Annotated in this window: 51 protein-coding genes (1 of these 51 cut by a window edge); 20 read left to right on the top strand and 31 right to left on the bottom strand. The window is 39.0% G+C overall.

The features are described 5' to 3' along the window. Positions 1-88: 88 nt before the first annotated feature. Positions 89-787 carry a hypothetical protein gene (locus tag HMPREF0766_RS00795; RefSeq protein ID WP_002992889.1) on the top strand — a complete coding sequence of 233 codons (699 nt, stop codon included), beginning with the start codon at positions 89-91 and terminating at the stop codon, positions 785-787. Between the two features lie 95 nt (positions 788-882). On the opposite strand, the gene HMPREF0766_RS00790 is transcribed toward HMPREF0766_RS00795, so the two are convergent. The 3 genes from HMPREF0766_RS00790 to HMPREF0766_RS00780 all read right to left on the bottom strand — a co-directional run bounded on the left by HMPREF0766_RS00790 (position 883) and on the right by HMPREF0766_RS00780 (position 4,638). Continuing rightward, a complete protein-coding gene (locus HMPREF0766_RS00790) occupies positions 883-1,710 on the bottom strand; it encodes a 3-keto-disaccharide hydrolase (RefSeq protein WP_002992887.1) in 828 nt (275 codons plus the stop codon). A gap of 93 nt (positions 1,711-1,803) precedes the next feature. Continuing rightward, positions 1,804-4,248 (bottom strand): TonB-dependent receptor, encoded by a 2,445-nt coding sequence (locus HMPREF0766_RS00785; RefSeq protein ID WP_002992885.1) that lies wholly within the window; start codon positions 4,246-4,248, stop codon positions 1,804-1,806. Positions 4,249-4,356: 108 nt separating this feature from the next. Continuing rightward, positions 4,357-4,638, bottom strand: coding sequence for an ATP-dependent Clp protease adaptor ClpS (locus HMPREF0766_RS00780; protein WP_037459448.1), 282 nt, complete (start codon positions 4,636-4,638; stop codon positions 4,357-4,359). Positions 4,639-4,707: 69 nt separating this feature from the next. Here HMPREF0766_RS00780 and HMPREF0766_RS00775 point away from each other — a divergent pair, with 69 nt between their 5' ends. Then, positions 4,708-5,754 carry a 3-oxoacyl-ACP synthase III family protein gene (locus tag HMPREF0766_RS00775; protein WP_002992882.1) on the top strand — a complete coding sequence of 349 codons (1,047 nt, stop codon included), beginning with the start codon at positions 4,708-4,710 and terminating at the stop codon, positions 5,752-5,754. Positions 5,755-5,832: 78 nt separating this feature from the next. On the opposite strand, the gene atpG is transcribed toward HMPREF0766_RS00775, so the two are convergent. The 10 genes from atpG to HMPREF0766_RS00725 form a co-directional block, all read right to left on the bottom strand. Further along, on the bottom strand, positions 5,833-6,726 hold the full coding sequence (atpG, locus tag HMPREF0766_RS00770; RefSeq protein ID WP_002992881.1) for an ATP synthase F1 subunit gamma: 894 nt from the start codon (positions 6,724-6,726) through the stop codon (positions 5,833-5,835). A 79-nt stretch (positions 6,727-6,805) separates the two neighbouring features. Then, a complete protein-coding gene (gene atpA / locus HMPREF0766_RS00765; RefSeq protein ID WP_002992880.1) occupies positions 6,806-8,380 on the bottom strand; it encodes a F0F1 ATP synthase subunit alpha in 1,575 nt (524 codons plus the stop codon). A 51-nt stretch (positions 8,381-8,431) separates the two neighbouring features. Then, the gene (atpH, locus tag HMPREF0766_RS00760) at positions 8,432-8,977 is read right to left on the bottom strand and encodes an ATP synthase F1 subunit delta (RefSeq protein ID WP_002992879.1); all 546 of its coding nucleotides are present in this window, start codon (positions 8,975-8,977) and stop codon (positions 8,432-8,434) included. A 36-nt stretch (positions 8,978-9,013) separates the two neighbouring features. Next, positions 9,014-9,514: a F0F1 ATP synthase subunit B gene (locus HMPREF0766_RS00755; RefSeq protein ID WP_002992878.1), complete on the bottom strand. Its 501-nt coding sequence runs from the start codon at positions 9,512-9,514 to the stop codon at positions 9,014-9,016. 107 nt (positions 9,515-9,621) lie between these two features. Next, the gene (atpE, locus tag HMPREF0766_RS00750; RefSeq protein ID WP_002992877.1) at positions 9,622-9,813 is read right to left on the bottom strand and encodes an ATP synthase F0 subunit C; all 192 of its coding nucleotides are present in this window, start codon (positions 9,811-9,813) and stop codon (positions 9,622-9,624) included. Positions 9,814-9,851: 38 nt separating this feature from the next. Beyond that, a complete protein-coding gene (atpB, locus tag HMPREF0766_RS00745) occupies positions 9,852-10,937 on the bottom strand; it encodes a F0F1 ATP synthase subunit A (RefSeq protein WP_002992876.1) in 1,086 nt (361 codons plus the stop codon). Between the two features lie 84 nt (positions 10,938-11,021). Further along, entirely contained in the window at positions 11,022-11,417 is a 396-nt protein-coding gene (locus HMPREF0766_RS00740; protein ID WP_002992875.1) for a hypothetical protein, read from the bottom strand. Beyond that, on the bottom strand, positions 11,410-11,628 hold the full coding sequence (locus tag HMPREF0766_RS00735; RefSeq protein WP_002992874.1) for an AtpZ/AtpI family protein: 219 nt from the start codon (positions 11,626-11,628) through the stop codon (positions 11,410-11,412). The genes HMPREF0766_RS00740 and HMPREF0766_RS00735 overlap by 8 nt, the downstream gene beginning before the upstream one ends. A 73-nt stretch (positions 11,629-11,701) precedes the next feature. Beyond that, on the bottom strand, positions 11,702-13,933 hold the full coding sequence (locus HMPREF0766_RS00730; RefSeq protein WP_002992873.1) for a helix-turn-helix domain-containing protein: 2,232 nt from the start codon (positions 13,931-13,933) through the stop codon (positions 11,702-11,704). A gap of 90 nt (positions 13,934-14,023) precedes the next feature. Further along, positions 14,024-15,010: an imelysin family protein gene (locus HMPREF0766_RS00725; RefSeq protein WP_002992871.1), complete on the bottom strand. Its 987-nt coding sequence runs from the start codon at positions 15,008-15,010 to the stop codon at positions 14,024-14,026. A 121-nt stretch (positions 15,011-15,131) separates the two neighbouring features. Between HMPREF0766_RS00725 and HMPREF0766_RS00720 the strand changes: the two genes are divergently transcribed. After that, positions 15,132-15,632: a cupin domain-containing protein gene (locus tag HMPREF0766_RS00720; RefSeq protein WP_002992870.1), complete on the top strand. Its 501-nt coding sequence runs from the start codon at positions 15,132-15,134 to the stop codon at positions 15,630-15,632. 105 nt (positions 15,633-15,737) lie between these two features. Here HMPREF0766_RS00720 and HMPREF0766_RS00715 read toward each other — a convergent pair whose 3' ends face one another. Further along, positions 15,738-17,531, bottom strand: coding sequence for a M56 family metallopeptidase (locus HMPREF0766_RS00715; protein WP_002992868.1), 1,794 nt, complete (start codon positions 17,529-17,531; stop codon positions 15,738-15,740). Next, positions 17,524-17,919: a BlaI/MecI/CopY family transcriptional regulator gene (locus HMPREF0766_RS00710; protein WP_002992866.1), complete on the bottom strand. Its 396-nt coding sequence runs from the start codon at positions 17,917-17,919 to the stop codon at positions 17,524-17,526. Before HMPREF0766_RS00710 ends, HMPREF0766_RS00715 begins: the two co-directional genes overlap by 8 nt. A gap of 215 nt (positions 17,920-18,134) precedes the next feature. Here HMPREF0766_RS00710 and HMPREF0766_RS00705 point away from each other — a divergent pair, with 215 nt between their 5' ends. The 3 genes from HMPREF0766_RS00705 (at position 18,135) to HMPREF0766_RS00695 (ending at position 20,500) form a co-directional block, all read left to right on the top strand. Beyond that, positions 18,135-18,542 (top strand): hypothetical protein, encoded by a 408-nt coding sequence (locus tag HMPREF0766_RS00705; protein WP_002992864.1) that lies wholly within the window; start codon positions 18,135-18,137, stop codon positions 18,540-18,542. A 205-nt stretch (positions 18,543-18,747) separates the two neighbouring features. After that, a complete protein-coding gene (locus HMPREF0766_RS00700) occupies positions 18,748-19,245 on the top strand; it encodes a GNAT family N-acetyltransferase (RefSeq protein WP_002992860.1) in 498 nt (165 codons plus the stop codon). Positions 19,246-19,336: 91 nt separating this feature from the next. Next, on the top strand, positions 19,337-20,500 hold the full coding sequence (locus HMPREF0766_RS00695) for a peroxiredoxin family protein (RefSeq protein ID WP_002992859.1): 1,164 nt from the start codon (positions 19,337-19,339) through the stop codon (positions 20,498-20,500). 125 nt (positions 20,501-20,625) lie between these two features. Here the strand turns inward: HMPREF0766_RS00695 and HMPREF0766_RS00690 are convergent, their stop codons facing one another. Both HMPREF0766_RS00690 and HMPREF0766_RS00685 read right to left on the bottom strand, forming a co-directional pair. Continuing rightward, entirely contained in the window at positions 20,626-21,372 is a 747-nt protein-coding gene (locus tag HMPREF0766_RS00690; protein WP_002992857.1) for a hypothetical protein, read from the bottom strand. 86 nt (positions 21,373-21,458) lie between these two features. After that, positions 21,459-22,643, bottom strand: coding sequence for an MFS transporter (locus tag HMPREF0766_RS00685; protein ID WP_002992855.1), 1,185 nt, complete (start codon positions 22,641-22,643; stop codon positions 21,459-21,461). Between the two features lie 506 nt (positions 22,644-23,149). Here HMPREF0766_RS00685 and HMPREF0766_RS00680 point away from each other — a divergent pair. Both HMPREF0766_RS00680 and HMPREF0766_RS00675 read left to right on the top strand, forming a co-directional pair. Continuing rightward, complete coding sequence (locus tag HMPREF0766_RS00680; RefSeq protein ID WP_002992854.1) at positions 23,150-24,244, top strand: DUF695 domain-containing protein; 1,095 nt, start codon at positions 23,150-23,152, stop codon at positions 24,242-24,244. A gap of 165 nt (positions 24,245-24,409) precedes the next feature. Continuing rightward, complete coding sequence (locus HMPREF0766_RS00675) at positions 24,410-24,772, top strand: SH3 domain-containing protein (protein WP_002992852.1); 363 nt, start codon at positions 24,410-24,412, stop codon at positions 24,770-24,772. 94 nt (positions 24,773-24,866) lie between these two features. Here HMPREF0766_RS00675 and HMPREF0766_RS00670 read toward each other — a convergent pair whose 3' ends face one another. The 3 genes from HMPREF0766_RS00670 to HMPREF0766_RS00660 form a co-directional block, all read right to left on the bottom strand. Beyond that, positions 24,867-25,289: a VOC family protein gene (locus HMPREF0766_RS00670; RefSeq protein ID WP_002992850.1), complete on the bottom strand. Its 423-nt coding sequence runs from the start codon at positions 25,287-25,289 to the stop codon at positions 24,867-24,869. Between the two features lie 31 nt (positions 25,290-25,320). Further along, positions 25,321-26,064 (bottom strand): DUF6597 domain-containing transcriptional factor, encoded by a 744-nt coding sequence (locus tag HMPREF0766_RS00665; protein WP_002992848.1) that lies wholly within the window; start codon positions 26,062-26,064, stop codon positions 25,321-25,323. Positions 26,065-26,178: 114 nt separating this feature from the next. Then, complete coding sequence (locus tag HMPREF0766_RS00660) at positions 26,179-27,273, bottom strand: hypothetical protein (RefSeq protein WP_002992846.1); 1,095 nt, start codon at positions 27,271-27,273, stop codon at positions 26,179-26,181. A gap of 270 nt (positions 27,274-27,543) precedes the next feature. Between HMPREF0766_RS00660 and HMPREF0766_RS00655 the strand changes: the two genes are divergently transcribed. From HMPREF0766_RS00655 to HMPREF0766_RS00640, 4 genes are all read left to right on the top strand, one after another. Next, positions 27,544-28,116 carry a Crp/Fnr family transcriptional regulator gene (locus HMPREF0766_RS00655; protein ID WP_002992845.1) on the top strand — a complete coding sequence of 191 codons (573 nt, stop codon included), beginning with the start codon at positions 27,544-27,546 and terminating at the stop codon, positions 28,114-28,116. A 79-nt stretch (positions 28,117-28,195) separates the two neighbouring features. Beyond that, entirely contained in the window at positions 28,196-28,831 is a 636-nt protein-coding gene (locus HMPREF0766_RS00650; protein WP_002992843.1) for a hypothetical protein, read from the top strand. 149 nt (positions 28,832-28,980) lie between these two features. Beyond that, positions 28,981-29,394 carry a DUF5367 domain-containing protein gene (locus HMPREF0766_RS00645; protein WP_037459446.1) on the top strand — a complete coding sequence of 138 codons (414 nt, stop codon included), beginning with the start codon at positions 28,981-28,983 and terminating at the stop codon, positions 29,392-29,394. Positions 29,395-29,999: 605 nt separating this feature from the next. Further along, positions 30,000-30,428, top strand: a complete 429-nt coding sequence (locus tag HMPREF0766_RS00640; RefSeq protein WP_037459444.1) for an SRPBCC domain-containing protein — start codon at positions 30,000-30,002, stop codon at positions 30,426-30,428. Between the two features lie 102 nt (positions 30,429-30,530). On the opposite strand, the gene HMPREF0766_RS00635 is transcribed toward HMPREF0766_RS00640, so the two are convergent. The 4 genes from HMPREF0766_RS00635 to HMPREF0766_RS00620 form a co-directional block, all read right to left on the bottom strand. Beyond that, a complete protein-coding gene (locus HMPREF0766_RS00635; protein ID WP_002992839.1) occupies positions 30,531-31,949 on the bottom strand; it encodes an MFS transporter in 1,419 nt (472 codons plus the stop codon). A gap of 603 nt (positions 31,950-32,552) precedes the next feature. Next, a complete protein-coding gene (locus HMPREF0766_RS00630; protein WP_037459810.1) occupies positions 32,553-33,899 on the bottom strand; it encodes a TolC family protein in 1,347 nt (448 codons plus the stop codon). Between the two features lie 124 nt (positions 33,900-34,023). After that, entirely contained in the window at positions 34,024-37,122 is a 3,099-nt protein-coding gene (locus HMPREF0766_RS00625; RefSeq protein WP_002992836.1) for an efflux RND transporter permease subunit, read from the bottom strand. A gap of 21 nt (positions 37,123-37,143) precedes the next feature. Further along, positions 37,144-38,205: an efflux RND transporter periplasmic adaptor subunit gene (locus HMPREF0766_RS00620; protein ID WP_002992835.1), complete on the bottom strand. Its 1,062-nt coding sequence runs from the start codon at positions 38,203-38,205 to the stop codon at positions 37,144-37,146. A 287-nt stretch (positions 38,206-38,492) separates the two neighbouring features. Between HMPREF0766_RS00620 and HMPREF0766_RS00615 the strand changes: the two genes are divergently transcribed. The 3 genes from HMPREF0766_RS00615 (at position 38,493) to HMPREF0766_RS00605 (ending at position 43,101) form a co-directional block, all read left to right on the top strand. Further along, positions 38,493-40,346, top strand: a complete 1,854-nt coding sequence (locus HMPREF0766_RS00615) for a DNA topoisomerase IV subunit B (RefSeq protein WP_002992834.1) — start codon at positions 38,493-38,495, stop codon at positions 40,344-40,346. A 26-nt stretch (positions 40,347-40,372) separates the two neighbouring features. Then, positions 40,373-41,215, top strand: a complete 843-nt coding sequence (gene purU / locus HMPREF0766_RS00610; protein ID WP_002992832.1) for a formyltetrahydrofolate deformylase — start codon at positions 40,373-40,375, stop codon at positions 41,213-41,215. Positions 41,216-41,316: 101 nt separating this feature from the next. Further along, entirely contained in the window at positions 41,317-43,101 is a 1,785-nt protein-coding gene (locus HMPREF0766_RS00605) for a hypothetical protein (protein ID WP_002992830.1), read from the top strand. A 78-nt stretch (positions 43,102-43,179) separates the two neighbouring features. Here HMPREF0766_RS00605 and HMPREF0766_RS00600 read toward each other — a convergent pair whose 3' ends face one another. Genes HMPREF0766_RS00600 through HMPREF0766_RS00590 form a run of 3 tightly spaced genes read right to left on the bottom strand, consistent with a single transcriptional unit; the run spans position 43,180 to position 45,645 of the window. Continuing rightward, on the bottom strand, positions 43,180-44,088 hold the full coding sequence (locus HMPREF0766_RS00600) for a class I SAM-dependent methyltransferase (protein WP_002992829.1): 909 nt from the start codon (positions 44,086-44,088) through the stop codon (positions 43,180-43,182). A 52-nt stretch (positions 44,089-44,140) separates the two neighbouring features. After that, positions 44,141-44,905 carry an ABC transporter ATP-binding protein gene (locus HMPREF0766_RS00595; RefSeq protein WP_002992827.1) on the bottom strand — a complete coding sequence of 255 codons (765 nt, stop codon included), beginning with the start codon at positions 44,903-44,905 and terminating at the stop codon, positions 44,141-44,143. A gap of 5 nt (positions 44,906-44,910) precedes the next feature. Then, the gene (locus HMPREF0766_RS00590; RefSeq protein ID WP_002992825.1) at positions 44,911-45,645 is read right to left on the bottom strand and encodes an MlaE family ABC transporter permease; all 735 of its coding nucleotides are present in this window, start codon (positions 45,643-45,645) and stop codon (positions 44,911-44,913) included. A 293-nt stretch (positions 45,646-45,938) separates the two neighbouring features. Here HMPREF0766_RS00590 and HMPREF0766_RS00585 point away from each other — a divergent pair, with 293 nt between their 5' ends. Together HMPREF0766_RS00585 and ispG are read left to right on the top strand one after the other, a co-directional pair. Continuing rightward, on the top strand, positions 45,939-46,886 hold the full coding sequence (locus HMPREF0766_RS00585; RefSeq protein WP_002992822.1) for a LiaI-LiaF-like domain-containing protein: 948 nt from the start codon (positions 45,939-45,941) through the stop codon (positions 46,884-46,886). A gap of 45 nt (positions 46,887-46,931) precedes the next feature. Next, positions 46,932-48,950, top strand: a complete 2,019-nt coding sequence (gene ispG, locus HMPREF0766_RS00580; RefSeq protein ID WP_172462541.1) for a (E)-4-hydroxy-3-methylbut-2-enyl-diphosphate synthase — start codon at positions 46,932-46,934, stop codon at positions 48,948-48,950. A 77-nt stretch (positions 48,951-49,027) separates the two neighbouring features. Here the strand turns inward: ispG and HMPREF0766_RS00575 are convergent, their stop codons facing one another. After that, on the bottom strand, positions 49,028-49,534 hold the full coding sequence (locus tag HMPREF0766_RS00575; protein ID WP_002992818.1) for a T9SS type A sorting domain-containing protein: 507 nt from the start codon (positions 49,532-49,534) through the stop codon (positions 49,028-49,030). A 250-nt stretch (positions 49,535-49,784) separates the two neighbouring features. Between HMPREF0766_RS00575 and HMPREF0766_RS00570 the strand changes: the two genes are divergently transcribed. Continuing rightward, a complete protein-coding gene (locus tag HMPREF0766_RS00570; RefSeq protein ID WP_002992816.1) occupies positions 49,785-51,728 on the top strand; it encodes a KUP/HAK/KT family potassium transporter in 1,944 nt (647 codons plus the stop codon). 38 nt (positions 51,729-51,766) lie between these two features. Here HMPREF0766_RS00570 and HMPREF0766_RS00565 read toward each other — a convergent pair whose 3' ends face one another. Both HMPREF0766_RS00565 and HMPREF0766_RS00560 read right to left on the bottom strand, forming a co-directional pair. Next, positions 51,767-53,467: an amino acid permease gene (locus tag HMPREF0766_RS00565; protein WP_002992814.1), complete on the bottom strand. Its 1,701-nt coding sequence runs from the start codon at positions 53,465-53,467 to the stop codon at positions 51,767-51,769. 59 nt (positions 53,468-53,526) lie between these two features. Next, positions 53,527-54,210 (bottom strand): ACP phosphodiesterase, encoded by a 684-nt coding sequence (locus tag HMPREF0766_RS00560; RefSeq protein ID WP_002992812.1) that lies wholly within the window; start codon positions 54,208-54,210, stop codon positions 53,527-53,529. A gap of 111 nt (positions 54,211-54,321) precedes the next feature. Here HMPREF0766_RS00560 and tyrS point away from each other — a divergent pair, with 111 nt between their 5' ends. Then, on the top strand, positions 54,322-55,605 hold the full coding sequence (gene tyrS / locus HMPREF0766_RS00555; RefSeq protein ID WP_002992810.1) for a tyrosine--tRNA ligase: 1,284 nt from the start codon (positions 54,322-54,324) through the stop codon (positions 55,603-55,605). A gap of 80 nt (positions 55,606-55,685) precedes the next feature. Here tyrS and HMPREF0766_RS00550 read toward each other — a convergent pair whose 3' ends face one another. Then, positions 55,686-56,390, bottom strand: a complete 705-nt coding sequence (locus HMPREF0766_RS00550) for a DUF4397 domain-containing protein (RefSeq protein ID WP_002992809.1) — start codon at positions 56,388-56,390, stop codon at positions 55,686-55,688. Positions 56,391-56,538: 148 nt separating this feature from the next. Between HMPREF0766_RS00550 and HMPREF0766_RS00545 the strand changes: the two genes are divergently transcribed. After that, positions 56,539-57,671: the 5' portion of an FtsK/SpoIIIE family DNA translocase gene (locus HMPREF0766_RS00545; protein ID WP_002992807.1), read on the top strand. The gene runs 1,489 nt beyond the window's last position; 1,133 of the gene's 2,622 nt are visible here — the first part of the coding sequence; the start codon lies at positions 56,539-56,541; the stop codon falls past the right edge of the window.

The raw sequence follows: 57,671 nt of genomic DNA, 5'->3' as shown, positions 1-57,671 counted from the left end.
CCCGGCTAATAAGCAGGCATTATTAGCTTTCGTTGCGGATCAGTAAACAAGTATAATTTTCGTTTTTCTCCATTATAATCCGATTATTATGAAACATATCTTACTCCTGCTTTTTTTGACTATGTCTGCATTAAGTTCACATGCGCAGATAGTCGAATACTTTATTAATAAAGAATGTTCAAATTCATGGGATAATAGCATGAATGCCTGGAGCGGGTGGAGTGCATGGACAGAAAATAATTTGAATAATAGTCGCTCGGTCAGAACTTACAATATAAAAGTTTCAGCAAGTGCCATTCAGTATATTTATGATTATTACCGATGGTCAGAGGAACAACAAAAATATTATACAAGCAACACTGTTACGACATATACTTTTGTAAATGATATTGCGGACAGCGCTTATCCCTTTAATAAAAGTGTACGGATCACGCAAACAATAAGTTATTCCGACAAAGACGATTACGACAAAATTATTACCAACACCTATAATGGCACTGGAAGTGTATACAGTAAATTACCGCTGAACCAATTATTAGCAGGCAATGCAATCGGGGAAATCTATATGTACAGCGAATATAGTCCTCAGGAAAAGAGATACTATGCGGCCAGTATCAATAGAAAATCCACAGCGGTACTGGCACAGGAACAGGAAGAGAGAGAACAGGCCGAACAGGACAGACAAGACGAAATTGAAGAAGCACAGGCTGAACAACAAAGAAAAAAACAGGCCATGTATGAGAATCTGGGAAAAGCGATCGGCACCCTATTGATTAAGAAAAAATAGATAAGATACGCCTTCCCGTCAACCAGATAACTACCAAAGCAAAAAAGCAACGTAAGTGATACGTTGCTTTTTTGCTTTATATAAGATCTCTGGATCTACAGCACTTTTACTGTTATATTCTTAAGCCATACATCATTGCCGTGGTCCTGAAAACCAATCACACCGGATTTGGTCTTGCCACCGACCTTACTAAGCAATTCAAATGCAAGTGGCCATTTTTCGCTGCTGAACTTACTTGCCTCTAACAGTGCTATCCATTCAGGTGTCCACAGCGTATATTCAACTACTTTTTCACCGTTCTGATAATGCGTTACTTTACCATTATTAACTACAATCTTTGCTAAATTCCACTGTCCGGCAGGTTTACCGTTTTGTGGTTTTGCAGGAATCATATCATACAGTGACCCTGATTTACGATTACCATCGATACCCATTTTTGCGTCAGGATGGTTGTCATTGTCTAGCAACTGATACTCCGGACTGGAAATATAGATAGGCTGACCTTCTATTTCTTTGGCCAAAAAAAATGTTCCTGAATTTCCGGCTTCTGAAATTTTCCATTCAAATTCCAGTTCAAAGTTTTTGAAATCATGAGCAAAGATCAAATCACCACCTTCGCCCGGAGTACTACCTACAGGTTTGGCTGTAAATTTGATTGTACCGTCTTCAATACCCCATTTTGTAGGCACATGATCCTTATTATACCCTCTCCATCCTTCTAACGATTTACCGTCAAAAATAATGTATGCACCCTTACTGTTTTTAGGGAATTTTTTGATATCTACCTTTGGAAGATCTAACAGCTTATAAGAAGTTGCCACTGCTTTTTTTGTTTGTGCCTGAACCTGCTGAAATGCTCCGGAGCCTAATGACAAAGTTAGTGCAGCCATTCCTGCATACAGGTAATTAAATGTTGATTTCATGGTATTATTTTTTATAATCGATTCAAACTGATCATTAAATTTAATAAAAAAGATCGGATACTACGACATTGCTAATTCCTTTTATCATCTGTATTAGAATTGTTCACCACCTTCCATATCGATAGAATTCTCAGGACGCTTTTTCTTTCCGAAATCCTGTGCTCCGAATCTGTAAGAGAATGACAACATAAACATACGCTTCATCCATCGGCGTTCAAATGATGAATTGACCTGAGCCGTATTAATATACCCTCCGAATTTACGGGTGTTTAATAAGTCCCTTACATTAAACATAATACTTCCTTTTTTGTTTAGGACTTCCTGCTTCAGACCAACATCTATTCCTGTCATAGCTTTTGTTTTACCCTGCGCGAGCAATCTTGGAGCATTATAATCCGCACGAACCTGCCCGGATAAGTTAGAAAGTATCTTCACATTAGAAGTCAGGTTGGCATTCCAGTTAATTCCGTCACTCTCTTTGATTCCAAAATCAGCATTACCGTCAATACGGTTATAAAACATATTTCCGTTAATTGTGAAGTCCAGCCAACTGGTTGCGTTCACTTTAGAAATAAGCTCCAGACCTGCTACACTGGAATTCGTCAGATTTTCCCAGCGGCTTCTGGTCACACTGGAGAGTGTATCCACCTCATAAATATACGGCTGCATTACATCTTTCATACGACGGTAATATCCGGTAGCCAGAATATTCCATTTATCATAGAATTTAGCATAGCTCATTTCAAAAGAGTGGATATCCTCCGGCAATAAATTAGGGTTTCCCTGACGACGATTCATATCATCGGAAACATCCTCAAATGGATTCACCTGCCAGCCGCGCGGACGTTGTACACGTCTCGAATAACTGAATTGAATCTTATCTCCCTTCTCTCCTAAAGCATAAGTAAGAAACGCTGTAGGATACAATCTGAAATAGTCCTGTTTAGCAACTGTTTCTATCTCATTTGCCGGTAATGACGGATCCTTCTTGAAGTACGTAGAAGTCAGATAAGTCTGCTCTCCGCGCAAACCGATCTGATACGAAATCTTATCCGTCAGTTTATTCTGATAATTTAAGTACAGGGCATGCACAGAATTAGTCAGGTCAAAATCATTACTGATACCGTAATCAGGGAAATAATTACCCGACACATTGTCAAGTGTATCGGAAAACTGGGTATCAAATGATTTTCGAATAATAGATTTATATCCGGTTTCTAATTTGCTGTCCTTTGAAAACGGAAGTACATAATCCACCTGAATATTCATATTTTTCCCGTCTTCAGAAGTCTTATTCAATCTGCTGGTCGGAGGAAGTCCGGAAGAGAAAGTCTGATCAAAATTATTGGTTCCGTCTTCAGTATCTCTGCCGTACATAAAATTAGCGGTCAACTCCTCTCCTTCCCGGGCAAGTTTTCTGCTGAAATCCAGATTCAGATCATACCCAAGATCATCTTCTTTCTGACGTGACCCTCTAAAGCTTGTACCGGACAACTCCGGATGATTGAAATACATATAATTCAGATCATTACGACGATCATTATCCCGAATACTCAGATTTCCTGAAATCCCGATGGTAGTCTTTGCATTTGGTGAATACTCTACTCCTAATTTCACCATATTATTGATTCCCTTTCTTTCGGAATCTTCTGTATTATTAATCTGGCTGTTATTATTGAGATAGGTATTATTAGTAAGGCCTCCGCCTACCATATTACGGCGATTGAAGTTATAACTTCCGCTATAATTGAATTTCTCATCTTTATAGTTGAGACTTGCTCCGGCCATATAGTTATTATAGGAACCTGCAGAAGCATTTACAGTACCGTTGAGTCCGGTTCTGACATTTTTCTTCAAAACAATATTGATGATCCCCGATTGACCTTCGGCATCGTATTTTGAAGATGGATTCGTGATGACCTCTACTTTTTCGATCGCATTAGCAGGCAGAGATTGCAACAGGCTTGTAATATCGCTTCCTGCCATTGCCGATTCCTTCCCGTCAATCAGAATACGAACACTGCTGGATCCGCGTAAACTCACTGTTCCATCCATATCTACCTGCAGTGTCGGCACATTAGCCAACAGATCTGTAGCTGTACCGCCAACGCTGACAAGACTTTGGCCAACATTAAAAACCTTACGGTCTATGCCGATCTCCATAGCAGGTACTTTTCCCTCTACCAATACTTCTCCCAGCATCTTGCCGTCTTCCAGCATAGACAAAGTGCCAAGATCTACATTTTTATTTGCCTGTACGACGATATTTTCCTGGATCAGGTTAGTATATCCCATATAAGAAATGCGGAGCGTATACACACCCGCATCTACATCCTGAAAAAGAAGCTGTCCTTTAATATCAGACTGCTGTCCTTTTACATATGCCTGAGAAGATTGTTTCAGAAGCGCAGCACTGGCACCTAAAATAGGTTCGTTTGACTTTTCATCAACAACGATTGCTTTGATCTGAACATTTTGTGCAAATGATAAAATAGGGAGTAGCGTAAATACAAAATAAAGTAAGATTTTCGGTGACATGCTGTATATGATTACAAATGGAAAAGCAAAAATGCTTCTTTTTACTTGCAATCGACCATTCGTAACCGCATTATTACGAAGAATTCAAGTCACCTCAACAAACAAAGTTTACTCAACAGAAACCGTAAGTCCTTCGGATTTGAATATCTTTCTGTACACTTCCATTTCTGTAAACGATCCTTCCAGAATAGCACATTTACCTTCAGTATGTACCTTCCAGGCGATCTGTTCAGCCTGTTTTTCGGTATATTGAAGATGTTTCATCAAACATTCAATAACATGGTCAAAAGTATTGGTCTCATCATTCCACAGAATAAGTCTGTTAGAGCTTTTAGCTGCTGCCAAAATCTCCTCCAATGAATAGGTTTCCTCTTGTGTCTGTACACTCATGATACAAAAGTAAGTAATTTTCAAAAATTGTGTAATTTTGAAGTTCTTAAAATTGTAAGATAAAGAAATATGTTTCAATCCAAAATTGCCGGGATAGGCTATTACGTCCCAAAAAATGTGTATACCAATAATGATCTCACCCGTTTTATGGACACCAGTGATGAGTGGATTCAGGAACGTACCGGGATCAAGGAACGTCGTTATGCCGACCGGTTAGGTGAAACTACGACCACGATGGCTATCGAAGCCTCTAAAATCGCTATTGAACGCGCAAATACGACAGCTGAGGAAATTGATTTTGTGATCTTTGCGACGCTGTCTCCGGATTATTACTTTCCAGGCTGTGGTGTACTGCTGCAACGCGAAATGGGAATGAAAGAAATAGGTGCACTTGATATCCGCAATCAATGTTCGGGTTTTATCTATGCTATATCGGTGGCAGATCAGTTTATCAAAACCGGAATGTACAAAAATATTCTCGTTGTCGGCTCCGAGAAGCAATCCTTTGCTATGGATTTTGCAACGAGAAGCCGTTCGGTATCTGTTATCTTCGGAGACGGAGCGGGAGCTGTCGTTTTACAACCCACACAGGACGCCGGAAAAGGCATTCTAAGCACTCATCTTCATTCTGACGGAGCAGATGCAGAAAAACTGGCGATGTATTATCCGGGAGCTTCTGCGGGTAAGTGGCTGGACAATCCTCCTCAATGGCCGGATCAGGAACTTGGCGGACTGTATATGACAAAAGAAATGCTGGAAGATGGTTCGACTTCGGCATATATGGACGGACAGGCTGTATTCAAAAAAGCAGTCGTCAAATTCCCTGAAGTAATTGGTGAAGCACTGGCAAAAAACAACCTCGTTTCTACTGATATTGATATGCTCATCCCACATCAGGCGAATCTGAGAATTTCTCAATATGTGCAAAAAACACTTGGACTAAGAGATGATCAGGTATTTAATAATATCCAGAAATATGGTAATACAACTGCCGCTTCAGTACCTATTGCCTTGTGTGAAGCCTGGGAAGAGGGAAAGATCAAAGAAGGAGATCTGGTTTGCCTTGCCGCATTCGGAGCTGGCTTTACCTGGGGATCAGCATTGATCAGATGGTAAGGCCTTAAATACTATCTTGAATACAACAAAAAGGGGAAATCTATCGATTTCCCCTTTTTCCTTATATAAAAATTACGCTTATCCGTTAGATAGTGCAGCAGCACCTGAAACGATCTCTGTAAGTTCTGTTGTAATAGCAGCCTGACGTGCCTGGTTGTAAGACAATTTCAATGCTTTCAAAAGATCTCCGGCATTTTCTGTTGCTTTATCCATAGCTGTCATACGTGCTCCGTGTTCAGAAGCATGAGAATCCAGAATCGCTTTATAGAGTTGTGTCTTGATTGCTTTAGGGATCAGTTCCTCAATAATCTTTTCTTTAGATGGCTCGATAATATAATCGACTTCTTTAGGTTGTTTATCTTTTGGTTTACTGTCTTCGCCTGGTAATAGAGGCAGAATCTGTTCCGCAGTAAGTACTTGTACTGCAGCATTACGAAACTGATTATATATTACTTCTACGCGATCAAAGTTTCCTAATTTGAATTGTTCCATCACAAACTCAGTGATCTTTGACGTATTCTCAAAGTTTAATTCGGCGAACAAATCACTGTGATTGGCGATCACATGATAAGCATCACGCTTAGCGTAAAAGTCATTTCCCTTTTTACCGATAGCGATAATACTTACATTACCTTTTCTCAGCTGTTCAGCATATTTTGAAGCAACGAGATTATTAGTTGCTTTAATTACATTCGCATTGAAAGCACCTGCAAGTCCTCTGTTAGATGATACGACAATCAAAAGCACTTTATTCGGCTCACGATCTTTTGTAAAAGGAGAGTCATTTCCTTCTACACTCGCAGATACATCTGCCAGGATATCTCTTAGTTTGGTAGCATACGGACGTAGTTGCACAATAGCATTGGTAGCACGCTTTAATTTAGCGGCTGACACCATTTTCATGGCTTTTGTGATCTGCTGCGTCGATGATACCGATGTAATACGGTTTCTTACTTCTTTTAAATTTGCCATACTATAATTGAGATTTGAGCACTGAGTATTGTGTATTGAGTATAAGGCTCTATACTCAATACTCGTTACTCATATCTTATTAATATTGTGATGCTAATTCTTTAGCAACTTTTTCTAACACATCAGTCAATTCATCTGAGAATTTACCAGCTTTCAAAGCTGCTAATACTTCAGGATGACGTTGTTCCAATTGAGTCAAGTAGTCTTCTTCAAAAGCACGAACCTTATTTACAGGCACGCTACGGAAAAGACCTTTTGTACCGGCATAGATGATCGCTACTTGTTTTTCAACAGGTACTGGAGAGAATTGACCTTGTTTCAAAATTTCAACGTTACGTACACCTTTATCAATTACTGCTTTAGTAGCTGCATCTAAGTCCGAACCGAATTTAGCAAAAGCCTCTAACTCGCGGTATTGAGCCTGATCCAATTTCAGGGTACCTGATACTTTTTTCATCGGTTTGATCTGCGCGTTACCACCTACACGTGATACCGAGATACCTACGTTGATGGCCGGACGGATACCAGCGTTGAATAAGTTAGACTCCAGGAAGATCTGTCCGTCAGTGATCGAGATTACGTTTGTAGGAATGTATGCGGATACGTCACCTGCCTGAGTCTCGATAATAGGAAGAGCTGTAAGTGAACCACCACCTTTTACCAAATGCTTGATAGAAGCCGGAAGGTCGTTCATATTACGTGCGATCTCATCTGAAGAGTTGATTTTTGCAGCACGCTCTAATAAACGGGAGTGAAGATAGAAAACGTCTCCAGGATAAGCCTCACGGCCCGGTGGACGACGAAGTAATAAAGATACTTCACGGTAAGCTACCGCTTGTTTAGACAAATCATCATATACGATCAATGCAGGACGACCTGTATCACGGAAGAATTCTCCGATCGCAGCACCGGCCATTGGTGCGTAGAACTGCATTGGAGCAGGATCTGCAGCAGAAGCATTGACAATAACAGTATAAGCCATAGCGCCTCTTTCTTCCAGTACACGAACGATGTTCGCTACAGTAGAGTTTTTCTGACCTACAGCAACATAGATACAAAATACAGGCTGACCTGCATCGTAAAATTCTTTTTGGTTAAGGATGGTATCGATACACACCGCAGTTTTACCTGTCTGACGGTCACCGATTACCAACTCACGTTGACCACGACCGATAGGAATCATTGCATCGATAGCTTTGATACCTGTCTGCAATGGCTCCGTTACAGGCTGACGGTAGATTACACCGGGAGCTTTACGCTCGATCGGCATTTCGTATGTCTCACCTACAACAGGTCCCTTACCATCAATAGGCTGACCTAACGTATTTACAACACGACCCAAAAGTCCTTCACCCACCTGAATGGATGCAATACGATCGGTACGTTTTACAGTATCTCCTTCTTTCACATCTTCCGAAGAGCCCAAAAGTACAACACCTACGTTGTCTTCTTCCAGGTTCATCACGATACCTTGTAATCCGTTATCAAACTCTACCAACTCTCCTGACTGTACTTTAGTTAAGCCGTAGATTCGAGCGATACCGTCACCTATTGTAAGGACTGTACCCACTTCTTCGAGTTCGGCTTCTGATTTAAAGCCTGACAATTGTTCTCTCAAGATTGCCGAAACTTCATCTGGTCTTACCTCTATCATTGTAATTTTTATAAGGGGTTTTTATTTTTGTTTTATTATCAAGTTCAGTCGTTATACCGACTGAGCAGTTAAATATCTTTCTAAATCATCCAGTTTACGTGCGATACTGGTATCGATCTGCTTATCGCCTACTTTTACGATGAAACCTCCGATAAGGGAAGCATCCACTTTATTTGTCAGCAATACCTGTGCATGGAGTTCTTCTGTGATCACTTTTTTCAATGCATCCAGATTCTCTGCAGAAAGAGGTGCTGCCGAAATAACAGTAGCTTCTACAATACCTTTAATCGCATTATATTCACGTAAAAATTCCTGTGCTGTATTATAAAGGATCTCACCACGACCCTTGAAGATCATGATTCTGAAAAATGCCAGTACGGAAGTACCAAATTTATCCTTAAAAAGCTGTTCAAGGATGGCATATTTCTTTTCCCAGGTAATAATCGGATTTGCTAAGACAGCACGCAAGCCGGAATTTTCTTTCAACACAGATACGAATTGATCTATATTGGATTTCACTTCCTCAAGTTGACCCTGTTCCTGCGCCAGGTCGATCAACGACTTTGCATATCTAGACGCTACTTTAAATACTGACATAGTTATAAATTATAATTTGAAAACCTGAATGAATGATTAGTTCAATTTAACATCTTTAAGCAAATCAGCAACTAATGCCTGCTGTTTACCCTGGTCTTCAAATTCTTTGCTTAACACTTTGCGAGCGATCTCAATAGACAGTTCTGATACCTGAGCTTTCACTTCAGCCAGGGCTTTAGTCTTTTGCGTATCGATTTCCTGTTTAGCTTGTGCGATTAATCTCTTACCTTCCGCATGTGCCTGATCTCTGGCTTCAATAACGATCTTTTCTTTAAGTTCTTTTGCTTCTTTCAGAATCAGATCACGCTCAGCACGCGCTTCTTTTAATAACTGTTCGTTTTCATTTGTCAAACGAGTCATTTCCAGTTTTGCCTTCTCAGCAGCTGCTAATGCGTTAGAAATACCTGTCTCACGCTCATCCAGAGCATTAACAATAGGTTTCCAAGCAAATTTACCTAAGATAAAGATTACTATTAATAATATGATCAGTTGCCAAAAAAACAGACCATACGAAAACTGATTAATTAATGCTTCCATTTGTATATATTATAAAATATTATTTCTTTTTAATTTTTCTTTTTTTACCTGAAGAAGCACCGCTTGCAACCAACCGTTGCAAATGGTGCTTGTACTGTAACATTGGATTATCTACCTAAGATTAAAGCACCGAATGCTAAACCTTCTACTAGGGCACCAATGATGATCATTGCAGTTTGAATTTTTGATGCTGCTTCTGGCTGACGAGCGATAGCTTCCATTGCGGAACCACCGATTTTACCTAGTCCTAGACCTGCACCGATAACGATTAAACCTGCACCTACTAAATTTGGAATCATAACAATTTAATTATATAAAAATTTAAAAAAAATTCTGATTAATGATGGTCATGGTGTTCCTCTACTGCCATACCTATGAACAGTGAAGACAACATAGTAAAAATAAACGCCTGAAGGAATGCCACTAACAACTCCAAAAGCATTAGGATAAGTGTCAATAACATTGAGACACCAATACTACCTCCTACAGTCAGTTGGGTTTGAAACAAATAAACAATTGCAATCAATCCCATTACTACAGAGTGTCCTGCAGTAATATTTGCAAATAAACGAAGCATCAGAGAAAAGGGCTTGGTAAACATACCCAGCAATTCGATAGGTGCCAAAACTATTTTAAACGGAACAGGTACACCCGGCATCCAGAAGATATGTTTCCAGTAGTTTTTATTTGCTTTGAAAAGAATGATAAAAAAAGTAAACAAGGCCAGACATAACGTTACAGTGATGTTACCTGTCACATTAAATCCTAAGGGTGTCAATCCTAATAAGTTTAACAAGAAAATCAGAAAGAAAACAGACAACAAGTAGGGCATAAACTCTTTGTAACGTGAACCGATATTTGGCACAGCCATTTCGTCACGTACATACAATACAAGTGGTTCTAACACACGACCTACTCCTTTTGGAAGTGTATTTGCTCCTTTTTTGTATGTTTTAGCAAGGCTCAAAAATCCCCAGAACAACAAGAGTGTAGCTAACAACAGACCTACAACATTTTTAGTAATCGAAAAGTCTAAAGGCTTGGCATTGGTCGGATGATGTTTTTCATCCATAGTCAATGTGCCTGCAGCATCAGTTTTATAGATCTTGTTGTGAAAAAGTTTATAATACTGACCATCTTTTTCAACTACTGCATGACCGTGATCAAATGCAGCGGAAGAGAAAACTTTTAATCCGTTATCGATCAAGATAACCGGAAGTGGAAAACCATACACCTTATCTGCTTTTTTATCTGCAAACAAAGAAAAATAATAATCATCCTGTAAATGGTGTTCACTATATTCTTTAATCTCCTCAGATTGCGACTTTGGCTCATCTCCTCCTTCACTAGCTCCCGCCAGGAAAGGGTTGAATGTGAATAATACTGCTGTAAAAATAAGAAGCGTTCTCCTTAGACTCTCCATGTTTTCTCGTTAATTTTTGCGCAAAAATACGATTTTATTTATCATCTTTTGCGATTAAATGAAACTTTTTTTTATTTATATAAATTACTGTTTATTCTCTTGATTCATAACTTTATACGCCATGAATACGTCATATACGATAAAAAGAAAAAACACAGCCAAAAAATTATATTCAATAAAGTTTTCGGGCTGCTGATTTAAGCCTTTGTTCACGTACAGAAATGAAACTATCATCTTCAGGGTAAGTAATCCCAAAAACACAAACCCAACACTATTGGGCATCATATTATGAATGATAATAACCACGATCAGCATAACCAAAGACGAAATTCCGCCGACAAGATAAAATCCCCATAGCTTATAATCAGTCTGCTGCCATACATCCTGCAGATCCAATCCCTTCAATATTGCATAATGTACTCCATACAATACTAGCCCAACTACCAGTAACAGTATAAAATAGCGGATATTCTTAGTCATTCTTACTCAATCGATTTGCTTGTTTTATAAAATAATATATAGATACAATTACCCCTATAAATGTAGATACCTTCATGGCTACCTCGTTCTCCCAACTGTACTTTTTGTCCAGCCAGGTACCCAACATATAAAATAAGTAAACAGTGATCCCCATCTGAGAAGGCATAGCGATAAACATCATCCATTTATTGGGACCACTTTTCTTTTCCATAATTACGTGTTAGATCAGGAATATGCCTCAGATTCCGTCATATTACCCGGCAAATATAAGTGATAATTTTTGTTTAATCTACACTTAACACTTTTTGTCCGATACGGATATCCGGATAATCTACTGAAGGGCCTAAAATACTCTTCAGTTCGGAAGCCGAAGCGTCCGGATGTTTACGGATCACTTCAATGATTCTATCCAGTTTATCCTGTTCGATAAGTTCATGTGCCTCCACTCCTTCACCAATAAAATGAATCAGATGACCATATATTGTTCCGGCAACCATGCCTCTTTTCCGGGCTATTTCCTCTATAGAATTCCCATCCTGGTACATTTCCAGCGTAATCTGTTTGGTATCTAATTTGGTCAGGTCTTTTGTTTCCGTATCATCTGGAGCAGTCTTCACCTGATCATCTTTGGATTTTTCAAATTTCTCCATCTGCGTGACAGCTTCACCGATATTTCCATCGCTCATGAGCGTCTCTGCAATCGTCAGACAGTGCAACAGCTGATCCAGTTTACGTTTATAATCCAGATGCAGGCCATTCAGCTCATCAATATACTTCTTTGTCCTTTTCTTGATCTTCCAGGCGTTGATATGTTCAAACGTAGGCTTAATTAATTCATCTTCAATCTTAGACTGAAACCATTGCACAGCAGATTTTGTCCGCTCGCATATACGCGTATAATCCAGACTGGATTTATCGCTAAGCAACGTATAGAGCTGATTGATAAATGAATGTGCGACCTTCTCTTGTTTTCGAAGATCCGCTATAACCTGAATAAAATACTGCTCTGCTCCGGCTTTATCATCTATATTCCGGTCAGCCAGAGACGTTTGTAATGCTACAGTCTCGTCAATCAGCGAAGTCCAGCGAAAGCTGTTAAGCAAGATCTGACCCAGGTAGTTTTTCTGGCACTGCTCCAGCACAGCCGGCAGTTCGGCCTCCGGAAGCATACGTTGCATAAACGATACAACCTGAAAATCTGTACGAATGGAATGTCCGGGGATCGGAGATTTCAGGATCAAACCTTCCAGACCGGTCAGCCTGCTGAGCGCAACATACACCTGCCCCGCAGCAAATGAAGTCCCCGCATCAATGATCGCTCTCTCAAATGTCAGTCCCTGACTCTTGTGAATCGTAATTGCCCATGCAAGACGCAAAGGGTATTGAGAAAATGTTCCCAGCACTTCGGAATTGATCTCATCCTGCCCTTTATCGTAATTATATCTTATATTTTCCCATGTTTCTCTTTTGACCATGACGTCATCAGATCCATCCGGGAAGGAGACCAACACGTATTGCTTATCCAGATTGATTTCTTTGACTGTACCGATTTTTCCGTTAAAATATTTACGGTCATCACCCGTGTCATTCTTAATAAACATGACCTGTGCACCTACTTTCAGGGTCAGTGTCTCGTCTGTAGGATACGATCCCTGCTGAAATTCATCCTTAATGACTGCTTTTATATTGAGCATCTTACCGGGTAACCGCACCAGTTCTTCCTGATTGATCGTATCAGCAAGCCGGTTATGAGAAGTCAGCGTAATATATTGATCCGAAGAAACTGGCTCAAAATCTGCTTTATAATGTGCATTCAATTGGTCCAGGTCATCTTTAGAGACCTGATTATTTCGGATATTATTCAGCAAATTAATAAACGAATCATCCTTTTGCCGATAGATATGATTGAGCTCCAGCATGACAGGTGGGTATTCCCGCATTACTTTGGCATCGAAAAAGAAAGGACTGGAATAAGTACCCCTCAAAACAGACCATTCAAAGTCCCGGACCACCGGAGGCAATTGGTATAAATCGCCTATAAACAACACCTGAACTCCGCCAAAAGGGCGCTGATCACGTCTCACAGATTTCAATATTACATCTATTGCATCCAGAGTATCACTACGTACCATCGACACTTCATCGATAACCAACAGTTCCAGCTCCTGTAGAATTGCTCTTCGCTGTTTGGTAAGCTTTATGGTACTGAACAGACGGCTTTTATTATAGATATTATTATCCTCCGCGCTCCAGTTCATCTCATAATCCTCCAGAAAGACACCAAACGGCAACCAGAATAGCGCATGCAGCGTAGTACCTCCGGCATTCATCGCAGCAACTCCCGTAGGAGCAGTTATAGCCATCTTTTTATACGAATGCTTATTGATATACCGTAGAAATGTCGTCTTTCCTGTACCAGCCTTTCCTGTCAGAAAAAGGTTTTGGTTCGTTTGGTTGACGAAAGCTACGGCCTGCATAAAGGCTGTATTTTGTTTATCTAAAGGCAATTCACTCATGAGAAAAAATAATCGGAATAATCATAAAAAATAAAAGATACCATATGACAAGGTATCTTTTACAAAAATAACAAATAAAAACTGTCTATCTCAGATCTGAGATACCAATGGTAATAAACGGTCTTTAAGCAGTTCCTGAAGCGTTTGCAATTTAACCTTTGCTACCAGTACCGCATCTCTGTCATTGGACAGCGCCATGCTGTAAGATTCGGGTAACGCATTTATAGCTTTTTTAGAATCTTCTATAGACTTACGTAAAGTTTCATCCAATACTTTATCCTGACGATCTACTACCGCTGCTATTCCTGCTCCTTTGTGCAGATCCAATCTGCCTGTATACAGATTTTCAATAGCAATAATATTATTGAGGATATCAGATTTTGTATTATCACTATAGGGTTCTTCTATCTGAACAGCAGATATCGGAGCATCAGGTTCTGTAATCTTAGTCTCCAAAATTTGTTGCGTCACTCCTATCATACCGCCCACATAGTCTTTCATACGCTGCTGACAGATCTGAGAACGTTGTTCTTCATTTTTAGCTTTTAACTTTGTCTTTGTCCAAGCTGTTTCTTTTGCAAACGCCAGCAATTGATTCGTTTGCACAACCATACTATCAGAAATGGTCATTAAAGAAGCCAGATCCGTCTCTGTCAGATCAGCAGCCATACGCATACCATCAGAACCCCATAAAATGTATTCTATCTGCTGAAATTCACCTTTATTGATCCGGTCAGGCTGCTGTTGGGATAAAGGATAGGTACTTTCATCCATTCGCTGACGGATGCGGACAATTTTACTCTCTCCTATCGCATATCCTTCTGCCTGTTCCCATAATTCACGGGTCTCTACCCAGGCATCTCTTGCCTGCAAAAGGGAAATATCATTACCGATTTCTATACGTTGGATCGCTCCCTGCAAATCAATAACACGTTCACAAAGAAGCTGATGCGTGGGAATAATGATATGGGATTCAATATTGTCAATAATCTTAATCTGTGTATTAATTTTATCCTGACCTGCGGAACAACTCACCAGGACCGGCAATATCACCAAGCCCAAAAACCTGTTTTTCATAAATTGAGTTACTAAAAACGTCCGCAAAGGTAGATATTAATTTGTGAATTGAAAGTAACAATAGTTGATACATAATTTTAAAAAAAATCCTAACTTCACCCTTTTAAGTAAATCAATAAAAATGGAATACGTAGATAAAGCCGAATTATTCAGTGAAATAGAGAAAATCCTTACAGACAAAGGATTTGGCATCGAAAAACAAGATCAAACCCGTCCGTGGGGAGGTTTTTTTGTGATAAATGAAGATCAGGCACAGCAGTTTGCAGATGAATACTTCGAAGGTCTGAATGTACAGGATCTTAAGATTTCAGGCAAATTAAGTCCTAAAATTCTGATCGTTGCTCCTGAAAAACGTCTTTCATGGCAGTATCACCACCGCCGTGCAGAAATCTGGAGAGTAATCAAAGGTACTGTTGGTGTGGTGACAAGTGATACAGATGATGAGCAGGAACTTAAAAAACTTACAACAGGTGAAAGCATTAAACTTCGTCAGGGCGAACGTCACCGTCTGGTAGGATTATCCGAATATGGTGTATTGGCAGAAATCTGGCAACATACGGATATTGACAATCCTTCCGATGAGGATGACATTGTCCGGGTACAGGATGACTTTGGAAGATAAAAGAAAAGAGGGGAAAAAATCCCCTCTTTCTCGTTAAGCCTCGCGCCAACATAAACATATAAAACAATTTCTTTTTTGTGTACTACACTATAATAATCAGATAATTCAGTTGGATTTTAAAGCTCTGGCTTCTGCAGCTTTTCTTGCTTTTTCTGCCGCCTTTCGACCTTGCTCCTCCGCTTCACGTTCGATCTTTTCGATCTTTGCTTTGAATTCAGGAGAATTAATCCTCGCCTCTTCTGCTTTACGGGCCCTTTCCTCCGCCTCACGTTCTATTTTTGCAATCTTTGCTTTGAACTCTGGGGAGTTAATTCTCGCCTCTTCTGCTTTACGGGCACTTTCTTCCGCTTCACGTTCTATTTTTGCAATCTTTGCTTTGAATTCAGGGGAATTATAATAAGCCTCTATTTTGGCTGCATCATCCTCTATTTTCTTGATATGTGCCTTAAATTCAGGTGAATTATATTTTGCTTCGATTTTGGCTGCATTATCCTCTATTTTCTTAATATTTGATTTAAATTTACGGGAATTATAATAAGCCTCGGTTTTAGCAGCGTCCTTTTCTATTTTCTTAATATGTGCTTTGAATTCAGGAGAATTGTAATATTCAGAGTCCTTTATTGTTTTATCTGTTAACTTCTGCAGATTAGCAGTAAACTCCTTTGATCCTACAGTCTCGCTGATCATTTTACTTAGACCTTCAACATCTACAATACCATTTATAAACTCAGGGGAAGATAAATATGCCAGATCTTTTGAAAGACCCAATGAGTCAAAGTTCAGATTAAGATTTACCGGCGTCTGTACATTTAACGGCGCTGCAGGTTTTATAGCCAGTGCATCCAAAGCCTGCAGAGAATCCACAATAGTATCCCTTTGTACAGCATTCTGAATGATAGTATCTGTACACACTTCATGGGATACTCCCGACATAAGGTCAGTATTCGAAGAAGTATTATCTGCACCAGCAGGATTTTCTGCTTTTGCATATGTGCGTTCACTGAATATAGCAATTGTTGCCAGTAATATCAGGACGCTGAACAATTGAAATGCGTGTGATCTCAACTGTGATGGTTTACGGGTAATCATAAGTAATCTCTTTTTAATTAATGAATGGTTAAACGGACTCACTAATGTGGTGATATGCTTCTGAGAAACAGTATTAATAAGTAATGACAAGTAGTTAAAATGGTTGCCTGTAGACACGACAGCCTCATCTGCTAAAAATTCATGATTTGTCTGGATAGCTTTTCTGTAAAAATACAAGGCCGGATTGAACCAGAAGAAAACCAGTAATGTTTCTATAAATATGACATCCCAGGTGTGATTCTGCCTAATATGAGCCATTTCATGACGAAGAATATCTTTTTCCAGACCACTACGGTATTCATCTCTGTTTACAAAAAGAAATCTGAAAAAACTGAACGGAGATATCGGCTCATCTAACAGAACTATCGTTACCTCATATTCTCTGATCTGTTCAGCATTAACAATCTTACGGTATAATCTCCTCAGATTTTTATTGAAACGAATAGCCATGACCACCGCCCCGACAAAATAAAGAACCATTACACCTATAATAATATCATAGATAACAGGTCTCGAATTCTCAACGGGAGGTACAGCCTGTACTTCAACTTGTTGAGCAGTCTCAACAAAATCATATTGTGGCGCCAGCGGTGCCTCATACTGTACTGCAGGTATCTCTTCTATCAAAGGTATCGCCATCGCAGGTTCCTCCACTTCAAATACAAAGAAAGGGATCATTAAAGCTAAAATCAGAGAAGATAATAAGTACCATCTGTTGATTTTAAAAGATTTCACATACTGCAGCAGTACAAAATACAACACAATAAATATTGTGGAGGTTGCCAGGAATTTCAGAACAAAATCAATCATCTTTTCTTTTTTTAAGTTCTTGGTCTACTATTTTTCTTAAGCTTTCCAGCTCTTTATCACTCAGGTTGGATGAAGTTGTAAAAAAAGAAGCAAACTGAAGTGCTGAATCATTGAAAAACTGCTTAATCATTCCGCTCATCTGATTTGAAAAATAGGCGTCTTTTTTAATTAACGGAAAATATCTTCTCGAATTACCAAACGTCTCATAATCAATCACCCCTTTATCCTGTAAACGCTTCAGCAACGTTGCAATTGTTGTGGTAGCGGGTTTGGGATCAGGATAACATTCGATGATATCTTTCAGAAATGGTTTGCCCGATTGCCAGATATAATCCATCAACTCTTCTTCCTTTTTGGATAAACTCGTCTCTATATTATTAGAATTCATTCTACAAATGTAGAGCATATTTTTAATTACACAATAGTAAAAAGAAAATAAAATCACAAAATACTGATTATCAGATGATTAAATTTACAAATCAACATAAGATCATCTTAAAAAAATCTTACTGTAGCAAAAATCATGTCGCCAGCGTTTAGATTAGTGAAAGAAATGATTTGCCGGCAGTCATCTAATTAGTTTTAAACTTTAACATAAAAGAAATGAAAAAGATGAATTTCAAATCAGGTATTTTAGCAGCTCTTACAGTATTATTAGGTATAACTTTATTGTATTCCTGTGATGAAGATGATGACAATGTATCCATATATCCCAAAAATGTGAAAATTGCTTATAGCATTACTTCAAAATCAAAGGATATAAAAATCGGTAAGTTGACCTTTACAGACAGTACAGGAAAAGACTCCGTACAAACAAACGGACAAGTTCCATTCAATAAATCCTTTCCAAGATTGATTTCTAAACAAGGCGAGAAAGCAAAATTAGCTTTTGCATCTGCCGGAAACGGAGAAATCACCTTTGAGATCAAAGTCGATGATCAGGTCGTAAAAACAGAATCCTTCAAATCTGCAGCAGATAGTTTAAAAGGATCAATTGAATATATTTTCTAGGCATTTTTTATTTTTAATATATTTTAAGGAACCAGTTCCACTTTTGGGACTGGCTTTTTACTATAAACAGGAAGACAATATTAAAAACGGAGCTATCTGTTACCAGATTTTTTTATTAATCTTTCTTAACACATCTGCATCTTGTAGCTCTGCTATTAATTTCTGATATTAGAAGTTGGCTATCCCAGGTAAAAAATGAAACTTTATGATTATAAAATGTGAACAAAAGGACTTTAATGAAATTTATGAAATTATTAACGATGCATCAATTGCTTATAAAGGGGTAATTCCTGATGATAGATGGCATGAACCATATATGAGCGAACTTGAATTAAAAAACCAAATTGCTGATGGTGTTGAATTCTGGGGGTACAAAGAAGGTAACACACTTATTGGTGTAATGGGAATTCAATACAAAGGTGAAGTCACACTTATTCGGCATGCCTATGTTCGGACAAAGGAAAGAAGTAAAGGTATAGGAAGACAATTATTAGCGCATCTCAATTCAATGGCGACAACACCTGTACTTATTGGCACTTGGACAGATGCAAAGTGGGCAATTAGTTTTTATCTTAAAAATGGATTTAGACTTTTAGAAAGATCAGAAATAAATGTTTTATTACCCAGATACTGGACAATTCCCATCCGACAAATAGAAACATCTGTAGTGCTGGCAAGTTCAAATTGGACAAGTTCAGTATAGAGAATAATAAAGAACAGGCTACTCTTAATTTGCATGCAGATTGACACCTAAATATCCGGACAAGAATATTTAAAACATTACAGCTATTAAAATGAGAACTATAATTACGCTTATTGCTTTCAACCTCTTGGCAGTTCAGCTGTATGCTCAATCAACCTCAATTAAACCAGTTGAAAGCATGCTTAAGCAACTGGAAAAAATTGAAAGTATATCCTATAATCAGATAAGCTATGATAAAAATCCCTTTGGAAATGACACCACTACAATCTACAGGGAGGTAACTGTTTTCTTTGACCCCAACTATAAATTACCATATGCAGACGTCAGTACGACAATAAAGGATAAAAATTATGCATCCAGAACGGTCTATGCTGATAAAAAAATATATAATTTTGAAAAAGATGGTACGTATACGACGAAAGATTATAAAGCTCTTAGGATAGGGAATGCGGATATATTCTCCGATGGAGAACTACAAAAAACGGTAAGTAAAATACAACAAACTGCTCCTGATAAAATAAAACAACTCAATGATACCACAATTGACAGACAGGACTATTTCTACTTTTTTGTCAATGCTTTCGATTCGGTTATTAACGAACAAAGAGCATTTATTAATATGTATTTTGCTGTGGATAAAACTACATTTCTACCCAAAAGCTATACTATTATTTCAAAATCAAACTATGCAGCAGACAATAACACGATTGAACTTTCGATGCACTCCAGATCTGTGTTTTCGGATTTTAATATAAATTCCCGGAAAAATTATCTGTTAAACTTTCAGATTCCTCCGGGTTATAAACCTTATGAGAAAAAAGAGTTGTTAAAAAAAGGTACTCCAGCGCCGGAATGGACAGGTAAAGATATGTTAGAGAACACGTATTCCTCAAAGTCTTTTGCAGGTAAGACACTACTATTATTCATGACGGACATCAGTTGTCTTGGTAATCAACTGTCAATAGGAATGATGAATAATCTGACAGATAAATATCAAAACAAAGAAGTAGTGGTTTTGAGCCTGTTTGGCAGTTCAAAAAAAGAACTTATGCAGTATACAGCAACTAATCAAATCAATTTTCCTGTCATTTATGATGCACAGCAGATTAAAGAGAAATATAACGCACCCGGAGCCCCGTTTTTCTATATTATTGACAAAAACGGGTATATATCTTATAGCGTATACGGATATAACGAGGAGCGTGAAACGACTTTAGGAGAAGAACTGGATAAAGCTTTGTCTGATAAACAATAAAAACAGGCGGGCAGAAATGTCTGCTTCTGCCCTTCCTGATTCCGGGATAATAAAGTACAGATTATACCGGTTTTTTGATTTATTAAAATAGAAAATTGTTAGATTTTTTTGAGTATGGAATTCATCTAATGATGGGCTCCATGACTATTGTGGTCTCCGCCTTGCATCTCACCCTCAGAGGTCAGAACAGTAAAATCAGCTGTATGTACCTTCCCGTCTATTTTGAACTGTACCCACATTCTGTATAATCCGGATTTTTTGATATAGGTATGTGCATATATAGGAAAGCGATGATCTGCCATCGGATGAATGTGAAGAAAATCCTTATCAGCCTGGCTGATCATTACAATATGAGCATTTGCTCCCAGATACGATTCCATGTCCTTTTCATTCAGGTTTTTACCATCCTTTTCTATCGAAAATTGCAGGCTCTGTCCTGTATTTGTCTTTAGATCATTGCCATTAAGTAAAGTAACGGTATAACCATCAACAACTGAAACCAATTTTATATCCTGTTCTGGTATCTGACGAAGGCGTCGCCCCTGTACTCCAACAAGTTTCATACTTACATTTGCCGGAAGACCTACCGGCTTATAGTCAATAAAGAATAAATACTTTCCTGCTGATGGAAAAGTTTCCGAGACATAATAAGTCCCGTCTGCTTGCTTTTCGGGGTGAATATGATCAAACCATGTCAATTCTTCATTGACAACCAGAAGATGCATTTTCATAGTATGGACGACTTCCAAAGGAACATTCTTACCATCCTCTGTAACTGAAATAACAAAATAAGCTGGTTTATTTGCTTCTATTATCTGCGGCTCGAAAATCACTTTTACTTTCGGCGGGTCTGTATGCTCATGTGTATTCATATTTAATAATTTATATTTCTTAACATACAAAGCTCCATTATTAAGAATTTCTATTGTTACGATATTCCCGAATAGAGTTATAATATTTACGAATTATTACCACTCTTGATAACCCGTATGACCAGCACAGATGTAAGGATAAGTAATGGCAGTAATACCAGATTTAATCCTATCCACCCCCATAGATTAAACAAACTACCTGCAAAAAAACTTGAAATACTGATAATGGCAAAGACGGTAAAATCGTGGAAGGCCTGAGTTTTCTCTTTTTCTTCAGGTCTGTAAACTTTTGTAAGTGCTGAAGACCCTCCAATAAACAAGAAATTCCAACCTAGTCCAACAATAAATAATCCTATTATAAAATTGATAAAGTGGATCCCTGAAAGCGCAACAATTAAGTATGCAAACAGAATTAATACTCCTGTGAGAATGATGCGATGTACACCAAATCTCTGAATAAGAGCACCTGTAAAAAAAGAAGGCAAAAACATACCCAATACATGCCATTGGATAATCATTGCCGTATCACTGGAGGAATGTCCGAAATCATGCATGGCTATAGGTGTAGCAGTCATAGACATCCCCATTACAGCAAAAGCAGTAGAAGAAGAAAACAAGGCCAGAACAGTATTTTTGTCTTTAATGATTTCCTTTAGTGAGCGACCGGATGATGTGGATTTATTTGTTTTCAAAATAATATTCTTATCAAGCCTCAGAAAGGCCACCACTCCCAAAGCAGCAATACTCAGCAGAATAGTTGAAAGATAAGAATACGCATAGGGTACAGCGCCTAAATCTTGTGTAAATCTCGCGAGATTAGGTCCCGCAAAAGCTGCAACAATACCACCTCCTATGACCCAGGAGATAGCTTTACTCTTAGCATAATCCGGAACAGAATCTGCCGCTGCAAAACGATAGTATTGTGTAAAACCCTGATAGATACCCAACAACATATTTCCAATCGAAAATATCCAAAAGGACTGGTGGATAATACCATACCACGATACGACTCCGGATAAAGCACCAATGACTGTACCTATCATAAAAGCTTTCCTTTGGCCTGTTTTCTTCATAATCAAAGAAGCAGGTATCATCATGATTGCTGCGCCTATAGTAGTCATGGCCACAGGTAGTGTTGCCAGATTCTTATCAGGTGCCATTTGCATACCGATGATCCCTGACAATGTGATCACAAGTATGGAAACCGTCTGATACAGAGCCTGTGAAACAAACAGGATATATACATTACTCCACCTAACATTTGCATTCATAATTTTCGTCTGTTTTTAGAGCGCAAAAATGCAAAGTTATATTTATCAGAATGTTACGTTATTTCTTATTTATATTATAAAGTTTATTGGCTCCAACCAGGTTATTATAACTTTTAATGTCTGAGACAATAGTTATATGTCCATTCAAACGACTTAGAACAGAACCACATATTAGAAAAAAATAAGGTGCGCATCACTTTAAAAAGATCCCTTAAAAAATAATTTACAGTGTTATTTGTTCACAATCTGTTACTTACCGAGTTATGATTAACAGACAGGCTCCGACATGAGAAACCGCTTTATTTAAAAAAAGATGGCTTTGTCATTTAACCACCACTAAGCATAACACATACCACAAGCATCTAAAAGAATGAAACAATAAATCGTTGATTTAAATAAAAAAAAGACAACAGATTAACTGTATATTAAATATTTAAAGTATATTTATAATCATATTAGCCATAAGGCTAACCGAACAGTAAACACAGACCAATAAACAAACAAAAATGAGTTTTCTAAAAAACATTTTCGGCAACAAGAAAGAAACAGTTAAAACCTATGAGGACTTTTGGATATGGTTTCAAGCTAACGAACAAACGTTTCATAACATCATAAAAAACGGTAAAAATCCCGAAAAAGACTTTTTCGACAAATTATCTCAAAAGCTGAGCGAAATTAAAGATGGCTTTTACTTTTTAGTGGGGATGCTCAACGATAATACAGCAGAGTTAGTCTTTACTCCAGACGGAATTATTCAGAACATCGTATTTGTAGAAGAACTTGTGAATGCGGCGCCCATACTACCTCATTGGAAATTTACAGCACTAAAACCTTCCGTTGATATTGAAAACCTGGGGATAAAAATGGGTAATTACGAATTTAACAGCAACAATCTTTCGTTTTATGCCATTGACCATGCAGGTTATCCTGATGAGGTTGACATTGTAATCATTCACAGCAACTATAATGAAGAGGACAAATCAACAATTATCAATGGAACATTCATTTTCCTTGACAATTATCTCGGAGAACTAAATGCGGTCACCACAATAGACAATGCCATAGTAATTTCCAGAGAGCAAGCAGAGAAAGAACCAATTCCTATTACCAAACTGAAAGACTACCTGATTTGGAGAGAAAAAGAATTTGTTGAAAAATATAGCGGAATTCGTTACAATACCGAAAACGACAGTTATGCCAGTCTGGAAGCTGAACTTAATAACGGCCTACCTTTGATAGCGATTGTCAATTCGACATTACTGCAGTGGAACAGCAAGGCATCACATCCATGGATTTTAACAATTGAAATCAATTACAAGGACAGCAACAATAACGGCATGCCTGATAAAAACACATATGAACTGCTCAACGAATTAGAAGACCAAGTAATGCTTAAACTAAAAGACATTGACGGCTATCTGAATATCGGCAGGCAAACGGCAGACAATTCAAGAGAAATTTACTTTGCCTGTCACGACTTCAGAAAACCGTCCAAAGTATTACACGAACTGTCAAAAAAATATTCAAATAAGTTAGACATAAAATATAACATCTATAAAGACAAATACTGGCAATCCTTCGAACGATTTAGACCGCATTAGTAAAATTTTTTTTGCAAAAGCCTTCAACGCATACTGTAAAATGGCATTGGCATAAAAAAATGAACTTTCCATGAACTTTCATTTCCAGTATTAAAAAATCATATTTATCAGTAACAGCAATTCGCATAACTACAAAAACAATACTCAGAGACAGCCTTTTGAATTATGAAAACATGGAAAGCAATTACCTCACATACAACAGCATACAAAAACCCTATTCAATTATCTAAAGGAGAAATTGTAAAACTGGGTAATCTTGCCCCGGAAGAGAATTGGAAAGACTGGATCTGGGCTGAAAATGATAACCAGCTCGGAGGATGGGTTCCTGTTCAGATCATTGAAAATTTAGAAGATGGAAAACAAGCACTCATCTTAGAAAACTATAGTGCAAAAGAATTAGACATAACCAAAGACGAATTGGTGATAAAGATAAAGTCTCTGAATGGCTGGAGCTGGGTACGAAAAATAAGCAATAATGATGAAGGCTGGCTTCCGGATGAAGTCTTAGAAATTGATATAAACATTTAGTGCCTGCTTCTATACTCTCATTTGCAAAAAAACGGAAGAATCAATACTAACTTTTTATCAAACAAGGATTTTGTGATTTTTCAGAAATATATACCTACTCCGCTTTTTCAGCAAATCCAAGGATATAGCCATTCAGGTCTTTTACGTAAAATTCCTGCATACCATACCAGGCGGTTTTTAATTCCGTCATTTCAAGTTCTTTGCTCTTCAGGTTTTCATAAAATCCTTTTATACCCTCTATTTCCATATAAAAAGATACTGTTGCACCTACGGTTTGTCCTTTTGAAAAAACAACATCATCCTTAAATGTATCTGAACGCTGAAACATAAATTCTACATTATCTTTTTGAACCAGTGCATATACATATTCCTTGTTTTCTGCGAAAGCGGAATCTATTCCGTCTTGCGTTTCAGGAACCGCCATGATCAGGTTAAAACCAAGATTCTTGGTATAAAAATCGACTGTCTTTCTAATATCGATAACTTCAAAGTTTGGGGAGAGTTTGCTTATTTTCATTTTGTCTAGGGTTTAAAATTATATCCCAAACTTACGTCTCCACCTCCTTTGATAATTGTAAAAATCGGTCGTTTTTGTTTTGATTTAATTCTTTTGGGGTTACACCCGTATATCTCTTAATTTCTTTTATGAAATGTGCCTGATCAAAATAATCAGAATTGGGATTGAGGTTTCCATTTGAAATTTCGGGATAGGCTGTATTGCAGCGGACTATGTTTAAAAATTCTTTTAAAGGAATACCATACTTCGATTGGAAATACCTGTTTATCTGTCGGCTGCTCCATATAATTTCATCCGAAATTTCGGCGACTGTTTTTGTTTTTTGCTGATAAATAATCTCAAATAATTTCAGTTTCCTACTGTCAATCCGGTGCACATGTTTAAGCGAAGTTTCTAAATGACTGATAATGCCGAAAACAAAATTTTCAAATTCATCGTACTGATATTTATGGATGTTCCAGAACGAAAAAGGCAAATCTGCCGTTGTATCCAAAATAGATTTCAATTCTTTGCGGAAGAGATACTCTATTGCAGGAAGTTTGAATCTGATGGCAAAGAATGTTGTATTCTTATAAATCTGTATGTGTTTTGGTTTTGTCCAGATACCTGTGAGTTTTACTTTTGTCAATATTTGGTTTTCAAACTCTGCAATCAGGTCAAAGTAACCGTCCGGCAAAATAGTGTGAAAGACTTCCTTATCCTTGGTTTCATAATACCAAAAACACTTTACAAAGCCGCTTAAAAATCCATTTGGCTCAATTTCTCTGTATTTCATACAGTGTGGCTCTAAAAGATTGAAGACGTTATTTTCTACTATTAATGGTAGTATAAAAAGTGTATTGCAAAATATGCGTAGAAGGCATTGTAAAACGGAATTGTTATTGGTTCACTATTTAACCTTACGGTTTAAAATCAGTAAGGTTTTATTTTTAGTAGTTCTATCCGTCATTGGATAAAATACGACAGCATAACTATTATCATCCGTTTTATTTAAACCTGAAATGACTAAATTTTCATCATCCATTTGTAAAACTTCGTTTGTCAACATATTTTTATATCCTTTTTCACCCTTACTGTAAAATATTTCTAAAAGCCGGTCATTTCTGGTGGTGAACCATCCGTTGCCAAACTCGCCGTTAAATCTTGTCACAAAAGTGTTTTCTGATACTTTTACAGGTTGCCAGGTATTGAAGAACGGGTCTGTTATATCCATAAGCTCCACAGTTTCGCCCGCTCCGCTTTGATCAATCACCTCAACAATTATTTTCCCTTTTGTCTGGATTAGCAAATAGGAATTTCTGTCGAATGATAAGCTTAAAATCTCTCTGAAATACCTTTGTTTTGTTTCGATTCTTCGCTGCCTGATAACATTTCCTTTTTCATCAATCTGCCGGTGCAGCCATCTATCTTCATCTTTTGCCAACAAGTGGATTTCATTGTTTTCAATAAATATTTTGTTATTTCTTGGTAAAGGCACTTTAATGTTGTGCTTCTTTTTTATTGTATCGTCTTTAAATTCGACAGCAAGCATTTTATCCGGTTTTGTATCTGACCAGATATCTACATCATAAAAAATCGAAAACTGTGCCGATATACCTATAAAATCTCCCTTAAAAGGTCTGTTTCCTTTAGGAAACTCGGTATTTTCACGATTGAAAACAGGAATACTAATTTCCAATTCCTTATCCGGATCGTAAGGTACTAAGGAAACATAATTGTCCCCTTGAGGACTCAAAAACAGGGTTGGTAGTATTCCGTTGTCCTCTGCAAAACTTTCGGTGACTCCGTCTGTATCGATAATAGTATATATCAAATTATAGGTTCCGTTTTCATTATAAACATAATTTGTCATCAGTGTTTTTGCTCCAAACAAGATACTGTCTTTGGCCGAAACTTCTACATCTGCGACCAATCTGGTTATGACGCCGAAATCTGTTTCTTGAATAGTGGTTTTAAAGGCATTTATATTATCAATATTCTTCATATAAATATTTATATCTGTTTTACAGAATAGCTTAACTGGTATACGAAATAGCAAGTGCAAGCCGGTAACCCGATTGGTTTGGGGTGATACAATATACAAAAATTATTTCTTGTAATTGTACTGAAATGCACTTCTTCTTTCACAAAGAAAACACATCCTGTTGTTTGTAAAGCATTCTCCTTAGCATAAGCATTAGTTTACTACACAAGAGCCAGTTACATATTTTTTTGTTATATATTGCAGATAATATTTTTTAAAACGTGGCGTATAATGAATTTATTATATGAATATTTCTGCAGAGTGGAACCTGCTCTTACCACTGTCGATTTTGAACTTCTGACCAAAGATTTCCGTACAAAGCACTTCAAAAAAGGTGATCACATTGTACGCGAAGGCGATATACAACGCAACATCTACTTTGTTGAGAAAGGAATCCAGATGTATAACTTTGATACACCGGGTAAAACCAATATTCTCGGTTTTGCTTACCCTCCAAACCTGTGTGTGGTAATGGAGTCGTTTATTTTTCAGAAACCATCAGCGTATAACGTTACCTGCATCACAGACAGTACACTCAACTACCTGAACTATTCTGTTTTACAGGAAATCTTTGAAAAGTCCCGGCAAATAGATCGGTTATTCAGAAAACTATCCGAAAATTTGTCCATAGGTCTTATCAACAGACAGATAGAACTTCGTTCTACTACTATTGAAGAACGTTTTAAGATATTCTGCCAGAGAAGTCCGCATTTGCTGCAACAAGTACCCCAAAAATACATAGCCGCTTATCTGGCAATAGACCCGACCAATTTTAGCAAGCTGATGAATAGCGTGCGTTTCTGATGTTGGTGTAGACCAAGTTTTTTACCGAAAAAATAACTGTTCTTTGAGGTGTTCATTAAACGGTAAAAATTATAAGGTTATGACTTTTCAACACATTTTCTATATCCCAACAATTTTTTTGCTGGGTCTTATTTTTGGAATACTTCTGAGTAATAATACAAGTACTGCATCTGCAGAGGGTAAAATGAATGGAAAAAAGCTGGGGCTTGTCTTTCTGATTTTTATTATTGTATTTATCATTACACATTCATTCAATGTTCCCGCAGGCTCCAAACAGGTAAGTATGCTATTGGGAGGACAGGAAATATTTGACAAAAAACCCATATTCGGGAGCGATGCGGTATATCACTATGTACAATCACTTCCGGAGACAGGATTACGGGTATATAAACGTTTTACGTATACTATAGATATTATATTTCCATTATCTATGCTGGCATTTCTGCATACTTTTTGCAGATTCACTCTGGAAAGAGTAAAACTCCGGAAGTATTTATCAAAAATAGTAAGATTCCTTCCGTGGACATGGTTCGGGTTTGATATGCTTGAGAATGCAACTGTATTTTATCTCCTTTCCGAATTTCCAAAGCAATATCCGTTGGTAGCCGGATCACTTGCATGGATAACCGTAACAAAATTTGTATTACTCTTTCTTTCGCTTTTAGTGCCGGCTTTGTTGCTTTTATTTGCAAAAAAGCTGAAGTATCGGTATTAACCTTCTATCAAATTGCAGTTTTTTTGCCTAATTTGATAGTTATTTAGTCAGATCACCCAAATAATAGAAAAGGAAGAGAAAATTTGATCGCTAATCAAAGCTAATTGTCTTATTTTAGCATTTTACAGTAATCCTAAAAATTAAAAAATATGACACCTCAGCAAAGAAGCTCTTTCATGCCTGTACTCGGTATAGGATTTCTCATCTGGCTACTCGCAACTATTGCATTCAGAGTAGCAGGGCAATACTTTTTTATTACCGATTCTGCTGTTGTACTTAGCATTTTATACATTATAGTAGTACCCGTGTTGGGATTGGTGACTGTGTTTACATGCAGAAAACTCAGATTAACAGGACTTGAAAATGTAGTTGCAGGCGTACTTTTAGTATTGCCCGGAATGCTGATTGATACTTTTGTTATTCAATTTTTTGGTGACATATTTCCTAATATGCCGGCAAGCAATGCAGCCACATTTGGTTCCTGGCTCATGTGGGCATACACAATTGTTTTAATCACTTCAATAATTATAGGGTTGGGTCGGACTGCCAAACCTAATCGTTGATTACGATGCTTCGCAATCGGAATGCATGTTTTATGAATAAAACACCTAAATTTCATATGTGCTAATGCCTTTTTTCAATATTCTTAAAAAAATATTTTAAAAAAAATGTCCAAAACGGGAATGGTAAAATGTCTTTATTAAAATTCTAAAACAAATTGACCATGAAACTTTAAACAATTGAAATAAAAAAGCTTCTTGCATTAGCATTGTTTCATCTCAACATATAATAAAGCATGACAGAACTAGAACTTAGTAGCATCAAATCGTATTTTGGAGTCATAGATACTAAAGAATTATCGTCCATTGTCTCATTATTCCAACCAGAGCAGCCACCTGTCCATGACTGCCGAAGAACGTTACTATTTTTTCTTCGAGAACAATAAAGAACTATTTAATCAGGTACCCCTGCAGTACATAGCGTCTATGCTTGGAATGAGACCCGAGACATTTAGCCGGATCAGAAAAAAACAACTTTTTTAAATTCTTGATTTTTATCAAGCAGAGCCCGCTACACAAACCCGACTTTTGTGATGTACAGTTAATCAACATCCACAATGAAGCGTATATTTTTAGTATCGGCAATCCTCTTGATTAGTTTGCCCCTTATGGCAAAAGAAATTAAAACAGAAATAGTTATCCATGCAACACCTGAAAAAATATGGAAAATACTTACTGATTTTGAAAACTATGCGCAATGGAACTCTTTTATAACCTCTATTACAGGCGAAGTTGAAGAAGGAAATAAAATTGTGGTCCGCATCAAACCTCCCAACGGAAAAGGAATGACTTTTAAACCTACAATTTTGACCAAAACAGACAACAAAGAACTAAGCTGGCGGGGAAAACTCCTGTTTAAAGGGCTATTTGATGGCACACACATATTTGAATTGATAAACAACGGTGACGGAACAACAACGTTTATACAAAGCGAGAAATTCAGCGGAATTTTTGTATGTCTGTTTAACCCGCAAAAAACCAGAAATGGTTTCAACGAAATGAATAAAAAACTGAAGGAAATCGCCGAAAGTGAATAAAGTTTTTAATTGGACAAGGATTAAAAAACCCCGCTGATATAGCGGGGTCGGCAACTGATAATTAAACAGTAACTAAAAATCAGTTTATATAGAGGGCAAGTATTATTTCATAGTTCGTATAGAGACCGCAGCAATAACGGTTGCGACAATACAAATTATTCCGGCCGAGAAAAAGGCGGTCTGAAAACCAGAGTTAAGAGCAACGGCTTCTACTTCACCTGCCATTTTGAGTGCATTAGTCCTGGCTGCCGAAATTGCAACAATAATGGCGAGCCCCAGCGCTGATCCTACCTGATAGCTTGTATTGACCAATCCGGATGCCAGACCCGTTTCTTCTGGTTTTGCACCCGACATAGAAGCCACAGTTCCGGGGATGTATGTAAGCGACATGCCGACTGCTCCCAACAAAGAAGCTGGCAATACATTGGCTACAAATGTTCCGTCAGAAGGCACTAAGCTGAACAATATCAGCGATCCGGCAAGTGCTAGTAATCCTACAATCATATTGGATTTAAAACCAAACTTAGCGACCAGTTTTCCGGTAACACCCACCATCAGAAACATAATAGCCAGTGTCATCGGCAATAACGCAAGTCCGCTGTTAAAAGCTGAATAATGAAGTGTTTGTTGTAAATACAGATTAAGGAAAAACCATAATGGTATCCATGCCGCTGCCAGTAATGCCATTACGATATTACCTGCAGAAAGATTCGGCACCTTAAAAATAGACATAGGAACTAAGGGCTCACTTTTCTGTTTTTGAAGGATATAAAAGGCAATCAGCAATGCGATTGACAGTACCAGGAGGCCTATTGTGTGTACCGAGCCCCATCCTTCACTTTCGGATGAAACAATAGCATACACCATCAATATAAGAGAGGCTGTCGCCAGGATGGCGCCTGCCATATCCACTTTTCCCTTTCTTTTTTCGCCGGTAAATAAAAGGCTGGGGCTACGAAGCAATACTATGATACCTACAGGAATATTGATGAGGAATATCCAGTGCCAGGATAGCCATTCGGTAATGGCTCCTCCAAGAAAAACGCCGGCTGATCCTCCGGCTGCAGCAGACGCACCCCAAAAACCAAGTGCTTTGTTAAGTTCTTTTGGATCTGTAAATTTGGATAAAACTAAAGTGAGTGCTGCCGGAGCAATAAATGCAGATCCCAGGCCTTGCAAAGCTCTTCCTATATTGAGCGTAGCCTCAGACCATGCAACACCGGCAAGTAAAGAGGCTAACGTAAGGATCACAAAGCCCCACATAAATATCTTTCGGGCTCCAAACAAGTCTGACAACCGCCCTCCGAGTAATAAAAAACCTCCAAACAGGATAACATACGCATTAAAAATCCACTGTAATCCGGTTTGAGTATAGCCTAAATCTGCTTTTATAGCGGGCAACGCAACCCCAATAATTGAGGTATCCATGATGACTAAAAACTCGGCGGTGCATAATAAGAAAAGAGCCGCCCATCGTTTACTGTAGGGAGTTGATTGCTCAAGTGGAGAAGTATTTTTCATATTTGTTCTTTAGTAAGTATTTAGATTTGAATATTAATTTTTCCTTGCTTACATAACATATGCAGAAAACAAGTAATTTGATTGTCTCGACAAATATATAGACAGCTGTATGTAAACACTTTACATAATTAAAGCTATCTGGTGTAAAATTTATTTAGCGCTTAACATGTTGGGATTATATTAAAATAGAGTCAGAAAACCTGATCACCTTTCTCATCAGATTATCAGTTCCTGCGTAGTAACTTTTGCTCCCATGAATATCCTTTCATCCTCGACATCATTAATAACAAAAGCCTTACCTGATATTCTGGTAAGGCTTGTATCAGACATATCGTAATCCTTATGCGATAGACTACCGTGTCCAATTAATTAATGACAGGTTTGGAGCAGCTCATCAGAGTCAGATATTCCTCTGTAGGCAATTATCATGTTTATACCTGTACGGCAACATCTTTCTTCTATACCAAACAACAACTAATGGATTTTAATAATCCTTATGATACAGAATAACATATTCACCTCAGGTGGGGTTCGGCTTATAAGCATGCTCCATAGACCTTGTCATAATACTATTTATTTATTTTTGTCAAACAGGATATTTTATTACAATTCCAGCAATCCCAAAGCATGTTGAAGCTCTGTATGTAGTATACGCAGATTGTATACAGCCTGCAGATAATTTATTTTAGCTTGTGTAAGTGCCAGTTCAGCATCCGTCAACTCCAGTCTGGAACCCAATCCATTTTTGAATCGGTCTTCGGTCATCTGGTGATTTAGTTCTGCAGATTGTACAGTGGTTTCCTGTATTTTCAATTGAGAGGCAGCTTCTTTCCATTTGCTGATAATGCCAGCCAGCGTTGTTCTTATTTCATCTTTGAGATCATTCATCCTTACCTGTTCCTGTTGTGCAATGATCCGTGCCTGACTAATTCTGGATTTACTCTGCCCTCCGTTAAATATGGGTACACTCACCTGCAATCCGAGGAAAGACGTTCTTGGCCATACATAGTTATTAAACTTCAGATTATCTGCCTGAGCTTGTACCTGATATTGGCCGATTACAGCAATCTTCGGTAGCAATTCTGCTCTGGTAGCATAAATCTTTTGTTCCCGCATAGCAATGACCAGTTCCTGGACATTCAGATCTTTTCGGTTGGATTCGGCAATTTCCAATGCTTCACTAACATTAAGAAAATCGGCCTGATCTACCTTAACATCAGACTCTAACTCGTCGGTGAGCTCCAGTTCCTGAGCATCTTCCAGTCCTATAAGTCTTTTGAGTTCCATACCAGATACTTCAATATTATTGTTAAGATAAGAAACGGAAGATCTTAGATTTTCTACAGCAATAAAACTGCGCAGCGTATCTGACTTCAGCCCTCTGCCTTGTGCCAGCAAGGCGCGTGAATCTTTCAGGGCACGGACATTACGTTCGTGACTCTGCAGCAAGAGGTTGAGCTGTCGTTTCATCATCAGTATACTCAGGTAGCGGGTAGAAACTCCGAGTGCCACACGACTCTTCAGGTCTTCCGTCTTTCCTGTTTGGATTTTTTCATTGATTCTGGAAACCTTTGTAAGCCTGTGTGCACCTAAGTCCATGACCGGCTGGTAAAGGGATATAAATCCGTTAAAAGCATTTCTACCACCTACAGCAACTTCCTGCACTGCCTTATTCGTTCCGGCAAAGGATCCGGGGAGGAAGATATTCTGCCGGTCAAAGTAGTACGAATAGGCTACTCCTGCTGCCAGATCGGGTAATAATTTACCTTTGCTTTCCCTTGTCTGTTCTACAGCATTCTTTTCTTCCAGTATCTGCACCTGCAGGGTTTTGTTTCCCTGTCTTGCCATAATAAGTGCTTCCTGTAGTGAAAGCTCCCTTTTTTGGGCAAGTAATGGCCTGCTGCCCATAAGCAACAGAATCATTATGAGTATATATGATGCTTTTTTCATCGTAAAATATTTATAATCAAGATTAGCCGATTTTTTTGGTTCTGTTTTCACACCTATCACCCTCCGCAGTTGGATAGGTATCAACTGCGGGGAGATAGCCGGACTTATTATATTTATCTTGTCATTATTCATGGCTAGTTTCTATTTCACTATCTTCCATTTCTACGACTTCTTTTCTACGTTTGCTACTGGACAGATAAGAGTATACGGCCGGTATAATAAATAGCGTGAGTATACCTGAAAACACTAATCCTCCTGCGATAACTATTCCCAGCGACTGACGGCTGTTGGCAGTCAGTGCAATAGGCAGCGCACCGAATATCATGGCAAGCGAGGTCATCAGGATAGGACGAAACCGCTGTTCTGCGGCCTGTATCGCAGCCTCAAATTTAGACAGCCCGGTGTCTTTGAGGTGATTAGCAAACTCTACGATCAGGATACCATTTTTCGTAATGAGCCCTACCAGTGTGATAATACCTATCTGGCTGAATACGTTAAGGCTTTGACCGAACCAATGGAGGCTGAGGATAGCTCCTGTGACCGCCATCGGTACGGTAAGCATAATGGTCAGCGGGTCACGCAGACTCTCAAATTGTGCGGCCAGAATCATGTAGATAATCACCAGAGCGAGTATTAGTGTGAAAGCTATGTTACCCTGGCTTTCTCTATAGTCACGAGACTGGCCGGCTAATGACGTTTTGAAGTTATCACCCAGTACTTCCGTTTTTATTCGTTCTATTTCTTGTATACCTTCTGCAAGACTCACACCAGGAGCCGGAGCTGCTGATACGGTAGCAGAGGTGAACTGATCATAACGGTATATAGCTGCAGGACTTACAGCCTCTTCCGTAGTAATGAGATTGTTGAGAGGGATCAATTGTCCGTTGTTAGAGCGTACATATATGGAATTAAGATCAGTAATATCATTTCGCAGTTCACGTTTCATTTGTCCGATGACTTCATATTGCCTGTCATTACGCAGGAAATAGGCGTAGCGTAATCCGGAGAGTGACAGCTGCAATGTACGGGCAACTTCTTCTATGGAAACCCCCATAAGGGCGGCTTTTTGCCTGTCAATGTTGATTTTTATTTCTGGTTTGTTGATTTTTAGATCTGCATCAGCAAACATCAGTTTTTTACTTTGGCGTACCGCATTCAGAAATTTCGGAAGTGCTGCAGTGAGAGTATCCAGATCCTGAGCCTGTAATACAAATTGTACGGGCATACCTCCTCCATAACGCGAACCAATGGTAGGTGGCAGGTAAGGGAATAAGAGAAATCCTCTGAAATTGGCTGAAGCCGCTCCATATTGATTATATAAATCCTGTATGCTGGCTTTTCTTTCTTTAGGATCTTTCAGATAGATACTTTGTACAGCAACATTAACGGGCGCAGGTGCCGGAATGAAGGATATCGCAACCATTGAATAAGTCTGATAAAGTCCGTCTGTAGAGTCATTCACATATTTACCGACTTCGATCATATGTTTTTTCATATAATCGAAAGAAACTCCTTCAGGCGCTATGGCAATAAGGCTCATATTGGATCTGTCTTCTATCGGAGCAAGCTCAGAAGGTAATTTTTTACCTACAAAATAAATAAGCCCTGTAGTGACAATCAGGAATATCCATGCCAGCCATCTGGCACGCATAAAGGCTTTGAGCAAATGAGCATATCCATTATTCATGCGAACAAAGAAAGGTTCGGTAACCCGGTAAAACCATCCCGGACCTTCTTTCTTTTTAAGAAAATAGGCGCTAAGCATAGGAGTCAGCGTAAGAGCAACGAATGCCGACACTAATACTGAACCGGAAACAACTATAGCAAATTCTTTGAATAACTGACCGCTGATACCACCCATAAATACAATGGGTAAGAATACAGCCGCCAATGTTATAGTCGTAGAGATAACGGCAAAATATATTTCTTTGGAACCCTTAAAGGCTGCCTGTATCGGCGGCATGCCCTCTTCTATTTTTTTATAAATATTTTCAAGTACTACGATTGCATCATCCACCACCAGTCCTATGGCGAGTACCAGTCCAAGCAAGGTCAAGACATTGATGGAAAAGCCTGAAACATACATAATGAAAAAGGCCGACAGGATAGATACCGGGATAGCGATAACGGGGATAATAGTAGAACGCCAGTCTCTCAGAAACAGAAAGATAATAATGACTACCAGACCAAAGGCGATGAAGAGTGTCTCTTCTACCTCTTTGATGGATTCGCGTACGGATTGTGTAAAGTCGAACCCCACAATAAGGCGGTACTCTGATGGAATATCTTTGCGTAATTGCTCAAGACGTTTGTAAAATTCATCCACTACCTGAATAGCATTGGCTCCTCGCTGTATCTGTATAGCGACACCGATACCGACACGATTGAGGTTTCCTGTTTCATTGATGATCGCTGTACGTTCATTCATTTCTCCCAGCTCTGCCGAACCGACATCTTTGAGCCGGATAACTGCGTTTTCAGTCTGTTTGACAATCATTTCAGCGAAATCATTTTCTGTAGTCAGCCTGCCCAGCGTCCGTATACTCAGCTCACTGTTATTTCCTTCTACCCGACCGGACGGAACATCTATATTCTCCCGTAACAATGCCTGACGGATATCTTCCGGAGTAAGTTTATACGCCGCCAGTTTTATCGGGTCAAAGCGCAAACGCATAGCGTATTTATGCTCTCCTACGATCGCGACATTATTGATACCGGGAATGGATTGCACACGATCTTTGATAACAGTAGAAGCGATATGGCTTACTTCTTTAATATCTTTGGTATCACTTTCAACTTCGAGAAAGGCTACAAGATTGTCGGGAGAGGAAGCTTTTTGTACGATGGGCGGATCTACATCCGCCGGAAGCTGTTTACGTGCTTTTGAGACTTTATCTCTCACATCATTCAGGGCATCTTCGATATCCATCTCCCGATTAAATTCTATCGAAATAACGCTTACCTGTTCTCTAGATTCGGAGGATATGGTACGTATCCCGTTTGCCTCGGCTATGGATTCTTCCATAGGCCGCGTAATCTTAGACGCGATTACATCAGGACTTGCTCCCGGATAAAAAGTGACAACGGAAATAACGGGCGGTTCTGTTAGCGGGAATTCCCGAATCCCCAGTTGTTTCCATCCAACAACGCCCAAAATGACAATCAGGAGGGAAAATACACCGGCTAAAACCGGCTTTTTTATGCTTAAAGATGATATACTCATAATGTTGCAAATTGAGATGGATTATTTTTTTACAACAGCCTGCACAGGAGTGCCATCGCCGATACGCATCATATTAGAAACTACAATGCTGTCGCCGGAATTGATTCCGGAAGTGATAATGGCTTCTGTTTCCGTTCTGTTGCTTATAGTTACAGGTACAGGCTTGGCTATACCGTCTTTGATGACAAATGCATTATAACCTTTCCCACCAGGCATAAGTGCTTCGGTAGGTATCATGACACCTGTAGTTCCTTTTTGTTCAGTACTGAAATATACTTTGACGGACTGTCCGGCACGAAATTTTCCACTGCTGTTGTTAGTTACAGCTTGTACTTCCAGACTTCGACCCTGTGCATCAAGGCCCGGTTCGGTAGCGGTAATGCTGGCACTGTATTGCTCTTCTGAAGGCCCGATACTGAATTTAATCGGGGTACCGTTTTTTATTAAAGGGAGGTACCTTTCCGGTAACGTAAAATTAATTTTGATACTGCTTTGATCCTGAAGGTTTACCAAAGCTGTTCCGGGTGATACATAAGCTCCCAGATATGCTTTGGTAATCCCTACCTTACCTGAAAATGGTGCACGAATAACAGTCTTAGCAAGCTCTGTCTGCAAATAATCCTGCTGTGCCTCAAGGGAGTTGACGCGTGTAACTGCTTCATCGTATTCCTGCTGTTGTACCGTTTCTGTTTTCAGGAGATTGGTCATCCGGTCTTTGTTCAGCAGGGCGAGTTTCAACTCAGCCTGTACCTGTCTGAGGCGGGATCTGATATCAGCATCATTGAGCGTGTACAATACATCTCCCTGACTAACATGGCTGCCATCTGTGAAAGCCACTTTAGTTATTTTTTGTGCGGTTTCACTTACAACTGAGATTTCGCGAAGAGGTAACAGCGTACCGACAAAGATTTCCTGCTGATCGAGTTCCTGCTCCTGTGCCACAATTACGTCTACAGGTAATTTGCCTGCAGCTGCCGGAGCAGCCGCTTCTTCTTTTTTAGGTTTGCTTTCACATGCTGTGAACAGGATGCTTAACAAAGGAATCAGTATTCCTAATTTGTGTGTACGGTATTTGTAAAACATTATCTTGTTTTTAAGTTATGAAACAAACAATTGATTCTATCACAAATGTATATCTCGTTACATTCTATTTTTTTACACAATTACAGCTATGTGTTCTAAAATTTATTTTAGGAGAAAATAACGCTTACAGGATAATTGGCAGGTAGAATGAGGGTAAAAGCTGTTTTTTAGTTTACGGATTCCCATAAAAAAAGCCTGATTTGATAGGGTTAGGTTTATTTATAGCCATACTGCCCTATATTCGATTTATTTTTTTATATTTTTGCTTTCAACATTTTCAAGACCTTATGACTACATATAACGAAGACAGCATACGATCCCTGGACTGGAAGGAACACATCCGTCTACGTCCCGGAATGTATATTGGTAAATTGGGAGATGGATCAGCGTATGATGATGGTATCTATGTACTACTCAAAGAGGTAGTGGATAATTCCATCGATGAATTTGTAATGGGAGCTGGTAAGATCATTGACATATCGGTCAATGAAAACAAGGTATCTGTGAGAGATTATGGTCGTGGTATTCCTATCGGATCAGTAGTAGACGTTGTATCAAAGATCAATACCGGAGGTAAATACGACAGTAAAGCTTTTCAGAAATCCGTAGGACTTAACGGGGTTGGTACTAAAGCAGTAAATGCACTATCAACACAATTTACAGTACAATCTTACCGCCAGGGTGAAACCCGGATAGCTCAATTCAGCAAAGGCGAGCTGGTCACTGATGAAAAGAAAGAGACTACTCAACGAAACGGTACGGCGGTCTCCTTCTATCCGGATGACAGTATTTTCAGAAACTACAAATACCGTATGGAATTTGTAGAAAATATGATCTGGAATTATGTATTCCTGAACTCAGGACTGACGATTAACTTTAATGGTCAGAAATTTATCTCTGAAAATGGACTTAAGGATCTTTTGGAGCGCAATATAGATACTGAATCTATGCGTTATCCTATTATACATCTAAAGGGAGAGGATATAGAAATAGCGCTGACCCATGGTCAGCAATATGGTGAGGAATATTATTCCTTTGTCAATGGTCAGCATACCACGCAGGGAGGTACCCATCAGGCGGCATTCAGAGAAGCCTTGGTAAAAACCATCCGTGAATTTTACAAAAAAGATTTCGATGCTGCTGATGTTCGTTCCTCCATTATCGGAGCGATTGCGATAAAAGTTCAGGAGCCTGTTTTCGAGTCTCAGACAAAGACAAAATTAGGATCTCAAAGCATAGGTCCTGATGGTCCCACAGTACGTACATTTATCAATGACTTCCTCAAAAAAGCGTTGGATGATTACTTACATCGCAATTCGGATACCGCAGATGCTTTATTAAAAAGAATCCTGCAATCCGAACGGGAGCGTAAAGATATTGCCGGAATCAAGAAACTGGCAAATGAACGTGCAAAGAAAGCTTCCTTACACAACCGCAAACTCAGAGACTGTAAAGTACATTTTTCGGACAAAAACGAACGTAACCAGGAGACTACCCTTTTTATCACAGAGGGAGATTCGGCCAGTGGATCGATAACCAAATCACGTGATGTACAGACACAGGCTGTGTTCAGTCTGAAAGGTAAACCTTTAAATTCTTACGGCATGTCTAAAAAGATTGTCTATGAAAATGAAGAATTTAACCTCTTACAGCACGCACTCAATATCGAAGATGGTCTGGACGGCCTTCGTTACAACAACATTGTAATCGCAACTGATGCCGATGTCGATGGTATGCATATCCGCCTGCTATTGCTGACCTTCTTTTTGCAATTCTTCCCTGATCTTGTCAAAGCCGGGCATGTAGCTATTTTACAGACTCCTCTCTTCCGTGTACGGAATAAAAAAGAAACGATATATTGTTATTCGGATGAAGAACGCCAACGGGCTATTGCAAAATTAGGTGCAAAACCTGAAATCACACGTTTCAAAGGTTTGGGTGAAATTTCACCATCCGAATTTGGTTTATTTATAGGTAAGGATATCCGTCTGGATCCTGTTATTCTGACCAAAGACAATAAAATTCAGCAATTGCTGGAATATTACATGGGAAAAAATACGCCGGACAGACAGAAACATATTGTCAACAATCTGCGTGTAGAAGTCGATCTGGAAGCAGAGCTGACGAAACAAGCGGTATAGTTGAGTACTAATGGAACCTAACCTTAATGACTAAACCCATATTGATTCTAATCCAATGTCAGGACGACGTTGGATTAGTTGCAAAAATAGCTAATGCACTGGCACAGTACCGGCTGAATATCGTCACCATGCGTGAATTTGTGGATGAGGAAGCCGGTAAGTTTTTTGTTCGCGTGGTATGTACGGGAAAACTCGAAAACACGGAAGAATTATTTTCAGCTTTACAACAAAGTCTTCCGGATAATGCCAGCATAAAAATCAATCCTTCAGAGCGAAAAAAAATAATTATACTGGTCACCAAAGAGCACCACTGCCTGGCTGACATTCTGATACGCCATCATTTCGAAACCTGGGACACGGATATTCAGGCCGTAATAGGAAACTACAGTGATCTGGAAGGATTCACCCGAAAATTTGACATCCCCTATCACTATGTTTCACATGAAAACCTTAGTAAAGAGGAGTTTGAAGACCGGTTGACAGCACAAATTGACCAATATGAGTTTGATTATATTATCCTGGCCAAGTTCATGCGAATCCTTTCTCCGACATTTGTGCAGCAGTACCAGGGCCGGATTATCAATATCCATCACTCTTTTCTTCCCGCTTTCATAGGAGCTAATCCCTATCGGCAGGCACATACCCGCGGAGTGAAGATCATAGGTGCAACAGCACATTATGTAACAGACGATCTGGATGAAGGACCTATTATCGTACAGGATACCCGAAGAGTCAACCACACCTATACTGTGCAGGATATGATGACTGCGGGTAAAGAAATCGAAAAAGCAGTACTTGCCAGAGCAATCCGTCTGTTACTGGAAGACAGGGTGATGCTGGACCGCAATAAAACAGTTGTTTTTGAATAGTGGTGAGCGAAATATGATCAACATCACTATTTACTAGGCTACCCAGTTACTTTTTACATGCATAATTATCACTTATTTCGTATCGAAATAAGAACTGAATAATGACGCACTCCTTTCACATTCCTGTACTGGGATTAGCCTTTTCTATAGATTCTCCTCTCAAAGTTGCCAGATACGGTATTTCATCTGTAATTTCTATTGTGGATGACGAACTTATAGAACGTATCCGGGCATACTACAGCAAACTGAATAATATAGACTTTCTTCCTATTACTAAAAAAGATCAGGATTTTAGAGCAAAACGTATTACAGCATACCTTAATCTGGTAAAGCAACTTGTAAAAGAACAAACAGCCGGCATGCGTGCCCAGCTCATGGAGGCAAACGCTGAAGTTGCACGTTACTTTAATCTTCTCCCTGATAACAATCCTATCAAGGCGCAATACGATCAGATGCTGAAAGAAACAGATAATACAAACAGAAATCATCTGTCCCGACAATTGCACTCCTGTATTCAACCCGGAGATATCGATGTCAATATCATGTCCAAAGTGGATAAAATTAATTTTGCTCCTAATGGTGAGGCTTTAGACGAAAAATATGCAGATGCACTGGCTGCATTACGTGGTTTTGCCAATTCAGATCTGAATTCTTCCGTTGTATTATCAGCCGGTATGAACCCGCGTCTGTATAGCTACCTGTCTGAACTGGCAGCCTTCCAGCCAAAGGAAAATCAGGAGTTTGAGAAAAAGATCACGCTCAAAGTAAGTGATTTTCGCTCTGCTATGATACAAGCCAGATTCTTAGCAAAAAAAGGATTGTGGGTATCGGAGTTCAGAGTAGAATCCGGATTAAACTGCGGGGGGCATGCTTTTGCAACAGACGGTTATCTCATTGGTCCGATACTGGCTGAATTTAAACACAAAAAGCAACAATTAAAAGAAGAGTTATTTGATACGTACCGCAAATACTGGGAAGCAAAGAATATCATTTGTAAACAAGCACCACATATCAGGTACACAGTACAGGGAGGCGTCGGCACTGCGGCCGAACATCAGTTTTTATTGAGTCATTACGATTTTGATGCGGTTGGCTGGGGATCGCCATTTCTATTGGTTCCTGATGCCACTACAGTAGATAATGATACACTACAGGCTCTGGTTGAATCCAAAGCAGATGATTTTTACATCAGCGAATCTTCACCTTTGGGTGTTCCGTTCAACAATTTCAGACAAAGCTCTGCAGAGAAACTTAGGATTCAGCGGATTGAAAAAGGTCGTCCGGGCAGTCCATGCAAAAAGAAATATCTGGTATCCAGTACAGCATACACAGCACAACCGATCTGTACCGCTTCCCGTGAATATCAACACATGAAATTAAAGGAGCTTGATCAGCAGCAATTGACAACCGAAGCATACGAACGGGCCTTCCGGGATATTACAGCAAAAACATGCCTGTGTGAAGGTCTGGCAACCCCGGCATATTTGAAGTATGATATCCTTAAGCCGAAAGAGTCTGCCGCAGTAGCTATCTGTCCCGGACCTAATACTTTTTGGTTCAAAGGTATATTTTCCTTAGATCAGATGGTCAATCATATTTATGGACGTGACAATCTGATTCCGTCTGCCGAACGCCCTATTCTGTTTATCAATGAGCTTAGACTCTACATGGATCATATCCGGAAATATATAGATGTGAATAAGCTGGAGGTGGACGATAAAAAGATTAAGTATCTGGATAAATTCAAGACTCAGTTAAAGGAGGGAATTAACTATTACAGGACTTTAATAAAAGATTTGACAGGATTTCAGGCTTCGGTATTGGCGGCATTTCCTCATCAGCTTGATGAGATCGAACAGGAGCTGGAAACCCTGTCCCTGAGTTAAAAATAGGCTTTGGCTTTCAAAAATCAGGTATGGTATGCAGCGATTTATTACACTATCGCTGCATACCATAATAAATATTTAGTCTTTAGCAATCTTTCTGAATTTACCAAACACGCCTAACGGTAATTTAGGTCCTGCTGTAGCTTGCAGATAGAGCTCTCCTATTTCCAGATTTTCCACTTTAGGAAAAGCAGTTCTGATCAGATTTTCAACAATAACGGAAGAGAAACCTAAAGAATAGGTATTCAGAATAAGGAAATGTTCTTTCGGATCCAATAGCTGCACCACATCCTTCATCATTTCCATGATATGGTCTTCCAGTTTCCACTTCTCCCCTTTCGGACCGTGTCCGTAAGCCGGAGGATCCAGAATAATACCATTATATGTATTTCCGCGTTTAAGTTCCCGCTTTACAAATTTAAGAGCATCCTCTACCACCCAGCGGATATTATCAAGACCTGAAATTTCCTGATTCTCATTAGCCCAGGTCACCACCTGCTTGATAGAATCTACGTGCGTAGTGTCAGCACCCGCAGCTTTTGCAATCAATGATGCACCACCAGTATATGCGAACAGATTGAGGACTTTAGGTTTGTCCGTTTTAAAAGAGCGTACAGATTCTGAGATATAATCCCAGTTAACAGCTTGTTCCGGAAAAATACCCACATGTTTGAAAGAGGTAAGTCCCAGTCTGAATTTAATTGCAGCATCTTTATTTCTATATTCGATATGCCAGCGATCCTGCGCTTTAGGATTTTTTTTCACCCAATCCCCCGAAGTTGCAGAACGACCTTTAAATCGAATATCATATCTTTTTGTCCACTCGGCATCAGAAAGTGTCTTAGGCCATACAGCCTGCGGTTCCGGACGTATCAGTACCAAATGACCAAAACGCTCCAGTTTTTCAAAATCACCACAATCGATGAGTTCATAATCCTTCCAATGCTGAGGAGTCAGTAATTGTATTTCAGTATTTTTCAAAATCAAAAATTTGCAGCAAAGATACAGTTAATCATTCAAAACTATAACACGAAGATCATTAACCATCATGTTTCATCGTTTTACGGGCTGCCTGCATCAGCGGACTTGCAAATACAAAATCATTCAACTCCTTGACGTCTGACTGAAGAATATCCTGATTGGTACCTTCCCAGAATTTTTCACCTTTATACAAATACAGAATATATTCGCCTATACCCATTACCGAATTCATATCATGCGTCACGACAACAGTTGTACATTTGTACTCCTGAGTCAGATCCTGAATCAATTCATCGATCAGAATAGAAGTTTCAGGATCAAGGCCGGAGTTGGGTTCATCGCAGAAAAGGTATTTAGGTCCCATACTGATTGCTCTGGCAATCCCAACCCTTTTTTTCATACCTCCTGAGAGCTCGGCCGGAAACAATTTATTAGTTCCCTTCAGATTGACCCTTTCCAGGCAGAAATTTGCACGGTCCATTTTTTCGCTTTTTGACATCTCTGTAAACATATCCAATGAAAACATCAGATTCTGTTCTACTGTCATGGAGTCAAAAAGTGCTGAATTCTGAAAAAGCATACCTATCTCCTTCCGGATAGGCACACGCTCTTCAAAGCTCATCTTGGTAAATTCCTGTTTATCAAAAAACACACGCCCCTGTTCCGGATTATGCAATCCAACTATACATTTGAGTAATGTACTTTTTCCGGAACCGGAACCACCAATGATCAAACTTACTTTCCCCGGTTCGAAAATAGCATCTATTCCTTTTAATACTTCTTTCTCACCAAATGCTTTATGAATATTCTGAATTTCAATCATCTTCCTTACAACATTAAAGCTGTGATCAAATAATCACTAGCCAGTATAGTAATACAGCCAATCACGACTGCCTGCGTACCCGCCTCACCCACTTCCAGAGCACCTCCGCTCACATAGAAACCTTTATAAGCAGGCACTGAGGTAATAATAAATCCAAAGACTACCGCCTTAACCATAGCAACGGATACTGTAAATCCATTAAAACTACCCTGAATACCCTGTATATAATCGGCTGTGCTAACTGCACCGGATAATGCTCCTCCTAAAAGTCCGCCCAATATCGCACAGAAAATTGCCACGATAACTAAAGCCGGGATCATCGTAATACCAGCCAGTATCTTAGGCAGAATCAAATAGCCGGGAGCATTGATCCCCATAATTTCTAATGCATCTATCTGCTCTGTCACCCGCATGGAACCAATCTGTGAAGAAATAGATGAACCTACTTTACCCATCAACACCAATGCAGAGATCGTAGGCCCCAATTCCAGAATATTGGAATCTCGGTTGATCTGTCCGATAATCGAATTCGGAATCAGATCGGACACCAGCTGAAAGGCGATCTGCATGGTCATTACTGCACCGATAAAGGTCGAGATTATCACGATCAGACCTAACGAACCAAGTCCGATATCGGTCATTGCAAACATGGTTTCTTTCCAATAGATCTTCCCCTTTTCGGGTTTTTTAAAAACTGATTTTAAAAGTAAAATGTATTTTCCGATATGATAAATCAACATATAATTCTTTTAGTACATTATTTGCTATAAAACGCCTTCTTCTGACGGATTCGTATACCCCATTCCCCTGCTATATCAAAATATAAACGAATATAGGCATAATCCCACAAAAACATGTTACCTCGCAAAGGCATTACTGTTACAGACCTGAATATTAATTTTTCACCGACAGATTTAAGACATTTACCGAATAAATGCAGGAAATAACCTAATTACATTGTTTTTTTTATCATCTTCACTTTAATTTTGATTCAGTTAAACAATTAGAATCGACAACATAACTATAAAACATAATGAACAATAAAAGAATTACCTCAGGACTTATCTTTCTTTTTGTGGGGATTATATTGCTTCTTGATGTCCTGGACATCATTGAGTTCAACTGGCTTGAAATCATTCGTTACTGGCCATTATTGATTATCCTGGGAGGTATTAATATGCTTATGCCTAATGGACAATCCGGACAGATCGCCAAATTAGGGTTTACCTGTCTGCTATTAGGATTTCTGGTATTTATCGGCTTTACAACTCCGAATGAAAGCCTTATTTCCAGATTTTTCAAGGGATCTAATATTCATATAAGCACAGATGAAGTGGATGATTCAATTCCTTCCTCTTCAAGTAAAAGCCTCGCGATCCAACTTCCTAAAAATTTATCAGTAGCTAAAGCAAACTTTGATATAGGCACGACAAATCTAAAACTGTCCAGTCAGCCGAGCAGTTTATTATTTGAAGCAGGAAATTCTTCGGACTCTTATTTTCTTAAACTCACATCAGACTCTGCCGAAGACGGCACAGCAACGGTTGATTTAACAGGGAAAAAGAGAAAAAAAGGACGCAGCAAAAATAATACAACATTATTCAAACTGAATAAAGATGTGGTCTGGGATCTAAACTTTGATATCGGTGCTTCAGACGTACAGATGGACCTCTCTCCTTTTAAAATAAGAAACATCAACTTTGATACCGGAGCAAGCTCCGTAAATATGAAGCTTGGCAGACCTGTAGAAACCTCCACGATAAATATAGATGCGGGAGCTTCTTCTGTCGAAATCCGGATCCCTAAAGATGTACCTTGTCAGGTAACTTCAGACAGCGGACTCTCATCTATAGAATTGAGCAGCGGTTTTGTGAGAAAAGGTGACGGCGTAAGTGAAACAGCTAATTATGCACAGGCTACTTCAAAATACAATATTGTTATTGACGCAGGAGTCACTTCTTTCAAGATCATTCAATATTAAATCTTACGAAATTATTACTTCAGAATCCATAACTTTGTGGTAGATATGGATACAAGTAATTTATTGAGCTTACCCGGAGGATATTGTAATTCTAAAACAGATTACAGCCGCTGGGTAACCAGGGAAGTGAATATCGGAGATATACCTATGGGAGGAAACAATCCCATACGTATCCAAAGTATGACCACTATAGATACCATGGATACAATGGGCTCTGTAGAGCAGACTATCCGCATGGTAGATGCCGGTTGTGAATATGTCCGTATCACTGCACCAAGTATAAAAGAAGCCGAAAATCTTGCAAATATTAAAAAAGAACTCCGCAACAGGGGCTATAATGTTCCTTTAGTTGCGGATATCCATTTTACACCCAATGCAGCAGAAGTCGCGGCAAGAATCGTAGAAAAAGTACGGATCAACCCCGGGAATTATGCAGACAAAAAGAAGTTCGATCAGCTTTCTTATTCTGCAGATGAGTATCAGGCTGAGCTAGACCGCATCTATAAAAAGTTTACTCCGTTAGTCAGTATCTGTAAAGAGTATGGCACTGCCATGCGTATAGGTACAAATCATGGTTCATTGTCTGACCGTATCATGAGCCACTACGGAGATACACCGGAAGGAATGGTCGAATCAGCACTTGAATTTATACGCATTTGTGAAGATCTTAATTTTTACAACCTGACCATTTCGATGAAATCCAGTAATCCACAGGTAATGGTACAGGCTTATCGTATGCTGGTCGAGAAGATGGTCATCGAAAACATGAATTATCCCCTCCACCTGGGTGTCACAGAGGCCGGAGACGGAGAAGACGGACGTATCAAATCGGCTGTTGGTATCGGCACATTGTTAGAAGATGGTCTGGGAGATACAGTACGCGTATCATTAACCGAAGAACCGGAAAAAGAAGCTCCTGTCGCTATAGCTCTCGTAAACCGCTACAGCAAACGGGCTAAAATGCTGCAGGATGCAACTACACAAAGCAGGGAAATAATACAGCTTAATCCTTCTTCCGAAACAGTAGCTTACGAATCCAGAGAAGTCAACACTTTCATTGGTGGTTCACTCGTTCCACGTGTCATTGTTGATATTTCCACATCTAACCTGAAAGATCCGAATATACTCACGGCTACGGGATACCGCTATGATATACTCAATGACAAGTATCATATGGGCGAACAATCGGTAGATTTTGTATTTCTGGGAGATCAGTTACCTTCTTTCACTATGCCTGGGAATCTGAAGCAGCTTTATAATTATAAAACATGGCTAACGATTGCGAATCCAACCAATATACACCCTGTCTTTGATCTGGAACAGTTTAATGCAGCATCTCGAAAAGATCCTGTACTCAATCTGATATATATAAAAAATAATGATCTGGAATCCGAAATTTTCGGCAATTCAGCTATTGATAACACTGTTGTATTTATATTGGAAACGGATCATATTCACGGGATGGCAGATCAGCGTCAGTTTTTCGCCAATCTTCAGGAAATAGGGCTGGATAATCCTGTTATTATAAAGAGATCCTATCCGGCAGAAGAATTTTCAGGTCCGGTCGGAGATATTATGAATCCGGAAGAACCGATTTCCAAGATTCAGCTGTATGCAGCAACAGATCTGGGCGCCTTACTGATTGACAAACTGGGCTCCGGCATATGGGTGGATTCACCTGCTACGCCTATCGACAGACTGGTATCCTTATCTTTTGGAATTCTACAGGCTACCCGATCACGTATATCCAAAACAGAGTATATCTCCTGTCCAAGTTGTGGACGAACTCTATTTGATCTGCAAGATACCACGCAGATGATCCGTGCACGGACTAATCACCTTAAAGGGTTGAAGATCGCCATCATGGGTTGTATCGTAAACGGACCTGGTGAGATGGCAGATGCGGACTATGGCTATGTTGGTGCAGGCCCGGACAAAATAACGCTCTACCGCGGTAAAGAAGTAGTCAAGAAAAATGTAAGTTCAGCAAATGCTCTTGATGAACTCATCGATATCATCAAAGGCGACGGGCTTTGGATTGAAGAACAAGAAACCGCAGTATAAAAAAAGCGGGACTTCATTTAGAAGTCCCGCTTTTTTTATGTCGTGATATAATTATCTCTTATCTATAAAACAGACTGTTATCTGACCGATATACGTTTAATTACTGTTTCCGTTCCTGCTACAACTCTCACAAAGTAAAAGCCTGAGGACAACTTGCCATTAGTTTCAAACGCAAGATTCTGATTGCCGGCATCAAGCGTATTATTCATAAGTCCTAAAACTTCATTACCTAACGCATCCATGACCTTTATGGAGACCGCATTCTGTTTACCCAATTTGAAGGATACAGTTACCTGTTCAGCAATAGGATTGTAGAATACTTTTACATTATTGATCAGTTTGTCTGATTCTGCTGCAGAAAAAATTTTCGCAGCTGACATACTAAAGTCGTATGAAGATTCGTTATTGAAATATTTAGCAGCCTTTGAGGCATTGGATGCCATATACATATGGCCCATTTTTTTTGATGAACTATCACTCGCCAATACCATATTGGAACCCCAAGCAAAGCTCAGACTTGCCATAAGCACAAGTGCGTTCGTAAGGGTTTTAATAATGTGTATCTTAGTAAAAAATTTCATCATATATCTGAGACAGTTGTATTGTTAATTGGTTTAATCAAATATAAACCTTTTTCTCAATTATCTTCATACAAAAATAGATTTTTTTTTATCTGATCGTTAATTAATCGGACGATTTTTAATGGCTTTAACAATTTTTAACAACTCTTGACGTTGTCACAAAAAAAACCAAACTTTGGCAGTTCAATTCTGTTATCAAGAATACTGATTAACAGGCGAAAAATTGAAGATTTAGTCATTAAATTTATTTAGAATGTCAACAAAAAACGCGAGCGACGTTCAAAAGTTAAGCCTCGGCGGCTTACTGATTAGCTTAGGAATTATCTTTGGAGATATCGGAACTTCCCCGCTCTATGTATTCAAAGCTATTATTAACAAAGGAACTATCGAACCAGACCTCGTCCTCGGGGGATTATCCTGTGTCGTATGGACTATCACCCTTCAAACTACAGTTAAGTATGTATTGATTGCCCTGAATGCGGACAACAATGGTGAAGGAGGTATACTTTCCCTCTACTCACTGGTCAAGAGGCAGGCCAAGTGGCTTATTATCCCGGCCATCATCGGAGCTTCCACACTGTTGGCTGACGGTATGCTGACTCCGGCTATCACCATTTCTTCAGCAATAGAAGGTTTGGCAATCAACAATCCTACCATCCAGACAGTACCTATTGTAATCGTTATTATCTCAGGACTGTTTCTGATCCAGCGCTTTGGGACTTCCATCGTAGGAAAAGTCTTCGGACCGCTTATGCTTACCTGGTTTCTGACTATAGGTATCCTTGGATTATGCTATATTGATGCAGCCCCTCAAGTGCTAAAAGCGATCAACCCTTATTATGCGATCAAACTAATCGTAAGCACGCCAAATGCGTTGTTTATTATTGGTGGTGTATTTCTATGTACGACAGGTGCAGAAGCGCTCTACTCCGACATGGGACACTGTGGAAAAGCCAATATCAGAATAAGCTGGATACTTGTAAAAATATGCTTATTGCTTAATTACTTTGGACAGGGAGCCTGGTTACTGGCGCATTCAGGAACCCAGATCGGAGAGAAAAATCCGTTTTATGCCATTATGCCGGAATGGTTTCTGGGATATGGCGTTGTCATCGCGACCATTGCAGCTATTATTGCCAGTCAGGCGATGATATCAGGGTCATTTACATTGATTTCGGAAGCTGTACGCCTTAATATCTGGCCCAAAGTCACCATACGTTATCCAAGTGATCACAAAGGACAATTATATGTACCTTCCATCAATCTGATACTATGGCTGGGATGTATGCTGATCATTGCTGTATTCAGAGAATCCAGCAATATGGAAGCGGCATATGGTCTGGCGATCAATGCGACGTTTATCACAACGACTATTCTTATGGGATTCTTCCTGAGATGGAAACGAGTAAACAAATATCTGATTTTCTTATTTATAGGCTTCTATTTCTTTATCGAGTTTGGATTCCTGGCAGGTAACTCTGTAAAAATTGCACACGGAGGCTGGTTGACGCTAATCCTCTCTCTCGCACTGATAGCGGTCATGTATGCCTGGTATAACGCCAGAAAAATCAAAAACCGCTTTGTCAAATTTGTTAATATCAGGGATTATAATGACATCATTTCAGAAATGAGTAAAGATCCTACTATTCCTACTTTCGCATCACAACTGGTGTATCTGACCAGTGCAAACAACAGGAATGAGATAGAATATAAGATCATTTACTCTATGATCAATAAAAAGCCTAAGAAAGCAGATGTATACTGGCTGGTGCATGTAGATGTGATGGATAATCCACATACCCGGGAGTATACAGTAGAACAGATTATTCCAGGCAAATTGATCCGTATAGACTTTAAGCTTGGATTCAGAGAAGAACAACGCATCAGTTTGCTGTTCCGAAAAGTAGTGGAAGACATGGTACAACGCAAGGAGATTGATATTGTAAGTCAGTATGATTCGTTGAAAAAATATAAAATCCCCGGAGATTTCAGATTTGTTATCCTGGAAAAAGTGTTATCCAAGACTAATGATCTGAAATGGCACGAACGTATTATCTTTGAGATCTATAAAATTCTCAAGAAATTCAGTCTGTCTGAAGAAAAAGGATTTGGTCTGGATGCAAGTTTTGTTACTATAGAACGTGTGCCGCTGAGCATACCGAGAACACATGAAGTTGTTATCAATCGTATCAACTAAAAAACTAAGGGCCTCCAAATCGGAGGCCCTTAATTTTTCTATTCAGCTATTGCTTTTGCTTCTTTATTTAATCGGGAATGTCGGTAACCATACATAAAGTAGATAATCAATCCGGCAAGTAGCCACAATATAAAAATAATCCAGTTACTGGCTCCCAGTTCAGTCATCAGATACAGATTGATCAGAATACCTGTAGTCGGCAGTAAAGAGAAGTTCAACCGGAAAGCGTAAAAACTCATACCTATCCAGACTAACCAGAAAATAATAACTAAAGATTTATGCTCTAATATATAAAGTGCAGACATAGATTTCCATTCGGTAATCGTATCCTGTCCGTATACAAACAATAAGACCATTGCGATCAGGAAGCCCAGCCCCACAAGATATTTTCCGTTTACATAAGGAACTCTGAATTTTGATTTTTTTGAAAGTCCGGAATGATCCATATAAAGAACCCCTGCACATACCAGAATAAAAGCAAAAAATGTTCCCACACTGGTCAGATCCACAAAGAAGTCCATTTTAAAAAACAGAGAGGGCACAGCAACTACAATACCCGTCACGACTGTAGCGTATGAAGGTGTTTTATATTTAGGATGAATAGTTGCAAATTTCTTCCACAAAAGTCCGTCACGGCTCATCGTCATCCATATTCTCGGTTGTGCCAGCTGATATACCAAAAGAGCACTTGTTATGGCAATCACAGAAGTGACAGAGATAATACCGGCCATATGATCGAATCCTACATATTGGAAAACATAAGCCAGCGGATCCTTTACATTCAATTCAGTATAATTTACCATTCCGGTAAGGACTAAAGCAATGGCGACATAAAGTACCGTACAGATCAATAAACAGTATATCATTGCTCTCGGCAAATCCCGTTGCGGATTTTTACACTCTTCTGCTGTAGTTGAAATGGAGTCAAATCCTATAAATGCAAAGAAAACCGCAGCGACACTACTCATAACACCTCCCAGTCCATTTGGCGCAAACGGAGTCCAATTGTCAGGTTTGACAAAAAATAGTCCACCAAAGATTACAGCCAGTATAATTCCGACCTTGATCATGACCATGATATTACTGGCTCGTTTAGACTCTTTAATGCCGACATAGACAAGTATAGTCACAAGGAAAGTGATAACGCCTGCAGGCAGATCAAAGATAATGGGCACATTTCCGATACGAGGTGCTGTTACATACGCTTCCAGTGCCAGTTTATCAATACCTGTCAGTTTATCAACCCCAACTTCCAGCATTTTCTGATTCGCTTCGATCGCATAGGCGGGTGCCATAGAGAGCCATCTGGGCACATGTATACCAAAGCCTTCCAGCATGGATACAAAATATTGGGACCACGATATAGCGACAACCATATTGGATACGGCATATTCGAGTACCAGAGCCCAGCCTATAATCCAGGCAAACAATTCACCAAAGGCAACATATGCATATGTATACGCACTTCCGGAGACCGGAACGGTACTTGCAAACTGTGCATACGAAAGTGCTGTAAAAACACAGGCAAAAGCCACAAAAACAAAAAGAAGTGAAACCGCAGGTCCGCCATTGAAACTGGCCAGTCCGATCGTACTGAAAATACCAGCCCCTACAATCGCTGCAATCCCCAAAGAAACAAGATCCCTGACACCAAGAATCTTGGATAATCCTGAACCCCCATGTTCAGAATCACTAATAATCTGATCTATGCTTTTCTTTCTGAAAAGTTGATTTCCCATACTGTCTGTAAATTTTAAGATTGCAACCTCAGGTTACTTTATAAGTTTATTAATTAGTATCATTCTGCTAAAGAAAGTCTATCCTGAATCTCAAAATAGATGCTTTTATAATCAGTAAGTTGTTTATCTGTGTACATGATCAACTCTTCTGTAAGTTTGAGATGATGCCCGGCTACCGGTTCAAAATCCCAGATTCGTTTTGCAATATTAAACAATGCATGTGATATTCTGGTAATATCTGCATACTCATATGTATACTTAGAATTTACAAACCGCTCATAATACGACATAAATTTAGTCGTATCTTCTAATCCTACAATTTTTAGAAACTTAATAATTGTATCCGGATGCACCTTTTCCAGGTCTTCATAGAAGCGGTCTACATTAATTACCTGATGCTTTAACAAGAGATGATCCAGAATCAGTTCCAGCGCAACATGTGCCAAAAATGAAGGGCGAACAGGTAATCCACTCAGACTATCCTGTATCTTAATGCGTAAACGATGGGTATGATCAAAAAAAAACGGTGTGTTGTGAAAGATGCGATCAACCTCGAGATGCCTGTTCCAGCCTTCATAAATAGGCTTATATTGTGGGTGATCAAGCAATATAGTTTCAAACCGGTTGGGGTGAAACATATACTTCTTATCCGCATTCTTCAGCAGATCCGGCAATATTCCGCCCAACACGCGTTCGGGCTGGGTAGCATACCTTTCAAAATAAAAATGCGAGAGAAAATTCATTCTGATCTTAATAAAATCACACAAAAAGTGTAATATCTTAAATCTTGACGTAAGATACAGCTAATCTTACTATCTTTGCAACTTAATTAAAATTTTCTTATCCGTATTATTATGAACTTTGTAGAAGAATTACGTTGGAGAGGCATGTTACAAGACATCATGCCTGGAACTGAAGAGTTGTTAAACAAAGAAAAAGTATCCGGTTACATTGGTTTTGATCCTACAGGTGATTCGCTTCACGTCGGCCACCTTACACAGATCATGACTCTTATTCATTTTCAAAACGCAGGTCATAAACCTGTTGCACTGGTTGGTGGGGCTACCGGAATGATCGGCGATCCTTCATTCAAATCGGCCGAAAGAAACTTACTTGATGAGGAAACTTTAAATCACAATGTTGCAAGCCTTAAGCATCAGCTGAGCAAATTCTTAACATTTGGCGAAGGCGAACTGGATGCAAAGATGGTCAACAACTACGATTGGTTTAAGGATTTCAAATTCCTGGATTTTATCCGCGACATCGGTAAGTTGATTACAGTCAATTACATGATGGCTAAAGACTCTGTCAAAAAACGTCTTGAAGGTGAAAATGGACTATCGTTTACAGAATTTTCTTATCAACTGATCCAGGGGTATGACTTCTATTATCTATGGAAACATCATAATTGTAAAATACAGATGGGCGGATCAGATCAGTGGGGAAATATCGTCACCGGCACTGAATTTATCCGCCGTCAGGATCAGGGATCAGCATTTGCACTTACGACACAATTGATCAAAAAATCAGATGGTCAGAAATTTGGAAAAACAGAATCTGGCGCTGTATGGTTAGATGCAAAGAAAACAACTCCCTACAAATATTATCAATTCTGGTTGAATGCAACAGATGATGATGCCAAAAACTGGATCAGAATCTTTACGCTAAAACCAAAAGAAGAAATAGAAGCAATCATTGCAGAACATGATGCTGCTCCTCATACCCGCACCGTACAAAAAGCACTTGCAAAAGATATCACGATCCGTACACACTCGGAAAAAGATTATGAGACAGCACTCAAAACATCTGAATTCCTGTTCGGAAACGGTTCTCTTGATTTCTTAGGCGATCTGGAGCACAACGCTGTATTAGATGTATTTGACGGAGTACCTCAATTTAAGATCAGTAAGAGCGAACTTGCAGAAGGGATTAATATATTAGATCTATTAGCGACAAAAACCCAGATCTTCCCCTCAAAAGGTGAAGCCAGAAAAATGACTGAGGGTGGTGGCGTATCTGTAAACAAAGAAAAAGTGTCCGGAACGGATGCAACCTTTACTACAGAAAATCTGATCAACAATAAGTATATCATTGCTCAAAGAGGTAAAAAGAATTACTATCTTATCATAGCCGAGTAATCAAAGCTATAAAATAAAAGAAGGGCTATCCAAAATTTTGGAAGCCCTTCTTCGTTTGTATTGAGTTGTATGTATAAAGTTTATTCTAAATGCTGGATAATCTTATACCCGAATTTAAATTTCTCTTTTGCAGGAGTCGCATTGATCAAACCGTTTGACCAAATGGTATAGATAGACCGATCTTTCGGTTCAAACTCAAAACTGACCAACTCTCTGTTTATATTTGATGTAATAAAGAGCTTATATTTTTTCCCTGTCTGCAGGGTCAGATAAGCACTGGCTTCTTTGAAAGACTTATTTTTTACAAGCAAAGTATCCGACCCCTCAGATCCCAGATTAAGTGCAGGTGCATCCGGACTCAGATTGATGAAACGTACATTGGCAGTTCCCTTTGCCGGAATATCTGATTTGTCCTCATAGCTGACTACATCCAGTTTCGTATCACCAACGACGAATAATGAATAAATTTTACCCGGAGCAAAAGCTACCTGCTTTGAAACAAGTGCTCCCTTCCCTATACTGTCCCGATCAAAAACCCTTACAAGGCGATTACCCGGAAAAGCATTCCGATAAGGCAAATAATCCCCAAAATCAAAACTTTCGTTAGAAAGATTGAGCTTATGCTGATCCAGACCAATATCCAACTTGATTGCCGTAGGCACAGCATTGATTGCTCCTGTACCTGACAATTCACCGTATCCGTAGTCGTCATTATCCAGACTACAGGATGCAAACAGGAACAAACATAAAAGAAAACTACCCAAAAGAAATTTAACGCTATTCATACCGCATTATCTATTCAAAAATCACATTTTGATAACTAAAACGTATATTACATTAGAAATGCTACAGAACCAAAACAATTGGTTTTTTGGTCTGATTTTTTCTATATAAAATCGTTAAGTTTGTACTAAGAACATTATTATTGTTTTCATGCTAAATAAAGGAAATACATTTAAGAACTATGGTGGTGAAAACTCATCAAAGAAATCCCCCAAAAGTTCTTCAAAAAGCTATAATACAAAAAGTTACAAAGAACCTTCGGAACCTGTACAGTTAAGCGAAACCCAGGAAAAGATAATGAAAATATTAGGTGTATTTTTATTTATTCTGAGTTTCGCTTTCACCATAGCCTTTGTTTCTTACCTTTTCACCTGGGAAGAAGATCAAAGCTATATTTCAAAATCCAACGGAAGCTGGAGTACGCTATTCAGTACAGCTGAAGAAATTGACAATGATGCCATTGATCTTCCTGTGGTACAGAATAAACTTGGAAAGTTCGGAGCCTTATTAGCTAATCAGTTTATTTATGAATGGTTCGGTATTGCTTCATTCATTTTTATATTTATTCTTTTTGTAACAGGATACAGATTATTATATCGCAAAAATATACTTCCTGTAGGTAAATCCATCCTTTACTCTTCCATCGCTATTATCTATGTTTCGGTAACATTAGGCTTTCTACAATCCTTCATTGCCAAGACGCCCCATATTCTGGAAGGTAAATTCGGATTCTGGACCAACAGACTTTTGGAAGCACAGATTGGAAGTGCGGGTGTAGCCGGAATTGTTGTCTTCGCATATCTGACCGTCCTCATTCTGATCTATAACCTGGATTTGAAATTCACTTTCCAGTCCAAAAAGAAAATATATGATGAGGATCTTGCTTTTGATACAGATGATGTAGAGAACAATCCTGTAAACAATTCTAAAAAAACACGTATACTCAAAGACGAAGAATATGTTATCGATCCGATAGATCTGAATGATAAAGCTCCGGTACAGGAGTTTAACCAGTTCAGAGAACCAGAAGAGACTTATAACAATAACGTTCGCAGGGAGGAGCCAACCTTATCCATTGAAGAAGAACCGGAAGTAGTTCCAAATTCTACTCCTCATATCTCGTTTACGATTGATCATCCGGATGCTGAGGAAGAGGAGATGGAAGAAGATATCCCGGCAAGTCCTGTCTTACGGGTAGAAAAGGTGATAGAAGAAAAACCGATAACAGCCAATGATTTGGTTGCTCAGTTTGGGGAATACGATCCAAAGCTGGATCTGTCCGG

The organism is Sphingobacterium spiritivorum ATCC 33861, assembly GCF_000143765.1.
GTDB classification, from domain to species: Bacteria; Bacteroidota; Bacteroidia; order Sphingobacteriales; family Sphingobacteriaceae; genus Sphingobacterium; species Sphingobacterium spiritivorum.
Note: the sequence above shows the minus strand (reverse complement) of the source record. Positions and strands in the feature narration are given on the sequence as shown.

What these genes read in the sequence shown, in the direction of transcription:
- HMPREF0766_RS00775 (WP_002992882.1), top strand. Translation starts at nt 4,708, where the DNA reads ATGTTTCAATCCAAAATTGCCGGGATAGGCTATTACGTCCCAAAAAAT.
- HMPREF0766_RS00575 (WP_002992818.1), bottom strand. Translation starts at nt 49,534, where the DNA reads ATGATGAAATTTTTTACTAAGATACACATTATTAAAACCCTTACGAAC.
- atpG (WP_002992881.1), bottom strand. Translation starts at nt 6,726, where the DNA reads ATGGCAAATTTAAAAGAAGTAAGAAACCGTATTACATCGGTATCATCG.
- HMPREF0766_RS00625 (WP_002992836.1), bottom strand. Translation starts at nt 37,122, where the DNA reads ATGAGTATATCATCTTTAAGCATAAAAAAGCCGGTTTTAGCCGGTGTA.
- HMPREF0766_RS00660 (WP_002992846.1), bottom strand. Translation starts at nt 27,273, where the DNA reads ATGAAGAATATTGATAATATAAATGCCTTTAAAACCACTATTCAAGAA.
- tyrS (WP_002992810.1), top strand. Translation starts at nt 54,322, where the DNA reads ATGAACTTTGTAGAAGAATTACGTTGGAGAGGCATGTTACAAGACATC.
- HMPREF0766_RS00620 (WP_002992835.1), bottom strand. Translation starts at nt 38,205, where the DNA reads ATGTTTTACAAATACCGTACACACAAATTAGGAATACTGATTCCTTTG.
- HMPREF0766_RS00740 (WP_002992875.1), bottom strand. Translation starts at nt 11,417, where the DNA reads ATGACTAAGAATATCCGCTATTTTATACTGTTACTGGTAGTTGGGCTA.
- purU (WP_002992832.1), top strand. Translation starts at nt 40,373, where the DNA reads ATGACTAAACCCATATTGATTCTAATCCAATGTCAGGACGACGTTGGA.
- HMPREF0766_RS00755 (WP_002992878.1), bottom strand. Translation starts at nt 9,514, where the DNA reads ATGGAAGCATTAATTAATCAGTTTTCGTATGGTCTGTTTTTTTGGCAA.
- HMPREF0766_RS00640 (WP_037459444.1), top strand. Translation starts at nt 30,000, where the DNA reads ATGGCAAAAGAAATTAAAACAGAAATAGTTATCCATGCAACACCTGAA.
- HMPREF0766_RS00700 (WP_002992860.1), top strand. Translation starts at nt 18,748, where the DNA reads ATGATTATAAAATGTGAACAAAAGGACTTTAATGAAATTTATGAAATT.
- HMPREF0766_RS00650 (WP_002992843.1), top strand. Translation starts at nt 28,196, where the DNA reads ATGACTTTTCAACACATTTTCTATATCCCAACAATTTTTTTGCTGGGT.
- atpE (WP_002992877.1), bottom strand. Translation starts at nt 9,813, where the DNA reads ATGATTCCAAATTTAGTAGGTGCAGGTTTAATCGTTATCGGTGCAGGT.
- HMPREF0766_RS00615 (WP_002992834.1), top strand. Translation starts at nt 38,493, where the DNA reads ATGACTACATATAACGAAGACAGCATACGATCCCTGGACTGGAAGGAA.
- HMPREF0766_RS00630 (WP_037459810.1), bottom strand. Translation starts at nt 33,899, where the DNA reads ATGAAAAAAGCATCATATATACTCATAATGATTCTGTTGCTTATGGGC.
- HMPREF0766_RS00790 (WP_002992887.1), bottom strand. Translation starts at nt 1,710, where the DNA reads ATGAAATCAACATTTAATTACCTGTATGCAGGAATGGCTGCACTAACT.
- HMPREF0766_RS00655 (WP_002992845.1), top strand. Translation starts at nt 27,544, where the DNA reads ATGAATTTATTATATGAATATTTCTGCAGAGTGGAACCTGCTCTTACC.
- HMPREF0766_RS00645 (WP_037459446.1), top strand. Translation starts at nt 28,981, where the DNA reads ATGACACCTCAGCAAAGAAGCTCTTTCATGCCTGTACTCGGTATAGGA.
- HMPREF0766_RS00720 (WP_002992870.1), top strand. Translation starts at nt 15,132, where the DNA reads ATGGAATACGTAGATAAAGCCGAATTATTCAGTGAAATAGAGAAAATC.
- HMPREF0766_RS00690 (WP_002992857.1), bottom strand. Translation starts at nt 21,372, where the DNA reads ATGAATACACATGAGCATACAGACCCGCCGAAAGTAAAAGTGATTTTC.
- HMPREF0766_RS00595 (WP_002992827.1), bottom strand. Translation starts at nt 44,905, where the DNA reads ATGATTGAAATTCAGAATATTCATAAAGCATTTGGTGAGAAAGAAGTA.
- HMPREF0766_RS00585 (WP_002992822.1), top strand. Translation starts at nt 45,939, where the DNA reads ATGAACAATAAAAGAATTACCTCAGGACTTATCTTTCTTTTTGTGGGG.
- atpA (WP_002992880.1), bottom strand. Translation starts at nt 8,380, where the DNA reads ATGATAGAGGTAAGACCAGATGAAGTTTCGGCAATCTTGAGAGAACAA.
- HMPREF0766_RS00685 (WP_002992855.1), bottom strand. Translation starts at nt 22,643, where the DNA reads ATGAATGCAAATGTTAGGTGGAGTAATGTATATATCCTGTTTGTTTCA.
- atpH (WP_002992879.1), bottom strand. Translation starts at nt 8,977, where the DNA reads ATGTCAGTATTTAAAGTAGCGTCTAGATATGCAAAGTCGTTGATCGAC.
- HMPREF0766_RS00780 (WP_037459448.1), bottom strand. Translation starts at nt 4,638, where the DNA reads ATGAGTGTACAGACACAAGAGGAAACCTATTCATTGGAGGAGATTTTG.
- HMPREF0766_RS00785 (WP_002992885.1), bottom strand. Translation starts at nt 4,248, where the DNA reads ATGTCACCGAAAATCTTACTTTATTTTGTATTTACGCTACTCCCTATT.
- HMPREF0766_RS00550 (WP_002992809.1), bottom strand. Translation starts at nt 56,390, where the DNA reads ATGAATAGCGTTAAATTTCTTTTGGGTAGTTTTCTTTTATGTTTGTTC.
- HMPREF0766_RS00560 (WP_002992812.1), bottom strand. Translation starts at nt 54,210, where the DNA reads ATGAATTTTCTCTCGCATTTTTATTTTGAAAGGTATGCTACCCAGCCC.
- HMPREF0766_RS00590 (WP_002992825.1), bottom strand. Translation starts at nt 45,645, where the DNA reads ATGTTGATTTATCATATCGGAAAATACATTTTACTTTTAAAATCAGTT.
- HMPREF0766_RS00605 (WP_002992830.1), top strand. Translation starts at nt 41,317, where the DNA reads ATGACGCACTCCTTTCACATTCCTGTACTGGGATTAGCCTTTTCTATA.
- HMPREF0766_RS00570 (WP_002992816.1), top strand. Translation starts at nt 49,785, where the DNA reads ATGTCAACAAAAAACGCGAGCGACGTTCAAAAGTTAAGCCTCGGCGGC.
- HMPREF0766_RS00715 (WP_002992868.1), bottom strand. Translation starts at nt 17,531, where the DNA reads ATGATTGATTTTGTTCTGAAATTCCTGGCAACCTCCACAATATTTATT.
- ispG (WP_172462541.1), top strand. Translation starts at nt 46,932, where the DNA reads ATGGATACAAGTAATTTATTGAGCTTACCCGGAGGATATTGTAATTCT.
- atpB (WP_002992876.1), bottom strand. Translation starts at nt 10,937, where the DNA reads ATGGAGAGTCTAAGGAGAACGCTTCTTATTTTTACAGCAGTATTATTC.
- HMPREF0766_RS00795 (WP_002992889.1), top strand. Translation starts at nt 89, where the DNA reads ATGAAACATATCTTACTCCTGCTTTTTTTGACTATGTCTGCATTAAGT.
- HMPREF0766_RS00635 (WP_002992839.1), bottom strand. Translation starts at nt 31,949, where the DNA reads ATGAAAAATACTTCTCCACTTGAGCAATCAACTCCCTACAGTAAACGA.
- HMPREF0766_RS00735 (WP_002992874.1), bottom strand. Translation starts at nt 11,628, where the DNA reads ATGGAAAAGAAAAGTGGTCCCAATAAATGGATGATGTTTATCGCTATG.
- HMPREF0766_RS00670 (WP_002992850.1), bottom strand. Translation starts at nt 25,289, where the DNA reads ATGAAAATAAGCAAACTCTCCCCAAACTTTGAAGTTATCGATATTAGA.
- HMPREF0766_RS00675 (WP_002992852.1), top strand. Translation starts at nt 24,410, where the DNA reads ATGAAAACATGGAAAGCAATTACCTCACATACAACAGCATACAAAAAC.
- HMPREF0766_RS00695 (WP_002992859.1), top strand. Translation starts at nt 19,337, where the DNA reads ATGAGAACTATAATTACGCTTATTGCTTTCAACCTCTTGGCAGTTCAG.
- HMPREF0766_RS00725 (WP_002992871.1), bottom strand. Translation starts at nt 15,010, where the DNA reads ATGAAAAACAGGTTTTTGGGCTTGGTGATATTGCCGGTCCTGGTGAGT.
- HMPREF0766_RS00730 (WP_002992873.1), bottom strand. Translation starts at nt 13,933, where the DNA reads ATGAGTGAATTGCCTTTAGATAAACAAAATACAGCCTTTATGCAGGCC.
- HMPREF0766_RS00705 (WP_002992864.1), top strand. Translation starts at nt 18,135, where the DNA reads ATGAAAAAGATGAATTTCAAATCAGGTATTTTAGCAGCTCTTACAGTA.
- HMPREF0766_RS00565 (WP_002992814.1), bottom strand. Translation starts at nt 53,467, where the DNA reads ATGGGAAATCAACTTTTCAGAAAGAAAAGCATAGATCAGATTATTAGT.
- HMPREF0766_RS00710 (WP_002992866.1), bottom strand. Translation starts at nt 17,919, where the DNA reads ATGAATTCTAATAATATAGAGACGAGTTTATCCAAAAAGGAAGAAGAG.
- HMPREF0766_RS00665 (WP_002992848.1), bottom strand. Translation starts at nt 26,064, where the DNA reads ATGAAATACAGAGAAATTGAGCCAAATGGATTTTTAAGCGGCTTTGTA.
- HMPREF0766_RS00680 (WP_002992854.1), top strand. Translation starts at nt 23,150, where the DNA reads ATGAGTTTTCTAAAAAACATTTTCGGCAACAAGAAAGAAACAGTTAAA.